The sequence below is a fragment of the Komagataeibacter xylinus genome, from assembly GCF_031081985.1.
GTDB lineage: Bacteria > Pseudomonadota > Alphaproteobacteria > Acetobacterales > Acetobacteraceae > Komagataeibacter > Komagataeibacter xylinus_E.
In genome coordinates this window covers 1-57,321 of the sequence record NZ_JARWSK010000004.1, presented here as the reverse complement: position 1 = coordinate 57,321, position 57,321 = coordinate 1, and the positions used below count along the sequence as shown (strand labels likewise).

The 57,321-nt window shown below is 61.0% G+C and carries 51 protein-coding genes, 1 tRNA gene and 1 pseudogene (1 of these 53 only partly in view); 20 read left to right on the top strand and 33 right to left on the bottom strand.

The window, feature by feature from the left end; genetic code table 11:
- The 10 genes from QEG70_RS08495 to QEG70_RS08450 form a co-directional block, all read right to left on the bottom strand.
- Positions 1 to 486: the beginning of a dihydroxyacetone kinase family protein gene (locus QEG70_RS08495; protein ID WP_308720289.1), read on the bottom strand. The gene continues 1,305 nt to the left of window position 1, outside the view; only the first 486 of its 1,791 coding nucleotides appear in the window; it begins with the start codon at positions 484 to 486; its stop codon lies off the left edge, out of view.
- Positions 487 to 531: 45 nt separating this feature from the next.
- The gene (locus QEG70_RS08490) at positions 532 to 1,548 is read right to left on the bottom strand and encodes an ABC transporter permease (protein ID WP_308720288.1); all 1,017 of its coding nucleotides are present in this window, start codon (positions 1,546 to 1,548) and stop codon (positions 532 to 534) included.
- Positions 1,538 to 3,043, bottom strand: coding sequence for a sugar ABC transporter ATP-binding protein (locus QEG70_RS08485; protein WP_308720287.1), 1,506 nt, complete (start codon positions 3,041 to 3,043; stop codon positions 1,538 to 1,540). Before QEG70_RS08485 ends, QEG70_RS08490 begins: the two co-directional genes overlap by 11 nt.
- 30 nt (positions 3,044 to 3,073) lie before the next feature.
- On the bottom strand, positions 3,074 to 3,994 hold the full coding sequence (locus QEG70_RS08480; protein ID WP_308720286.1) for a substrate-binding domain-containing protein: 921 nt from the start codon (positions 3,992 to 3,994) through the stop codon (positions 3,074 to 3,076).
- A gap of 52 nt (positions 3,995 to 4,046) precedes the next feature.
- Positions 4,047 to 4,529: a D-erythrulose-4-phosphate isomerase gene (gene derI / locus QEG70_RS08475; RefSeq protein ID WP_308720285.1), complete on the bottom strand. Its 483-nt coding sequence runs from the start codon at positions 4,527 to 4,529 to the stop codon at positions 4,047 to 4,049.
- A 39-nt stretch (positions 4,530 to 4,568) separates the two neighbouring features.
- Entirely contained in the window at positions 4,569 to 5,384 is an 816-nt protein-coding gene (locus tag QEG70_RS08470; protein WP_308720284.1) for a DeoR/GlpR family DNA-binding transcription regulator, read from the bottom strand.
- Positions 5,362 to 6,144 (bottom strand): triose-phosphate isomerase, encoded by a 783-nt coding sequence (locus QEG70_RS08465; RefSeq protein WP_308720568.1) that lies wholly within the window; start codon positions 6,142 to 6,144, stop codon positions 5,362 to 5,364. The genes QEG70_RS08470 and QEG70_RS08465 overlap by 23 nt, the downstream gene beginning before the upstream one ends.
- A 195-nt stretch (positions 6,145 to 6,339) precedes the next feature.
- Positions 6,340 to 7,338, bottom strand: coding sequence for a beta/alpha barrel domain-containing protein (locus QEG70_RS08460; RefSeq protein ID WP_308720283.1), 999 nt, complete (start codon positions 7,336 to 7,338; stop codon positions 6,340 to 6,342).
- A 3-nt stretch (positions 7,339 to 7,341) separates the two neighbouring features.
- Positions 7,342 to 9,048 (bottom strand): glycerol-3-phosphate dehydrogenase/oxidase, encoded by a 1,707-nt coding sequence (locus QEG70_RS08455; protein WP_308720282.1) that lies wholly within the window; start codon positions 9,046 to 9,048, stop codon positions 7,342 to 7,344.
- A complete protein-coding gene (locus QEG70_RS08450) occupies positions 9,045 to 10,646 on the bottom strand; it encodes an FGGY-family carbohydrate kinase (RefSeq protein WP_308720281.1) in 1,602 nt (533 codons plus the stop codon). Before QEG70_RS08450 ends, QEG70_RS08455 begins: the two co-directional genes overlap by 4 nt.
- Positions 10,647 to 10,880: 234 nt before the next feature.
- Between QEG70_RS08450 and QEG70_RS08445 the strand changes: the two genes are divergently transcribed.
- Positions 10,881 to 11,708, top strand: coding sequence for a DeoR/GlpR family DNA-binding transcription regulator (locus tag QEG70_RS08445; RefSeq protein ID WP_308720280.1), 828 nt, complete (start codon positions 10,881 to 10,883; stop codon positions 11,706 to 11,708).
- A gap of 13 nt (positions 11,709 to 11,721) precedes the next feature.
- Here the strand turns inward: QEG70_RS08445 and QEG70_RS08440 are convergent, their stop codons facing one another.
- Positions 11,722 to 12,144, bottom strand: a complete 423-nt coding sequence (locus QEG70_RS08440) for a replication initiation protein (RefSeq protein WP_308720279.1) — start codon at positions 12,142 to 12,144, stop codon at positions 11,722 to 11,724.
- 250 nt (positions 12,145 to 12,394) lie between these two features.
- Between QEG70_RS08440 and QEG70_RS08435 the strand changes: the two genes are divergently transcribed.
- The 6 genes from QEG70_RS08435 (at position 12,395) to QEG70_RS08410 (ending at position 16,911) form a co-directional block, all read left to right on the top strand.
- Entirely contained in the window at positions 12,395 to 12,841 is a 447-nt protein-coding gene (locus QEG70_RS08435) for a hypothetical protein (protein ID WP_308720278.1), read from the top strand.
- Positions 12,842 to 13,015: 174 nt separating this feature from the next.
- Entirely contained in the window at positions 13,016 to 13,672 is a 657-nt protein-coding gene (locus QEG70_RS08430) for a TetR/AcrR family transcriptional regulator (RefSeq protein WP_308720277.1), read from the top strand.
- Between the two features lie 265 nt (positions 13,673 to 13,937).
- Positions 13,938 to 14,582, top strand: coding sequence for a Crp/Fnr family transcriptional regulator (locus tag QEG70_RS08425; protein WP_308720276.1), 645 nt, complete (start codon positions 13,938 to 13,940; stop codon positions 14,580 to 14,582).
- A gap of 131 nt (positions 14,583 to 14,713) precedes the next feature.
- On the top strand, positions 14,714 to 15,733 hold the full coding sequence (locus tag QEG70_RS08420; RefSeq protein ID WP_308720275.1) for a Dyp-type peroxidase: 1,020 nt from the start codon (positions 14,714 to 14,716) through the stop codon (positions 15,731 to 15,733).
- 12 nt (positions 15,734 to 15,745) lie between these two features.
- On the top strand, positions 15,746 to 16,540 hold the full coding sequence (locus tag QEG70_RS08415; protein ID WP_308720274.1) for a family 1 encapsulin nanocompartment shell protein: 795 nt from the start codon (positions 15,746 to 15,748) through the stop codon (positions 16,538 to 16,540).
- A 35-nt stretch (positions 16,541 to 16,575) separates the two neighbouring features.
- Positions 16,576 to 16,911: a DUF2934 domain-containing protein gene (locus QEG70_RS08410; RefSeq protein ID WP_308720273.1), complete on the top strand. Its 336-nt coding sequence runs from the start codon at positions 16,576 to 16,578 to the stop codon at positions 16,909 to 16,911.
- A gap of 39 nt (positions 16,912 to 16,950) precedes the next feature.
- Here QEG70_RS08410 and QEG70_RS08405 read toward each other — a convergent pair whose 3' ends face one another.
- Positions 16,951 to 18,009: a YeiH family protein gene (locus QEG70_RS08405; RefSeq protein WP_308720567.1), complete on the bottom strand. Its 1,059-nt coding sequence runs from the start codon at positions 18,007 to 18,009 to the stop codon at positions 16,951 to 16,953.
- 119 nt (positions 18,010 to 18,128) lie between these two features.
- Between QEG70_RS08405 and QEG70_RS08400 the strand changes: the two genes are divergently transcribed.
- Positions 18,129 to 19,016, top strand: a complete 888-nt coding sequence (locus tag QEG70_RS08400; protein WP_308720272.1) for a LysR family transcriptional regulator — start codon at positions 18,129 to 18,131, stop codon at positions 19,014 to 19,016.
- Here the strand turns inward: QEG70_RS08400 and QEG70_RS08395 are convergent.
- Complete coding sequence (locus tag QEG70_RS08395) at positions 19,013 to 19,516, bottom strand: phospholipase D family nuclease (protein ID WP_308720271.1); 504 nt, start codon at positions 19,514 to 19,516, stop codon at positions 19,013 to 19,015. The two genes, QEG70_RS08400 and QEG70_RS08395, sit on opposite strands and share 4 nt — an antisense overlap.
- Before the next feature lie 446 nt (positions 19,517 to 19,962).
- Between QEG70_RS08395 and QEG70_RS08390 the strand changes: the two genes are divergently transcribed.
- Complete coding sequence (locus tag QEG70_RS08390) at positions 19,963 to 21,708, top strand: oleate hydratase (RefSeq protein ID WP_308720270.1); 1,746 nt, start codon at positions 19,963 to 19,965, stop codon at positions 21,706 to 21,708.
- 236 nt (positions 21,709 to 21,944) lie between these two features.
- Here QEG70_RS08390 and QEG70_RS08385 read toward each other — a convergent pair whose 3' ends face one another.
- Together QEG70_RS08385 and QEG70_RS08380 are read right to left on the bottom strand one after the other, a co-directional pair.
- Complete coding sequence (locus QEG70_RS08385; protein WP_308720269.1) at positions 21,945 to 22,325, bottom strand: hypothetical protein; 381 nt, start codon at positions 22,323 to 22,325, stop codon at positions 21,945 to 21,947.
- Positions 22,326 to 22,695: 370 nt separating this feature from the next.
- A complete protein-coding gene (locus QEG70_RS08380; protein ID WP_308720268.1) occupies positions 22,696 to 23,703 on the bottom strand; it encodes a zinc-dependent alcohol dehydrogenase family protein in 1,008 nt (335 codons plus the stop codon).
- 671 nt (positions 23,704 to 24,374) lie between these two features.
- Here QEG70_RS08380 and QEG70_RS08375 point away from each other — a divergent pair.
- From QEG70_RS08375 to QEG70_RS08360, 4 genes are all read left to right on the top strand, one after another.
- On the top strand, positions 24,375 to 26,741 hold the full coding sequence (locus QEG70_RS08375) for a TonB-dependent receptor (RefSeq protein WP_308720267.1): 2,367 nt from the start codon (positions 24,375 to 24,377) through the stop codon (positions 26,739 to 26,741).
- A 25-nt stretch (positions 26,742 to 26,766) separates the two neighbouring features.
- On the top strand, positions 26,767 to 27,486 hold the full coding sequence (locus QEG70_RS08370; RefSeq protein WP_308720266.1) for an HAD-IA family hydrolase: 720 nt from the start codon (positions 26,767 to 26,769) through the stop codon (positions 27,484 to 27,486).
- A 216-nt stretch (positions 27,487 to 27,702) separates the two neighbouring features.
- Positions 27,703 to 29,040 (top strand): MFS transporter, encoded by a 1,338-nt coding sequence (locus QEG70_RS08365; RefSeq protein WP_308720265.1) that lies wholly within the window; start codon positions 27,703 to 27,705, stop codon positions 29,038 to 29,040.
- 21 nt (positions 29,041 to 29,061) lie between these two features.
- Positions 29,062 to 30,333, top strand: coding sequence for an NAD(P)/FAD-dependent oxidoreductase (locus QEG70_RS08360; RefSeq protein WP_308720264.1), 1,272 nt, complete (start codon positions 29,062 to 29,064; stop codon positions 30,331 to 30,333).
- Between the two features lie 178 nt (positions 30,334 to 30,511).
- On the opposite strand, the gene QEG70_RS08355 is transcribed toward QEG70_RS08360, so the two are convergent.
- The 11 genes from QEG70_RS08355 to QEG70_RS08305 all read right to left on the bottom strand — a co-directional run bounded on the left by QEG70_RS08355 (position 30,512) and on the right by QEG70_RS08305 (position 44,282).
- A complete protein-coding gene (locus QEG70_RS08355) occupies positions 30,512 to 31,438 on the bottom strand; it encodes a 2-hydroxyacid dehydrogenase (protein ID WP_308720263.1) in 927 nt (308 codons plus the stop codon).
- A 10-nt stretch (positions 31,439 to 31,448) separates the two neighbouring features.
- Complete coding sequence (locus QEG70_RS08350; RefSeq protein ID WP_308720262.1) at positions 31,449 to 32,324, bottom strand: GNAT family N-acetyltransferase; 876 nt, start codon at positions 32,322 to 32,324, stop codon at positions 31,449 to 31,451.
- A gap of 45 nt (positions 32,325 to 32,369) precedes the next feature.
- Positions 32,370 to 33,830 (bottom strand): NAD-dependent succinate-semialdehyde dehydrogenase, encoded by a 1,461-nt coding sequence (locus QEG70_RS08345; RefSeq protein ID WP_308720261.1) that lies wholly within the window; start codon positions 33,828 to 33,830, stop codon positions 32,370 to 32,372.
- A gap of 18 nt (positions 33,831 to 33,848) precedes the next feature.
- Positions 33,849 to 35,708: an ABC transporter ATP-binding protein gene (locus QEG70_RS08340; protein ID WP_308720260.1), complete on the bottom strand. Its 1,860-nt coding sequence runs from the start codon at positions 35,706 to 35,708 to the stop codon at positions 33,849 to 33,851.
- Positions 35,705 to 36,529 carry an ABC transporter permease gene (locus tag QEG70_RS08335; protein ID WP_308720259.1) on the bottom strand — a complete coding sequence of 275 codons (825 nt, stop codon included), beginning with the start codon at positions 36,527 to 36,529 and terminating at the stop codon, positions 35,705 to 35,707. Before QEG70_RS08335 ends, QEG70_RS08340 begins: the two co-directional genes overlap by 4 nt.
- Positions 36,526 to 37,482, bottom strand: coding sequence for an ABC transporter permease (locus QEG70_RS08330; RefSeq protein WP_308720258.1), 957 nt, complete (start codon positions 37,480 to 37,482; stop codon positions 36,526 to 36,528). The genes QEG70_RS08335 and QEG70_RS08330 overlap by 4 nt, the downstream gene beginning before the upstream one ends.
- Complete coding sequence (locus tag QEG70_RS08325; protein ID WP_308720257.1) at positions 37,479 to 39,071, bottom strand: ABC transporter substrate-binding protein; 1,593 nt, start codon at positions 39,069 to 39,071, stop codon at positions 37,479 to 37,481. The genes QEG70_RS08330 and QEG70_RS08325 overlap by 4 nt, the downstream gene beginning before the upstream one ends.
- 155 nt (positions 39,072 to 39,226) lie before the next feature.
- Positions 39,227 to 39,895: a haloacid dehalogenase type II gene (locus QEG70_RS08320; protein WP_110567001.1), complete on the bottom strand. Its 669-nt coding sequence runs from the start codon at positions 39,893 to 39,895 to the stop codon at positions 39,227 to 39,229.
- 647 nt (positions 39,896 to 40,542) lie between these two features.
- Positions 40,543 to 41,616 carry a tartrate dehydrogenase gene (locus tag QEG70_RS08315; protein WP_308720256.1) on the bottom strand — a complete coding sequence of 358 codons (1,074 nt, stop codon included), beginning with the start codon at positions 41,614 to 41,616 and terminating at the stop codon, positions 40,543 to 40,545.
- Positions 41,613 to 42,791, bottom strand: a complete 1,179-nt coding sequence (locus QEG70_RS08310; RefSeq protein ID WP_308720255.1) for a M20 aminoacylase family protein — start codon at positions 42,789 to 42,791, stop codon at positions 41,613 to 41,615. Before QEG70_RS08310 ends, QEG70_RS08315 begins: the two co-directional genes overlap by 4 nt.
- Before the next feature lie 6 nt (positions 42,792 to 42,797).
- Positions 42,798 to 44,282, bottom strand: a complete 1,485-nt coding sequence (locus QEG70_RS08305) for an aldehyde dehydrogenase family protein (protein ID WP_308720254.1) — start codon at positions 44,280 to 44,282, stop codon at positions 42,798 to 42,800.
- Between the two features lie 289 nt (positions 44,283 to 44,571).
- Here QEG70_RS08305 and QEG70_RS08300 point away from each other — a divergent pair, with 289 nt between their 5' ends.
- The 5 genes from QEG70_RS08300 to QEG70_RS08280 all read left to right on the top strand — a co-directional run bounded on the left by QEG70_RS08300 (position 44,572) and on the right by QEG70_RS08280 (position 49,638).
- Positions 44,572 to 44,874: a (2Fe-2S)-binding protein gene (locus tag QEG70_RS08300; RefSeq protein WP_130732759.1), complete on the top strand. Its 303-nt coding sequence runs from the start codon at positions 44,572 to 44,574 to the stop codon at positions 44,872 to 44,874.
- Positions 44,856 to 46,226, top strand: coding sequence for an FAD/NAD(P)-dependent oxidoreductase (locus tag QEG70_RS08295; RefSeq protein WP_308720253.1), 1,371 nt, complete (start codon positions 44,856 to 44,858; stop codon positions 46,224 to 46,226). Before QEG70_RS08300 ends, QEG70_RS08295 begins: the two co-directional genes overlap by 19 nt.
- A complete protein-coding gene (locus tag QEG70_RS08290; protein WP_308720252.1) occupies positions 46,223 to 47,362 on the top strand; it encodes an NAD(P)/FAD-dependent oxidoreductase in 1,140 nt (379 codons plus the stop codon). Before QEG70_RS08295 ends, QEG70_RS08290 begins: the two co-directional genes overlap by 4 nt.
- Positions 47,363 to 47,565: 203 nt before the next feature.
- Complete coding sequence (locus QEG70_RS08285; RefSeq protein ID WP_308720251.1) at positions 47,566 to 48,063, top strand: Lrp/AsnC family transcriptional regulator; 498 nt, start codon at positions 47,566 to 47,568, stop codon at positions 48,061 to 48,063.
- 195 nt (positions 48,064 to 48,258) lie between these two features.
- Entirely contained in the window at positions 48,259 to 49,638 is a 1,380-nt protein-coding gene (locus tag QEG70_RS08280) for an aminotransferase class III-fold pyridoxal phosphate-dependent enzyme (protein ID WP_308720250.1), read from the top strand.
- 162 nt (positions 49,639 to 49,800) lie between these two features.
- On the opposite strand, the gene QEG70_RS08275 is transcribed toward QEG70_RS08280, so the two are convergent.
- The 5 genes from QEG70_RS08275 to QEG70_RS08255 all read right to left on the bottom strand — a co-directional run bounded on the left by QEG70_RS08275 (position 49,801) and on the right by QEG70_RS08255 (position 55,115).
- The gene (locus QEG70_RS08275; RefSeq protein WP_308720249.1) at positions 49,801 to 51,150 is read right to left on the bottom strand and encodes an amino acid permease; all 1,350 of its coding nucleotides are present in this window, start codon (positions 51,148 to 51,150) and stop codon (positions 49,801 to 49,803) included.
- A 158-nt stretch (positions 51,151 to 51,308) separates the two neighbouring features.
- Positions 51,309 to 51,641, bottom strand: a complete 333-nt coding sequence (locus QEG70_RS08270) for a tRNA-binding protein (protein ID WP_308720248.1) — start codon at positions 51,639 to 51,641, stop codon at positions 51,309 to 51,311.
- Between the two features lie 89 nt (positions 51,642 to 51,730).
- Positions 51,731 to 52,198, bottom strand: a complete 468-nt coding sequence (locus QEG70_RS08265) for a hypothetical protein (RefSeq protein ID WP_308720247.1) — start codon at positions 52,196 to 52,198, stop codon at positions 51,731 to 51,733.
- A 139-nt stretch (positions 52,199 to 52,337) separates the two neighbouring features.
- Positions 52,338 to 54,335: an NAD(P)-binding protein gene (locus tag QEG70_RS08260; RefSeq protein WP_308720246.1), complete on the bottom strand. Its 1,998-nt coding sequence runs from the start codon at positions 54,333 to 54,335 to the stop codon at positions 52,338 to 52,340.
- A gap of 51 nt (positions 54,336 to 54,386) precedes the next feature.
- Positions 54,387 to 55,115: a haloacid dehalogenase type II gene (locus tag QEG70_RS08255; RefSeq protein WP_308720245.1), complete on the bottom strand. Its 729-nt coding sequence runs from the start codon at positions 55,113 to 55,115 to the stop codon at positions 54,387 to 54,389.
- Positions 55,116 to 55,552: 437 nt separating this feature from the next.
- Here QEG70_RS08255 and QEG70_RS08250 point away from each other — a divergent pair, with 437 nt between their 5' ends.
- Positions 55,553 to 55,753 (top strand): DUF2905 domain-containing protein, encoded by a 201-nt coding sequence (locus tag QEG70_RS08250; RefSeq protein ID WP_308720244.1) that lies wholly within the window; start codon positions 55,553 to 55,555, stop codon positions 55,751 to 55,753.
- 205 nt (positions 55,754 to 55,958) lie between these two features.
- Complete coding sequence (locus QEG70_RS08245) at positions 55,959 to 56,678, top strand: HAD-IA family hydrolase (protein ID WP_308720243.1); 720 nt, start codon at positions 55,959 to 55,961, stop codon at positions 56,676 to 56,678.
- Between the two features lie 154 nt (positions 56,679 to 56,832).
- On the opposite strand, the pseudogene QEG70_RS08240 reads toward QEG70_RS08245, so the two are convergent.
- Together QEG70_RS08240 and QEG70_RS08235 are read right to left on the bottom strand one after the other, a co-directional pair.
- Positions 56,833 to 57,053: pseudogene (locus QEG70_RS08240) on the bottom strand (urea ABC transporter permease subunit UrtC); the annotation flags it as partial.
- A gap of 191 nt (positions 57,054 to 57,244) precedes the next feature.
- Positions 57,245 to 57,321, bottom strand: a tRNA-Met gene (locus QEG70_RS08235).

Sequence of the window (57,321 nt, the reverse complement as noted above, 5' to 3'; positions counted from 1 at the left end):
TGCCGCGCCAACAATGCGGAATACCGTCATGTCGCCCGCAATGCCGCGCCTGCGGGCCATGTCACCCACATCGGCGCTGGCCACGTCATCGGTGGTGGCCAGCAGGCGGGTGTCGATCCCTTCACGGCGCAGGCGTTCGGCTGCAATGCCAAAGTTCAGCACGTCGCCTGCATAATTGCCAAAACCCAGGATCACGCCCCCGCCGCGCTCGGCCCTGCGCGCCACGGAATAGATGGCCTGCGTGGAAGGCGAGGCAAAGATGTCGCCCGCCACCGCCGCATCGGCAAAGCCCGTGCCAACATAGCCATTAAAGGCGGGGTAGTGGCCCGAACCACCCCCCACAACCACCGCCACCTTGCCCGCCCGGCCCGGCTTTGCCCGCACAACCCCGCCGCGCACCATGCGCACGAGGTCACGGTGGACAAGGCTGTAGCCATGCAGCGCGGAGTGGGCGAATTCGGAAGCATTGCCGCAAATTCTGGTCATTTGCATATATCCTCAGCTAACAGGAAACATCGCAGCACGGCATGGTCATGCCTCGCGGTGCAGGTAGCGACGCGCCAGGGAATCAAAGGAGATGGCCAGCACCACAATCCCGCCGCTGACCACCGACTGCCAGTAAGGCGAGATGCCGAACAGCACGATGATGTTCTCGATCATGCCGATGATGACGGCGCCGAGCACCGCCCCCACCGGGCTGCCCAGGCCCCCCGTGGTTGCCACACCACCGATGACGGCAGCGGCGATGGGAGCCAGCACCCACGTATCGCCAATGGAGGGCTGCGCCGTGCCCAGGCGCGCCACCATCAGGATGCCGGCAAGGGCTGACAGGAAGCCCGCCGTGGCGAAGGCGGCAATACGGATGGCATCCACCCGCAGGCCGAGCATGCGGGCGGCCTCGGGGTTGCTGCCAATGGCATAGACGTAACGCCCGAGCGGCGTGCGCACCATGACAAACGCCACCACGCCAAGGCAGGCCAGCAGCACAATGAAGGGCACCGGCACGCCATAGATCAGCCCACGGCCCAGAAAGGAGATGTCAACGGGCACGCCGGTAATCGCCACCCCCTTGGTTGCCACCAGGATCGCGCCGCCGTAAACGCCCGCCATGCCGATGGTCAGCACCAGCGAATGCAGTCGCAACTGCGTGATCAGCACGCCATTGAGCATGCCGCATGCCGTGCCGAGCAGCAGGCACAGCACCAGCGACAGCCACGGATTCAGCCCCGCCTGCACCATCAGCATGCCGCCTGTAATGCCTGCCAGCCCGCCAATCGCGCCCACCGACAGGTCGAGTTCGCCAAGGATCATCAGGATCGACTGCCCGATCGTGACCAGCCCGATAAAGGCCAGCGCGCGGGCCATGATCATCATGTTGAAGCCGGTCAGAAAATGCGGCGACAGCAGGCATGACACGCCAAAGATCAGCACAAGGGCTGCAATGACGCCCCCAAGCGGGTTGCGCATGCAGCGCGCGGCCAGCCTGCGCAGCGGCGGCAGGCGTGGCGGGGTGGGCGGTGTGGTGGGAAATGTGGTTTCAAGCGACATGACGAACCTCCGGCGCGCCGATAATCGCGCCCACAAGTGTATTGATGTCGGTCGTGGCCTGGTCGAACGAACCGGTAATCTGCCCGGCATGCATGGTGATGATGCGGGTGGCGCAGCGTTGCAGCTCCGCCATTTCGGAGGAGACGAGGATGATCCCCACCCCCTCTTCCGCCAGTTGCTGCATGATGCGGTAGATCTGGAACTTCGTGCCGATGTCGATGCCCTTGGTCGGTTCATCAAAGATCAGCACGCGCGGCCTGCGCGCCATGGCGCGGCCAATGATCGCCTTCTGCTGGTTGCCACCCGACAGGTACATGATCTTCTTTTCCGCCGATGACGTGCGCACATCGAAGCGCTCGATGGCATCGGCCACCACGCGCCGTTCCCTTCCCGATGAAATGACGCCACCGCCCATGATCTGGTCCATGACCGATACGGCAATGTTCTCGCGCACGCTCAGCAGCGGAAAGATTCCGTGGTGCCGCCGCTCTTCGGGCAAATAGAGCATGCCCATCGCCACGGCCCGGTCCGGCCTGCCGCGCGGGATCTCACGCCCGTCCAGCACACACCTGCCTGCCGTTGCGCGGTGGTAGCCAAACATGGTCTGCATGAGTTCCGAGCGCCCTGCGCCCACCAGCCCGGCAAAGCCCAGTATCTCGCCCCGGCGCAGGGTGAAGGAGGCATCCGTAAAGCCGGGACCGGACAGGTGCGCAACGTCGACGATGACATCCTGCGTGCCCGACGCAACGCCGGGCTGGAAGCGTTCATCAAGCTGCACGCTGTTGCCCGACATGAGGCGGATCAGTTCGCCTTCATCAAGTTCCGCCATGGGGTAGGTGCCCACGCTGCGCCCGTTGCGCAGCACGGTGACCGTATCGCCGAGCGCGAAAATCTCCTCCATCCGGTGCGAGACGAACACGATCGCGCAGCCTTCATCGCGCAGCGTGCGCAGGATGGAAAACAGGTGTTCCGTCTCGCTCGATGTGAGCGAGGAGGTGGGTTCATCAAGGATCAGAACCCGGAAATCCCCGGCGCTGGCCGCGCGCGCGATCTGGAGAAGCTGCTGGTCGGGCACGCTGATATGCCCCACCTTCTGCCCCGGTCGGGCATGCATGCCAAAGCGGGTCATGAGCTTCTGCGCTGCCGCTTCCATTGCCGTGCGTGACACGGTCATGCGCCCGAAACCGGATTTGGCGAAGGGCATGAACATGTTTTCCGCAACCGTCATGGTGGGAAACAGGCTGAGTTCCTGCGGCACGTACGCCACGCGGGCAAACAGGGCGTGATCGGCCAGTGCATCATGGCCCTCTATGTCCACGCTCCCTGCATCGGGGGTGACGAGGCCGGTCAGCACCTTGATCAGCGTGGATTTTCCAGCACCATTTTCCCCTGCGAGGATATGGACCTTTCCCGCTTCCAGCGTCAGGTCGATATGGTCCAGCGCCACAACGCCGGGATAGGTCTTGCGCAGGGATGAAACGTGGAGAACCGTCATGGTCGTTACTCCATCACTATCCGGGAAAGATCAGATGTTCTTCTTGGTCAGGACATCGATGCCGGTATCTATGTATTTGGGCGTCTTCTGGCCCAGCGCGCGCTGCCATGCGGCGATGACCGCCCAGTAGCCCTGCATTTCGGGCCGGCTGGAAGCCGATGAATCCGCCACTCCGTCACGGATGAGCGCGATCATGTCGTTGAGGTTGTCGAGCCCCACTTCCTTTACCTTGCCCGTGCGCCCGCTTTCGCGAATGGCCTGACCGATGCCCACGGGGCCTGCCGCATCGCACGCCACCCATCCGGCAAGATCGGGATGGGCCTGCATGATGGCGGAAGCCTGTTTCTGCGCGGTTTCGATACTGTCGTTATCAATACCGGTCGCAATCACCCTGATCTGCGGATATTTGGCAAACGTCGCGCGTTCGCATTCCGCGCGGCGGGTATGGTTGGGGGCGGTCGGCACGCCGATCATGATCGCGACCTCGCCCTTTTCCCCGATCAGTCCGGCCAGGCGCTGGGCCGCGATCGTGCCCTGTTCACAGAAATCGGCCCCGACTGCGGTGACGTCCATCCCTTCGGGCGGGAGGGAGTCAAACACCGTCATGGGCACCTTTTCATCCACGGCCTCGAGCATGGTGGCGTGGTTGCCCTTTTCATCAAGCAGGTCGAGGATCAGCCCGTCAGGATGGGTTGCGATCGCGCGTTCGATGATGTCGTTCTGTGAGGAAACATCGGCCGTTTCAGGCGCGCGGTATTCAATTTCCACCTTGCGCCCCGTCGTCTTCCCCAACAGGTCGGCCGCTGCCTGCGCGCCGGTATTCACCTTGTCAAACCACGGGTGGACCGTCTTGGGGATCAGCACGAAACGCAGCGGCGCATGATCATCTGCAGCCCGCGCCGCCATGGGCGCAAGCATCAGTGCCGTAGCAAGAAGAAAAGCTGTTTTCATTGTTATTGTTCTTTCGCTTTACCGCTCATCCGGCTGCACATGCAGCCAGCGTTCAGCAGGTGGTAACGACAGACTCTGGATGGGTATATTTTGCACCCAGCGCATCAATACCCGCCACATTGCCTGCCGAGGGACCATGCGGGTCGAAGGAGCAGGCGAGCCACGCATTGACGATGCTCTTGGCCACCTCCGGACCGATGACGCGCGCGCCCATGGTAATGATGTGGGCATTATTGGACAGGGCCGCCCGCTCGGCGGAATAGGTATCGTGCGTCAGTGCTGCGCGGATACCGGGTATCTTGTTGGCTGAAATGCACACCCCGATCCCGGTGCCACAGCACAGGATGCCCCGGTCAAATTCCCCGGACATGATGGCCTGCCCCACCCGCTCGCTCAGGCTGGCATAGAGTTCGCTGCCACCGCCGGGGGGGGCGGACATGTCCAGCACGTCGTGCTCACCACGGTCCTTCAGATACTGCGCAAGCATGCCCGCCATGCCGTTACCGGCGCTATCGCCACCAATGGCTATACGCATCGTTTTTCTCCCATTTCTGGTAATGGAGTGTGTTTTTATTCAGGCCTTGACTGCATCACTGGCGCATAGCCGCGCCACGCGCAGTGTAACGCCATGATCAAGCAGCCGATCACGCATTACGGGATCGAGGCCGTCATCGGTTATGACCACATCGAATTCGGACAGGTCCGCCAGGCGGTTCAGCGCGTTGCTGCCAAACTTCGTGCTGTCGGCCATCAGCACGCGCCGGTCCGCGCTGCGCATGAGCGCGTGCTTGGCCTTTACGATATCCTGTTCCTGATGATAGGCGTTCACGCCATGCACGGCGGATACGGACATGAACAGGGTGCCCACCCGCAATGCGCCGATCGCCTGTTCGCACATCAGCCCGAAAAATGCGTCAAAGGTAGGATGGTACCGCCCCCCCAGCGCCATGAGGCTGATCGCGGGCATGGAAGCCAGGGTGGAGGCAATGCCAAGGCTGTTGGTGACCACCGTCAGCCCGCCCATCGTGCCCAGATGATCGACCATGCAGCATGCGGTGGTTGAATCATCGAGTGCGATGACATCACCAGGCACGATCATGCTCGCCGCCAGCGCCGCCATGGCTTTCTTTTCACGCATGGCGCGACGCCTGCGATACAGCATGCTGCTCTCGGCAATGCCATTGGGCAGGGTGGTGACGCCCCCATGCACCCGGCGCAGCAACCCCTGTGCCGAGAGCGCCTGCAAGTCACGATGAATGGTCATGCGGCTGGTTTCAAAGCGCGTGACCAGTTCATCAATCTCCACATTGCCCCGGCCCATGACATAATCGACCATGGCGCGCCTGCGGGTGGCGACGGTGCCGGTTTCAGCCAGATGCAACATGTTCATGGGCCACACTCCCGATAATCTGCCTGAAATCAGCAACGTTCCACGCCGCCCGGCCAATAAAGACGCCATCTACATTGGCAAGCCGTGCATAACTGCATGCATTGTTTTGTGTAACGCTGCCGCCATACAGCAGGGGTATCTCAAAGCCGACTGCCTCCCCCGCCATTTCGACCAGCACAGCGCGCAGGCGTGCATGGGCACTGGCAACAAACGTGGCATCCGCCGCCTGCCCCCCCGCCCCGATGGCCCAGACCGGTTCATACGCCACCAGCACCTGTGCCAGGCGGGCAGGCGGCACACCATGCAGCGCAATGCGCAACTGGCGGGCCAGCACATCATGCGTCACGCCAAAGGCGTGTTCCTGCGCCGTATCGCCAATACACACCAGCGGGCGCATGCCGTGGCGCAATACCGCATGGACCTTCAGGTTGACGGTCCAGTCCGTTTCACCAAAATGGGCGCGGCGTTCGGAATGGCCGATTTCAACCAGTGTGGCGCCACATTCGGCCAGCATGACGGGCGATATTTCCCCCGTCCATGCGCCTTCATCTTCCCAGTGGGTGTTCTGCGCTCCCACCATGACGGGCGTGCCGTCCAGTATGGCGCAGACATCCCTGAGCGATGTAAAGGGCGGGATGACAAAAGGTTGCACCCCGCCGGGCGGATGAAAAGCAGCCAGCGCGCGCGCGGCCTCGATGGCGGCGGCTGGCCCCTTGTTCATTTTCCAGCTTGTACCAATCCATAACGGCCTGGAATGCATCACGCGTCTCCCTATCTGGCAGGATGGCCATACATAACAGCTTGTATGATATATATATCATTAGTGGCGTTATCGTTGCGCCGCGCCTGACATGAGAATGTTCACGTTCTCATGATCTTCAGAAATACAGGAAATAATACCCTGCCGTTCCAAAATAAAATTCACAAACACAAAGTATAGGCGACTGCCGCTCTGTCAGCGCACGGTGCCCATGCCTGCCGGAGCCGCCAGCAGCATGTTTTCGGTTATGCAGCGGTCAGCGCCAAGCGCGCGTTCGGCACGCCGCCCCTCGCGCGCCAAGGCATCATGATAGAAACAGGTTGCTTCCTCTGGCAGCAGATCGCCATCCGTCACATGCCGCATGGCCTGCACCAGCAGCAGCGGGTCATCGGCATCGACAATCTTGCGCCCGAACAGGGCAGCGCGCGCGCCACAGGCCTGCGCCTGATGCAGCAGTTCAAGGCAGTCACGCGTCGTGCCGCTGCCGCCGCCCATGATCCCCACCACCATGCGGGGATCAAAGGCGCAGAGTTCGGTCAGGGCCGCAGCACCATTGAAGGGGATTTTCAAAAACGCGGGCCGCTCCGTCTGCAGCAGGCCCGCAAGGGCGCGGATGATCATGTCATTCAGGAAAAAACCCCAGTCGGGTTGCGCAATCCGCCCTTCATTGGGGTTGAAGACTTCAAGGAAATAGGAAAAACCCTGCGCCTGCGCCTCCTCGCGAAAGCTGCGGAAGCATTCTAGCGCATGGGCATCATGTTCCGCATTGCCATTGAAGGTCATGGAATACAGGCCAAGCCGGGTCTGCGCACCGGCCAGCGACGCGCTGCGAAACGGCACGGAACGCTGGGTGGTGTAGGGGCTACCCCGCCCGCGCCACAAATCGGTGGTATCATTGGCGCGGATAGCAGGCTGCACGCGGCTGTCGTTAAACGCGCCTTCGTGCACCAGCGTCTCCAGCGTGGAGGCCGAGACCAGCATGATATCAACAACATCAAGCTCCAGCATGGCGCGGATGTCATCGAGGTAATCCTCCCGGCAGCGATATGGCGACAGGCCGCCCATGCTGCGGTTCCGCCCCATGGCGCTGATGCCTGCCGCCATATCGGCATCCTTGGCATCGGCCAGAATAAAGTCGGCGCGCGTGTCGATGCCTGCGGCCATGCGCGCAATCTTGGTTTCATAGCGGTTCATTGTTCAGGCTCCGATCGGTTCGGGCTGCATGGGGGCTGCGGCGGTCCTGCGGGCAGCGAGATGGTGGCGCGTTTCGGCTTCGTGCCAGGCCTCACCGGCCTGATGCCGGATCGTGGCGGCATCCCACCCAAGGGTTTCACCCGCAATGCCTGCCACTTCATGCGTGACGTCGGGCGTTAACGCGCCGGACAGGGCAATGGTGGTGCGACGATAGAGAATATCCGCAACATGACGCACCTGTTCATGGCGGGCGATGAACATGATTTCCCGGCCTGTATAGGACGGCAGGCTACGCAGCGGCGCATCGGGCGCAAGGGCGCAGAACCGCGCGATTGCCGTCGCCTGCGTGCCGTAACGGGCAAACAGCACCCGTGCCCGCTCACGCGGAATGGCACTGGTTGCGGCAAAACGGTCGATATGGGCTTCAATATCCGCAGGGCGCGGATAACCGCGCCCGCCCCCGATTGGCAGCGACCGGGTGGAAACCTGCCTTACCCGGCCAAGGCGCGGCAGGATGGTGTCCGCCACTTCCTCCGCCAGGCCGCGAAACGTTGTCCATTTTCCACCCACCAGCGAAAACAGCGCAACCGTTCCCAACCGGTCCTCATGCACGATATGGTCACGGCTGATCGCGCCGGGGTCGGACGCATTACTTGCAGGCAGGGGCCGCACGCCGCTGTAGCGGTAGATCACATCGGATGCGTCAAACCTGAAACCGGGGAACAGCGCGCCCAGCATACCCAGCATGTAGTCCTGTTCCGCATCGGTGCAGATGGCTTCGTCGGGGTTGGAGACAGGGATATCGGTTGACCCCACCAGCACATGGTCCAGAAACGGGTAGGCCAGGCAGATGCGCCCGTCCGGCGTGCCGAAATACACCATGTTCCCATCCAGTTCGCGCAAAAGCCCGTCATGGCGCAGCAGCAGGTGCGACCCCTTGGTGCCGCCGATATACCGGGTGGGCACGCCAAGGGCCGCATTGACCTGATCGATCCACGCACCGCCTGCATTGACCACAACGGGCGCACGCGCGCGCCATGACTGCCCGCGTGGCCGGTCATGCAGCATCACAACACCATCGTGAAACGCTTCAGCATGGGTATAGGTCGCGACACGACAGCCTTCGTGCGCGTGCAATGCATCCTGCACGCATTCATAGCCCAGCCGTTCGGGCTGGCTGATGGCGGCATCGTAATACTGTGCGCAGGCCATGACGGTGCTGCTCATATGGGGCCAGCGTGCCCGGGTCCGCCGGGGCGAAAACAGGCGGTGCCGGGGCATGACGCGGGCATGGCGGCCAAGGAAGTCATAGATCTGCAGGCCCAGTTCCAGCACCAGCGCCCCCCGGTCCGTCATTTTGCCGCCCAGGCGCAAAAAGCGCCGCACGGACGGCACGATGCCACCGAACCATGAGCGGACGGGCACGGTGGTGGGCAGGGGATGGACCACATGCGGCGCATTGCGCAGCAGCAGGTTCCGTTCCAGCGTGGACTGCGCGACGAGGCGGAACTCACCCGTTTCAAGGTATTTGATCCCGCCATGAATCAGGCGCGAGGGCGCGCTGGAGGTGCCGCTACAGATATCCCCCCGCTCCACCAGCAGCACACGCACCCCCTGCACGGCCAGTTCACGCATCAGCCCCGCGCCATTGATTCCGGCGCCGATGATGATGACATCATAATCCTCCACGGCAGGCAGAACGGCATTCATGACGGAATCCCTCCCATCGCTGTCGCATGATGGGCACGCGGATGCATGGCGGGATGGGCGCCGGATACAGGCGCTGGCTGTGCGTGTGCCGGGGGCGACGTATCATACAGCGCGCGCCAGAACGGGTGCATGGCCTGCGCCAGTTCCACGTAACGGTGATAGATACGGTCATACGCCGCCACCTGCGCCGGTTGCGGGCTGTAGGTCTGGTGCGCGACATCCAGCCCCGCCACGGCGCGTTCCAGATCCGGCTGCATGCCAACCGCCACCGCTCCGGTCAGGGCCGCGCCCAGCGCACCCGCTTCGCGCACGGAGGGAACATCGACCGGCATGTCCAGCACATCGGCAAAGAGTTGCGCGATGGCGGGCTGGCCGCTGCCGCCACCCGATATGCCCACGCGGGTCACGCTACCCGTCTGGCACAGTGCACTGACATGCATGCGGTGGTTGAACACCATGCCTTCCACCATCGCCTGAAAAAGATCGGTCCGGTCATGCCATGACTGCACGCCGAAAAATGACGCGCTGGCGGGTGCGGCATAAGGGGAGCCGAACAGGAACGGATGGAAGAGCGGCACCGTGCGCGCATGCCGGGCGGCATTCAGGCGGTCTTCCACCTCATGCATCAATATCGTCGTGGCATCTGCGTTGCCGGGCAGGAGCAGGCGGGCCATCCATTCCAGATTGCTCGACGATGCGGGCGAGATGGCCATGCAGTTCCACAATCCCCGCCGGTAACCGGCACGGCAGGCCCAGCCCTCCCCCGTGACGGGCCTGTCACGAAAGACCTCGTTGATGGAAAACGTGCCCGCCGTAAGCGACATGTCGCCCGGCTGCGTGTGGCCCATGCCCACGGCGGCGGCCGTTACATCATGCAACCCGGCTGAGACCGGCGTGCCCGCAAGCAGGCCCGTTGCCGCGGCGGCGCTAGCCGTGACCGTTCCGGCCCGTGCGCAGGAATCCAGCATGGGTGGCAGGCAGCCGCGCATGGCTTCCAGCCCCAGCATATCCAGTATGGCGGCGCTGTACTGCTGCGTATGCAGGTCGGTAAAGGCGGTGCTGGCCTCGGTTATGTCTGTTGCGACTTCTCCCGTCAGGCACAGCCGGATCCAGTCCTTGGCAAACAGGATGGAGCCGATGGCGTGATAGCGTTCGGGTTCATGCTCGCGGATCCATGCCAGCAGGGTATTGGCGGAATAGGCATAAGGCCGTTGCCCCGCCAGCGGCACAAGCTGGTCCAGTACCCCGCGTTGCCGCCAATGGTCGTGCAGCTCGGTCGCACGGCTGTCGAGCGACATGATCCCGCGCCCGAGCGGGTTGCCCGTGCGGTCGAGCAGGAACAGCCCGTCGCCATGCGCCGTGACACCCACCGCGGCAATGGCCTGACCGTTCAGCCCCGCATCATCGAGCGCCATGCGGATGGTTGCGGCAACACCCTGCCACACCGCGCCCATGTCGCGTTCGACATGGTGCGGGCGGTCCATGTGCTGGGCGACGCGACTGCGCCCCGTGCCCACGATTGCCCCCGTGGGGGAAAAAATGACCGCCTTGGTAGTGGTTGAGCCGCAGTCTATTCCGATGATGAAGTTCCGGCGCATCCTCGACCTCCTGATATCCAGCAGCATGATGACGGATTTACGATGTTATATATAACAAATATAGTGTTATATATAACGCATATTAATGTGATCCCAGAGACCGGGAACCGGATCGGATGGCACGCAAAAGCCAGCACAGCCATTGCGACGCCCATATTGAATGTGACACTGCAACAGGTATCCCTTACGCTAGGCGCCTTCCTGTTGACCTGCGGATGAAGATCGATTGCCAGCATGACCGACAACACGGGCCTGTCACATTTTCCGCCTTCCACCCGATCTGCCCGCCGGGGCGACAGCACGGCCCGCCAGCAACGCATCCTTGACCTGCTGCTTGAAACGGGTAACGCCACCATTGACGCGCTGGCCGCCCATTTTGACGTCAGCCGCATGACCATTCACCGTGATGCCAACGCCCTGGCGCAACAGGGGCTGGTGGAAAAGCTGCATGGTGGCCTTGCCCTGCGCAACCGCACTGCCACGCAGAAGACCGTAAGCTACCGCACGGCCCATGCGCGAGAGGGCAAGCGGGCGATCATTACCCGCGCCATATCGCTGATCCGCCCCGAACAGATCCTTGTCCTGGATGATTCAACCACCGTGGCCGAGATGCTGCCCCTGCTGCCTGCGCTTGCACCGCTGACCATCATCACAAACGCCATGGGGGTGATTCAGGCACTCGCTCCCTACCCTGACCTGCGCCTGATCTGCCTCGGCGGTGATTACAACAGGCCCCGCAACGCTTTTTTCGGGTTGATATGCGAGCAGGCGGCACAGGGCCTGCATGCCAATACCATGTTCCTGTCCACATCCGTCGTCCATGATGGCACGGCTTTCCAGAACAACCCGGACATCATCAAGATCAAGCGCATCCTCATGGAAATCTGTGACCAGACGGTGCTGCTGGTGGACAGTTCCAAATTCCGCAAGGGTGGCCTGTACCGACTGGCCGGCCTGGATGCTTTCGATCATGTGCTGACAGATGCACAGATCAGGCCCGCCTTGCATGACAGGCTGAAGACTGAAGGTATATCACTGGAAGTCTGCCACACCGATGGCTGACCCTGAACCACATTCAGGTATTACGGCATATCGCTTCTATTGTTTTCAAATCGTTCGTGGCGGCATGAGCCTCGTATAGGACATCGCAAAACGATTGCAGGCTTTCGCAACCAACAGCGTACATAACCGCATTGACTGCCCTGGCTTTGCGGAACCAGCATAGCGCCATGCCCGCGGCGTCCAGCCCGTCATTCTGGTCTGTTATGTCAAAATATTTCTCGTCCAGCCCCTCAACCATGCGGCCTATCCTGTTACGATCAAGTTTTGAGATGTTTCCGGTCGCAAGATATGACTGAACATCACCATCGATATGGTCATTGGCACCACTGACATCGCACGCCCATGCAGCGACCATGCGCGCAATCAACGCCCTCTTGTCTTGTGATATGCTTTCCCCAAACTCCATGATTTTGGGATCAACCAGCTCAAATCTCATATCTGCGTATGTCAATTTTTCATTGCCGCTTTTATTTTAAAAAAAGCCTCGCCAAAAATTTTTATGACTTCACGTTATTATACTGCTGCATTGTTTGCAGGCAACTGTTCAGAACCTGTGCATCCGGCACGGAAAGCGGCAGAACAGCGTTGTTTTGTCATTGACGGGCGTTTTGCCCTCAATTAAACGAAACCGAACCGTTCCGTTTAGGGCCGAATGGTCCCTACCCTTCTTGTCACTGGATCATGTAATGAACCACTTCCGGCATGCAGCCCTTGTGGCCCTCGCCAGTTCCCTGGCCCTTCATGGCACGGCGCAGGCCGCATGCGCGCCCACCGATGCCCGGATCGAACTCTCGGCGCACCATGTCGCGGCGGGGGTCGGTTACGTCTGGGGCAAGGGCACGCTGTATGACGGCACGCATGCCTACCCCTTCACCATCCGGGGCGGCGGCATGCTGAGCGTGGGCGGCATGGCGCTGTCCGGGCAGGGCTGCGTGCGCAACCTTGGCCGCCTGTCCGACTTCAATGGCACTTACTGGAGCGTGGGCGGCACGGCCACCATCCATCATGGCACGACGGGCCTTGTCATGGAAAATGGCCGGGGCGTGGACATCAACCTCGCCGCACACACCCGGGGCGCTTTCCTGTCCGGGCAGATCGCGCGGCTTTCATTTCGGCTGAAGGGCGGCCTGTAGTCCCGAACACGGGCGCGCCACCCATTCGCAATGACCATTTGAACACGCGCCGCCGTTCTGGCATCCCCATGGCGACAGGCAGGATTGCACGGCTGAATGACACCCGGCCCGCATATCATGCTATGTTTCGTAACATAGTATGACTGACTGACGACTGGAGTTAAGGGACGAAGAATGTCTGACGTACCATCAAGACCGCCACATACGGGCGGACGCCCGACGCCCGAAGGCTCGGCGCGACTCGACCGGCATGTTCTTGAAGTTGCAACGGCATTGTTCATCAAGCAGGGTTACGCCGCCACGTCGCTGGAACGGATCGCGCGCGTGGCGGAGTGCAGCAAGGCCAGCCTGTACCGACGCTACGCCTCAAAGGAAGATCTGTTCCGCGCGGTGGTGGCAGCACGGGGCAAGCTGCTGCTCGAGGCCGCAGGCGCGGTCGAGGCCTCCTCCACCGACCCGCTGCTCGCCACGCGTGAAATATGCCAGTTCTTCCTTGACTTCATGCTGCGGCCAGAAACGCTTGAAGCCTACCGCATTGTCATTGCGGACGGGCACCGCATCGCATCCATCGTGGATGACATGATGCACACCATAGTAGAACCCTTCGTGGCTACGCTGAGCCGCCTGATCAAGGCCGCCGCCGATGCCGGGCGCATTCACTCCACCGACCACGAGGAGACAACCCGCATCCTGATCAGCCTGTTTTTGGGCTGGCCACTCCAGAACACCATGCTCGGCCTGAACAAACTCAATGACCCGCAGACGCGCACGCACTTCTTTGAACGGGCATGGCAGATCTTTCTTTCAGGCATCTGTGTCCAGGAGAAATGAGGTTTTCCCGATGCCGTTTTTTTCAGGGAAGCGGCATTTTTCCCGGTGCGTGCCAAAGGGTACTACAGATCATTTTTCGTAGGGGTTTCTATATACCGTGTTGCGATACGATACGGTATCGTATATATGGGTCTTAGAATGACGCAATCCCTGACGGGTGGCCAGAAAAGACACGCCCCCAGAAGCATGCCCCGCCACCACCCATAATAGGGGCAGATCCTTGAAGAACACACAAAAACAACGCGTTCGTGCATAATAGATGTTCATGATGTTCAGAGATTTTACGCTTACTGACAAAGAACGGGAGGCGTTAAACGCGATCTCCACGAAAATACACAAGCCCGCCAAGCGCCGTATCTATGCCCAGGGCGAAGCGGGCAAATATGTCTACCGCATCCGTTCCGGCGCCGTGCGGCTGGAACATCACCTGCATGATGGCCGCAACCAGATCTTTGCCTTCATGTGGTCCGATGACATGTTCGGCGCCATTGAAGACGGGGTCTATCCCGCCTCCGCCATTGCGCTGGTGGACACCTACCTGTTCCAGATCCCCTACGCCGCGCTGCTCAACCTGATCGAGGTCCATCCGCGCATCCAGACCCTGTTCCTGCGGCAGGTGCTCAATTACACACAGGCGGCGCGGCGGCACCTGCTGCTCGCCACCTACCCGCTCGTGGTCAAGCGGCTGGCGGGTTTTCTGCTCGAATGCAGCAAGCAGGCCGATTTCTATGACCGGCACTCCAACATCCTGACCCTGGCCATGGACCGCAGGGATATTGCCGACTACCTGGGTTTTGCCGTTGAAACAACAAGCCGCATGCTCAAGGAACTGGAAGACATGCAACTGATCAAACGCCTCTCCTCACAGCGCATCATGCTGGACCGGCCTAAAATCATGGATATGTTCTAAGACCCCGCCGGGCGGGGTGGCCGCGTGTTCAATCCGCCTGTCTGCCCCCCTGCCGCCCCATCTTGCCACGCCCCGCCACCTGCCTATGCTAGGCCCTGCTACAAGCGTTGTCCGCAGGGAGTTCGAGAGCATTGGCCACCCCCCAACCCATTGACACAAAGCTGACCCAGGCCGCGGTTTTTCTTGTCCTGACCCTCAGCGCCGACATTGAGGTCGGCCCGCAGGTGCGCGACCTGATGGGAGACCTGTCATCGCTCGTGCGCGGTGTCGGATTCCGCATTGATGATGGCAGGCTCAGTTGCATCACCGGCATCGGGTCCGAGGCGTGGGACCGCCTGTTCGGCGCACCGCGCCCGATGGAACTGCACCCGTTTGCCGAGATCAATGGCGTGCACCACGCCCCCTCCACGCCGGGCGATCTTCTGTTCCATATCCGCGCCACACGGATGGATCTGTGCTTTGAACTTGCAACCGCCATCGTCTCGCGGCTCGAAGGTGTTGCTACGGTGGTGGATGAAGTGCACGGGTTCAAGTATTTCGATGCCCGCGACCTGCTCGGTTTTGTCGATGGCACCGAAAACCCGGTGGACCAGCCCGCCCGTGATGCCACGCTGATCGGTGATGAAGACCCCGCCTTTACGGGCGGCAGCTATGTCATCATCCAGAAATACCTGCACGACCTGAAGAAATGGGATGCCATACCCACCGAGGTGCAGGAGCACATCATCGGCCGCAGGAAAGTGTCGGATATCGAGCTGCCCGAGGCCGCCAAGCCCAGCTATGCCCATAACGTGCTGACCAATATTGAAGAAAACGGCCAGCAGCTCCAGATCGTGCGCGACAACATGCCCTTTGGCACGGTGGGCACGGGCGAATTCGGCACCTATTTCATCGGCTATGCCCGCTCGCCCACGCGCATCGAACGCATGCTCGACAACATGTTCGTGGGCCTGCCGCCGGGCAATTACGACCGGCTGCTTGATGTGAGCACGGCGGTGACCGGCAACCTGTTCTTCATCCCCACTGCTGATTTCCTTGATGCAGCCCCCGACCTGCCCGCGCCACAGGCAACCATTGCACCCGCCCCGCCGGCGGCGCCGCAGCCCGTGGCGGAAGCATCCGGCTCGCTTGGCATCGGATCATTGAAGTAAAGGACACCAGACATGAACAACCTGCACAGACACCTCGCCCCCATCTCGTCCGCAGCCTGGACCGAAATCGAGGAAGAAGCCACCCGCACCCTGCGCCGCCACCTTGCCGGGCGCCGCGTGGTTGATGTTTCCGAACCTAAAGGCACGGCCTTTTCCGCCGTGGGCACAGGGCGCGACCGGCGCATCGATGCGCCCGGCGAGGGCGTGCAGGCCGTGATACGCGACGTGCTGCCGGTGGTGGAACTGCGCGTGCCCTTTACCCTGTCTCGCGCTGAAATCGATGCGGTGGAACGCGGCGCGTGCGATGCCGACTGGCAGCCGGTCAAGGACGCCGCCAGAAAGATCGCCTTTGCCGAGGACCGCGCCATTTTCACCGGCTACGGCGCAGCCGGCATGAAGGGCATCGCGCAGGCGACATCCAACGCCCCTGTCAAGCTGCCCGCATCGGTCAGGGATTACCCGCAGGCCTTTGCCGATGCCCTTGCTGCACTACGCCTTGCGGGCGTCAACGGTCCCTATGCCATCGTGCTGGGCGCAAAGGCATATGAGGCGGCAAGCGGCGGCGATGATGCGGGCTACCCGGTGCGCAAGCACATCGAAAGCCTGATTGACGGCAAGCTGGTCTGGGCGCCCGCCATTGAAGGGGCCTTTGTCATCTCGCTGCGCGGCGGCGACATGCAGCTTGATATCGGGCAGGATTTCTCGATCGGCTATCTGGCGCATACGGCCGACACGGTCGAACTTTACCTCCAGGAGAGCTTTATCTTCCGGATGCTGACCAGCGAGGCTGCCGTAGCCCTCGACTGAGATTCCAGACCGAACACCCTACCAAGGACATGATCATGCAGAACCCCCTGGCCACAACACCCGAAACCGAAGCCCGCATCACCGCCAAAGCCCAGGAACTGTGGGAAGCCGACGGCAAGCCCGGCTGCGGTGCCGCCGCCTACCGCGAAGCCGCATCGGAACTGATCGGCATGGAAAGCAACCCCGACGCAGGCCAGATCCCCGTTGACTCACCCGTGCCGCTCGATGCGAACGGAGAGCCCATCGAGCAGGCCTGGCTGGAGGAAAACCTCGGCAATTCCGGCGGCAGCATGGATGAACTTGATGACAGGCAGGAAGTGCCCTTCGCCACGCGCGCCGAAGAGGCAAAAGCCCTGAAGGACCAGGACTGACCCTGAAGTGCAGGATGGAGAACGCCATCCTGCACTTTCCTACCCACCCACAACCATGACCCGCACCAACGCCACGCTTGCAGCCAGCAGCCCGAGCAGTGAAATGATGACCGTAACCATCAGCGCCCTGCCTGCCCGCAAAATGGCCCGGAGTTCCACCCCCAGCCCGAGCGCTGCCATGGCAAGGACGGTCAGGAACGTGGCTACATGGTTGAGCGGCACGACAAGCCCCGCCGGAATGCCCCCCGCCGTGCGCACCGCCATCATGATCACAAAACCGATGATATACCACGGCACCAGCCGGGTCAGGGGGGGCAGGCGCGCGCCCTCCGCCGCCTCACGCGCGCGCCATGCGCTGGCAATCACGGCCAGCACCACGCAGACCGGTCCGAGCATCAGCACCCGCACCAGCTTGACCAGCGTGCCAACATGCACCGCCGCCATGCCAAAGGGCGCTGCTGCGGCCACGACCTGCGGCACGGCATAAACGCTCAGCCCCGCCAGCGCGCCCCCCTCACCATCCGTCAGGCCCAGCAGGGGCACCAGAAACGGCAGCACCAGCACCACCACAAGCCCGCCCGCCGCCGTAAAGGCAATGCTGGCGCCCACCTCGTCATCATCGGCCCCGATCACCGGGGCTGCCGCCATGATGGCCGAGTTGCCGCATATGGAGTTACCGCAGGCCACCAGCAGCCTCTGCCGCGCGGGCAACCCCGCAAGCCAGCCCACACAACAGGTAAAGACCAGGCTGAACGCCACGATGCCAATGGTGCCCGCTACGAGCCCCGGCCCGATCGCACGCACCGCCCCCATGCTGAACGAGGCCCCGAGCAGCACGATGGCGATATTGAGCAGGGTGCGCGCGCAGCAGCTTATGCCGGGCTGGCACGCAGGCGTGGGCCGCCAGAGCGCGCGCAGGCCCACACCGAGCAGCAGGGCCAGGTTGAGGGCCTCCAGCCATGCCTTGCCAAACAGGGCAGCCTGCGCCCTTTCCAGCCCGATGGCGAGCACGCTGATGCCCAGGCACACAACGATGCCCGGTGCGACACGCGCTGAAAAATCAATGTTCCGCAACAGGAATGGCGGCCTGCATGGCATGGTCGTCACGATGTCCTCCCTTTCGCCATGCAGGGTAGGCGGCGTACATTCAATCAATCCAATGCATAGTTCTTCTTGTTTCAATCGTTTTTCATGATTGATTGTGATAGGAATGCAGCATGACCCTTGAACAGCTCCGTCTTTTCATTGCCGTGGCCGAGCGCGAGCACGTCACCGCTGCCAGCCGTGCCCTGAACGTGACGCAATCTGCCGTATCTGCCGCCATCGCGGCACTTGAGGAGCGCCACGGCATCAAGCTGTTCGACCGTATCGGGCGCGGCATCCGCCTGACGGAAGCAGGCCGCCTGTTCCTGCCCGAAGCCCGGGCCGTGCTGGCGCAGGCGGCAGCGGCTGAAAACATGCTGGAGGAATTCAGTGGCCTGAAGCGCGGCACGTTGCGCGTGGTGGCCAGCCAGACCATTGCCGCCTACTGGCTGCCGCGCTTTGTGGTGTCATTTCGCAGGCACTATCCGCACATTGTCGTTGATGTTGCCATCAGCAACACCGGGGAAGCCGCAAGACGGGTGCGCGATGGCGTGGTTGACCTTGGCATTGTCGAGGCCCTGGTCGATGACCCTGCCCTGGCCCAGTGGCCGCTGGGCACCGACCGCCTGACCCTGATACAGGCCACCCCCTGCCCGCCTGCCCATGCCAGCACGCAGTGGCTGCGCAAGGCCACATGGGTCATGCGCGAGCCGGGTTCCGGCACGCGGGCCACGCTGGAGCAGCAGTTGCGCGAACTGGGCATTGCGCCCGAAGAGCTTGAAATCGGGCTTGTCCTGCCCTCCAACGAGAGCGTGCGCACCGCAATCGAGGCCGGAGCCGGTATTGGGGCGCTGTCTTCGCTGGTCATTGGCCCCGCATTGCAGGCGGGCACGCTGCATGCCGTGCCGCGCACACTCGGCCCGCGCGCCTTTTACGGGTTGCGCCACAAGGAGCGCTACCGCAGCCCGGCGGCGGAAGCCCTGCTGGCGCTTATTGGCCGGGAGCCAAGCGGATATGCCTAGCGGGCGTGGTCCCACCGGTTCTGCCAATGGGCCAGGTAAGCCTGCGCAAGGGCGGGATCATCCCAGATCACAATGGCGTTTTCACTATTCTTGCGCTGCGCGCCCTTGGTGAAATTGAAGGAGCCAGTCTCGACATTCTGGCCATCGGTAATGATGACCTTGTCATGCTGCACGGCATAGACATCATCCATCCTGACCTGAATACCGGCATCCTTGACGCGCGCGATGGCCATCTGGTTGCCCTTGCCCTGATTGCCTTCCTCATCAAGCACGATCGCCACATCCACCCCGCGCTTTCTGGCCTTGATCAGGGCTTCGACCACGTTATCGGCGCTGAAGAAGAACGCCATCATGCGGATCTGGCTCTTTGCACTTTTGATCACGTTGAGCACCAGTTCAGTTGCCGACCCTTCGGGCGAAAAACCATAATCGATATGCGACTGGGCATAAACTGGCGTTGTCAGGCCAATACAGAGAAGGGCTATAATAATGCTTTTCATTTCATCTTCTTTATTGATACGGATCTGTATAAAGCCTCACGGCAACAGTCAGGGCACGCCCAACCTGCTCCCGCCACCACGCACAGGGCCATAGGATGACAAACAGGCTGCACTATCCTCTTGAGGATGAACATCAGGTCAATCCTGTTTCAGGCAGGGGCATTCCCGCCATACAGTCACGACACATGAAGGCAGGGCCTGCCACATCTTATGAAATATGTTTTCATAAAAGTGTCATATACCGCCCTATGCCTGCCCTGACCTGCACGCCACACGGGCTGCAAGGCGTGCCGCATCCGGTCCACCCGATCCATGCATCCCTGCCTTGCCAATTGATAAATATCAACGACATCAATCGCCAAAAAATCGCGCTATGCTCAACAGACTTTCCCATCGGGGGAAAAAGTCAGGGCCATGGTCCATGGCCCCAGCAAGGCGCAAATTCCATGAGATATGCCCACAGCAATTTTGAAGCATTCGTCCGCCCTGAAAAACCTGCCGGAATTGACACCCGCGCAGCCTGGATCATAGGCGGCGGCCTTGGCGGCATGGCTGCTGCCGCCTTCCTGATCCGTGATGCGGGCATGCCGCCTGCACACATCACCATTCTTGAAGCCTCAGGCGACAATGGCGGCGCGCTCGATGGCACGGGTAACGCCGAGACAGGCTGGCTCATTCGCGGCGGGCGGGAAATGGAGGAGCTGTTCCAGTGCCTGTGGGATCTGTACCGCTCGATCCCGTCGCTTGAAGTGCCCGGCGCCTCCGTGCTTGATGAGTTCTACCGCCTCAACCGCGCCGACCCCAGCAGCAGCCCCATCCGCGCCATGCACGCGCGCGGCAAGCCCCTGCCCGACCGTGACAGCCTGACCCTGACCGGCAAGGCCCGGCGCGAGATCCTGACCCTGATCCTGACGGATGAAGACAGGCTTGATGGCAAGACGATCAGCGATGTGCTGTCAGCCGATTTCATGAAATCGAATTTCTGGCTGTTCTGGCGCTCCATGTTCGCATTCGAGACATGGCATAGCGCCATCGAGATGAAACGCTACCTTGCCCGCTTCGTGCACCAGATCCTGGGCCTCAAGGACCTGCACACGCTCAAATTCACGAAGTTCAACCAGCAGGAATCACTCAGCAGGCCGCTGGCCACATGGCTTGCGCAACAGGGCGTCGTGTTCCGCCACGGCGTGCAGGCGACCAATGTGCGTGTTGATACGGCAGGCGGCAGGAAGATCGCCACCCGCATCGACCTGCTCGATAACGGCCAGCCGGGTGGGATCGACATCAAGGCGGCTGATCTGGTGTTCGTGACCAATGGCTCGATGGTGGAAAACGCCCGCTGGGGCGACCACCATGCCCCTGCCCCGATCGAAACCGGCATTGCCACGGGCAATATCTGGCAGTTGTGGCGCAACATCGCGGCACAGGACCCTGCCTTCGGGCGGCCTGACGTGTTCTGTGGCAACACCACGAAATCACGCTGGGAGTCCGCTACCGTCACCACGCGTGATGCACGCATTCCTGATCTGGTGCACAGGGTAACGGGGCGCGATCCCTTCTCTGGCCGCACGGTTACGGGCGGCCCGATCACCATCAGCGATTCCGCATGGCTCATGAGTTGGGTGGTCAGCCGGCAGCCGCATTTCAAGGGCCAGCCTGAAGGGCAGATGGTGGCATGGCTGTACGGTCTGTTCAGCGACGTGCCGGGCAACTATGTCAAGAAACCCATGCAGGAATGCACCGGCGAGGAAATCACGCGCGAATGGCTGTTCCACATGGGCGTGCCGGAAGACCAGATTGACGACATGGCCGCAACGGGTGCCACCACCCATCCGTGCATGATGCCCTTCATCACTGCGCAGTTCATGCCGCGCGCGGCGGGCGACCGGCCGAAGGTCGTGCCCGAGGGCAGCGTCAACCTTGCCTTTCTCGGCCAGTTTGCCGAGACGCCGCGCGATACGGTGTTCACGACCGAATATTCGGTCCGTACCGCGATGGAAGCGGTTTACACGCTGCTCGATATTGACCGCGCCGTGCCCGAAGTGTTTGGCAGCGTTTATGATGTGCGCATGCTGCTGCAGGCGGCAGCCGAACTGCGTGATGCCCGCAAGATCCCCGCATCAGGCGTGGTGCGCCACATGGCCAATGGCACGGAAATTGGCGATCTTCTGACCCGCTATGGCCTGATCTGAAAATCAGGCGGCACGGCATTATGAAAAAGCGCCACCTTTTGCAATAAAGGTGGCGCCAGATCAGGACTATTTTGACCTTACAGCCACGTCATGGAAATAGAAGGAAGGGCGGATGCATTTTTTTGCATATCGCATTCCAGGAACCTACCATCCCTCAAACATGACCTGCGGGTTTCAGTCATGCGCCAGAAGCCAGACCTGGGTGGCGCATTGTCAGCAGAAATTCCTGTTTTTGCTTATCGGGCCTTTGTATATGTACCGCCCAGATCCGACCCCATACCACAAACCGAAACGTCCTGTTCAAGAACAGTCGCATGATTTTTTGAAAATTTGACTTTGAAAATGCCGCCGTCACCATCAGTGAGTTTGGCTGTCAAAATATCATTATCGAGGCTTCCTGCTGCTTCTATCTGACAATCAGCAGCAGTTGAGGCGCCATTGGGAATGCCAGCACCATCAATTTCCAGGGACCATTTATCATTATTATGGCTAACTACCATTTGTGATGCTGATGGCGTAGTTCTTTTATACGTACCGACATAAGGGCTGCTTTCTGCAGCCAAAGCGGCTTGTGATAGAGAAAAAATGGATACAAAAGAAAAAAGAATATATTTCATGGTTCATGCCTCTTAAAAAATAAATCATTCCATATATACTAGAGTCTTTTTAAAATACCATCACATTGCACATGCCAAAACCCTTTCAGATCATGTGAGGCCCTGAATAACAGAAAAAACGATATGATTGTTTGTAATAAGCAAAATGCAGGCCGTTTTTATCTGATCAGGCCCGGACCTATCTGGAGGATGAGGCAGGCACAAATCAAGCAATGGCGGGCCGTCGCCATGCCATGCGAAGCAACAGCCGCACTTTCCATCATCCTCATCGCCGCGACAGCAGACTGTGTCAAACCCTGGAATTTCTCTCACTCATTGTTTGTCGAGCATCTTCACCGGTTCGAATATGTCCATTCAAACTGGATCTGCCCTAGAACTCCAGGCAGATCTTGCCAAAATGCTGGTTGCTTTCCTGATAGTGAAAGGCCGCTACGATCTCTTCAAGCGCAAAGCTGCGGTCAATGACCGGGCGGATGCCATTGCCCTCAACAGCCCGCACCATGGCATGCTGGTCGGCCCGGCTGCCTACAAGCACGCCCTGTAGCCGGAACTGCTTGAGCAGCATGGGCACCACTTCCAGTTGCCCTGCCACGCCCGTCAGAATACCGATGACGGAAATATGACCCGCCACCCGGATGGCCGCCATCGACTGCGCCAGCGTGGCAGGGCCACCCACCTCGATAATATGGTCCACGCCGCGCCCGCCGGTCAGTTCCCATGCGGTGGTGCCCCATTGCGGGTTTTCGCGGTAATTGATGACGTGGTCCGCGCCAAGGGCGCGCAGGCGCTCGAGCTTTGCAGCACTCGATGAAGTGGCGATGACCGTGGCCCCCGCCATCTTGGCAAATTGCAGCGCGAAGATCGACACGCCGCCCGTGCCCTGCACCAGCACCGTATCACCGGGCTTCACGGCATCATCAACAAACAGCGCGCGCCATGCCGTCAGCCCCGCCGTGGTCAGCGTCGCCGCCTCGGCATGCGACCAGCCGCGCGGCGCGTGGGTAAAGGAGGTGGCGGGCGCGGTTACCTCCTCGCGCGCATAGCCATCCACGCCATCGCCCGGCACGGTGGCAAATCCGATCACATCAGGCGCACCGCCAAGCCATGTGGGGAAGAAGGTGCTGACAACCCGGTCACCGGGCGCGAATTCGCTCACGCCTGCGCCCACTTCCACCACTTCACCCGCGCCATCGGCCATGGGGATGCGTTGCACCGTGGGCGCCCACATACCGCTGACAACTGCATAATCATGATAGTTCAGCGAGGATGCATGCAGCCTGACCCTGATTTCACCATGTTCCGGCGCGCGGATGGGCTGCTCGGACATGATCACATGATCGAAGCCGCCGGGCGGCTGCACAATAACCGTTTTGGGCATCGCGGGTATCTCCTCACTACAGTGGAGGGCAAAATACCAGAGACAGGCCATGAACTCCAATATGGTGCCGGTGCCGCACGCAGCGCGAGGATGCCTGCCATGGGGAACAGGCCGGGCAGCGGCCTGCAATCCGGGGCGTCAGATGCGCCGTCATATCGTTATTTTTATGTAACGTCATACTCCTTACCCGCATGCCCGTTCAGGCGCATGAAACACGGCATATCCTTTCCTGACCCGATAGCGGGAACACGTATCCGTGACATATTTGTTTTTATATTATAACATCTTATACTGAATTTACGGCCCGCTTACTGCTCCAGACGGCAGATTGGCCTGAAAATTTCCAGATTATTATACTTTCATAATGAATCGGCATTTTCCTCTCATTTGAGGCGAAACAACGCGATTATGTTCTGGTTGCGGAATATAAATTGATAGTATGCCCTTCCCGTTCTGTGAGCAGAATGTTGCAGTATCAAAAGCAAGAAACCGCCATCGGTTCGACTTCACTCCATTTCGAACGACGCGCCCAGGGGATTGCAATGACTGACAACAAACTGTGCTCATTGGTCGGTATCCAGACGACCGTCCGTACTGATCTTTCCCGTTATCCGGCATGGTCACGGTCCAGGTTCCTGTTCCTTTCTGTGGCCTCCTTCATGCTGCCTTTCATGAGCGCGGGCGCCGATGCAGCGGAAAGCACCAGAACCGCCGCGTCACAACACGCCAAGACAACCACGACAACAGCCAAGCCCGCTACGGCTGCTGCCGCAGCGCCACCGCAGGCCAAGACGGAATTCATTCACGTCACCCATGGCACGCCAACATCAAACGGGGTGACAAACACCACCCCGGGCGGCGGCCTCATGCCACCGCAAACCGTTGCAAAGTCCCGTAGCGGGCTGACGCGCGACTTCATTGCAAAGCAGAGCCCGACCTCCAACGCGGTTGCCATGATCGCCAGCCTGCCGGGCGTCGTTTATGGTGGCAATGACCCGCTGGGCACCAATGATGACCAGCAGGGCCTGACCATCCGTGGCCTGAACCAGCAGGAAATCGGCTACCTGTTCGAAGGCATACCGGCCGCCGCGCCGGTTTACCTCCTGCCCTATACGTCAGCATCATCCGATAACGAAAACATTGAATCCGTTACCCTGACCCAGGGCTCGCCGGATACGAAATCCCCGCTGTACAACGCCGTCGGCGGTGAAATGTCGGTGAAAATGCGCGACCCGTCACGCAAGATGGGCGGCAATGTCAACCTCAGCTACGGCTCTTTCAGCCTGCGGCGTGAGTTCGTGCGGTTCGACACGGGCGAAATCGGCCATACCGGCATTCGCGGCTTCGTGTCCTTTTCCGACCGCACGGCCGATGAATGGCGTGGCGTTGGCGCGACAAAGCGTTACCATGTCGACATGAAGTTCCTGAAGGAATGGGGCGACGGCAACCGTGCATCGCTTGTCTTTGCCTATAACGACGCCCAGCAATACTACCTGCGCGCGCCCACCAAGGCGCAGTGGAACCAGTACGGCGTCAATTTCAATTACAACGACACGCCTGGCGGCAGCACGCCCGCAAATTACTACGGTTTTGAAGAAAACCGCATGAAGAAGATCACCATGGGCGCGCCGGTCAATGTCAAGCTGGCCAAGGGCCTGACGCTCGATGTCACCCCCTACTTCACCTACTCCTGGGGTTACGACAACGGTGCCTCGACCCTGAGCCGCAACGGCTCCTATTTCGGCAGCCAGCCCGCAGGCACCCTGCAGAACACCGGCGCCCAGACCGGCTCCTCCATCCTTGCCGGGTCGATCGACACCTATACCCTCGCCTATTCCGGCATCAACGCCGCGCTGTCATGGACCAAGGGCCACAACACCCTGACGGGCGGCGCATGGTATTCCTACTTCGACCAGTCGGAACCGCAGAGCTACCAGGCGGCCAATGGCGATGGCACGCCATCGGGCCAGTGGGGCAGCAATGCCATCCTGACCCAGAACGGGCAGGTGCTCTCCACCTACAACATCCACCTCATCCAGCAGACCAACGCGCTGTTCATCAACGATACCTACCGCGCGCTGCATGACCGCCTGACCCTGACCGCGGGCTTCAAGGAAGTCATGGTGACGCGCAGCGAAACCAACGCCATCCCCGATGTGACCTATGGCACCGGGCAGAGCGTGGCCGAACCGCTGCCGCAGTTCATGGCCAGCTACAAGATCACGCCGCATGACCAGATCTACATCAACGGCACGTCTTCGTTCCGCATGCCCGCCTCGATCATGACCTACGCGGATCGCTACAGCATTTCCAACGGCCAGCTCTCCACCCGCCACGCCAGAGGCCTGCAGCCTGAATTCGCCATCGGGGAAGAAATCGGCTACCGCCACACCGGCTTTGTCAACCTGTCGCTTGCGCTGTTCAACTACAACTTCACCCACCGCCAGCTCAGCACGACAACCTATTCCGGCACGCAGGCGATCTCGGAATCCATCGATGCCGGTGGCCAGACCGCGCGTGGCGCCCAGATCGAAATCGGCCTGCGCCCGTGGCATCACTTCAGCCCGTATGTCTCCGCGCAGTATGAACACGCCACCATCGACAACAACCTGAAGGCCGCCGCAACCGATGGCACGACGGTCTACATGCCCACGGCTGGCAAGAACGCGGTCAATACACCCGAAGTCACGGTGGCCGTCGGCCTGAACTACGACAATGGCTCCGTCTTTGCCGGGTTCAACATGAACTATATCGGCAAGCAGTATTCGACCTTCATGAACGATGAGTCGATCCCCAGCTACGAAACGTTCAACATGAACATGGGCTATCGGTTCAAGTCGTTCTGGTATGCCAAGCACCCACAGATCCAGCTGAACCTGATCAACATCGGCAATAACGGCTACCTGTCGGGCACCAGCAGCATCAAGACCAATGGACAGGCCATGATGGTCAACGGACACCAGGTCGCGGCCTCCGCACCGCAGTACTATGTTGGCGGCGGCTTTGCTGGCGTCCTGTCCTTCACCACGGGTTTCTAATCACTACAACAGGCTGAGAAATATCATGAAGCGTTTACCCAAGGCCCTGACGTTCGATGTTGTGGGAACATTGATCGATTTTGAAACCGGCATGATGAACTTCATTCACACCCAGTGTGGTGAAGCGGGCAAGAAAGTGGAGCGCGAAGCCTTCCTGAGCGCTTACCGCGAGATGCGGGCACGCGGCGAGACCCTTAATTTTCCTGATGACCTGATGCCCATCTATGAAACCCTGGCCCCGCGCTTTGGCCTACCCGAGGGCGCGGAGCATGTAAAGGCCTTCGCCCAGGCCGCCCATGACTGGCCCGCCTTCCCCGATTCAGTCGATGCCCTGGCCCGCCTGGCCAGGCACTTCAAGCTCGTGGCCATGACCAACACGCAGCGCTGGGCCTTCAAGGGCATGGAAAAGACCCTGGGCATGCCCTTCCATGATTCGGTCACGGTGGATGATGCGCTGTGCGAAAAGCCGGACCCCGAGTTCTTCGCCTTCGCCCGCGGGCGCCTGAGCCGTGACGGCATCGTGAAAAACGAGATCCTGCATGTGGCGCAAAGCCAGTATCATGACATCTCGGTGGGGCGTGACCTTGGTTACACCGTGTGCTGGATCGAGCGCCGCAAGACCATCGGCGGCTTTGGCGGCACGATTGCCGTAACCGAACTGACCAGGCCGGATTACCACTTCTCCACCATGAAGGAACTGGCTGACCTGGCGGACCGCAACGAACTGTTCATGATCTACGACTGAGGCAGACTGCACGCGATCCATGACGGATCGCGTGCCCGTTTGTGACAGCACCATCATCGAAAACCGAGATGTCCGTTGTGGGCAGGGCCAGAACGGGGCTGCGCGTTTGGAGCACCGGCTCGCAGCCCTGGCGCACAGCCCCTGCGCCACCGGCGGCATATCCCGCTTACCCGCACATATCCACCAGCGATCATGAAGGATGGGACCGGCCGCACAATGCAAGAACAACCACAGACTTCCCCCTGTCTCATCGATGATCTCAAACCCTCGGGCTTCCACCTGCGACTGGCTCTTGTCGCCGGTGGTGGTCCGTTTTGCGATGGGTATATCCTGGGCATCATCGGCATCGCCCTGCCCATCATGGTCAAGGACTTCCACCTGTCAGGGAACATGACGGGGCTGCTGGGCGCGTCCTCGCTGTTCGGCGTGCTGCTCGGGGGGCTGGGTGGCGGCATCATTTCAGACCGCCTGGGCCGCAAGCGGCTCTATACGCTCAACCTGCTCATGTTCGCGATATGCTCGTGCGCGCAGTATTTTGCAGGCAGCCTGTATGCGCTGCTGTTCTGGCGGCTGCTGATCGGCATGGCCATCGGCGCGGATTACCCCATTGCCACCGCCTACGTAACCGAGTTCATGCCCCGTGTCTGGCGCGGTCCCGTGCTGTCGGGGCTGATTACGTTCTGGTGGGTGGGGTATATCATCAGCTTTATCGCGGGCTACCTGCTTTCACTCTATTTCCCCGATAACTGGCGCATCATCCTGGGGTCGAGCCTGGTGCCCTCGGCGCTGCTCATACTCTTTCGCATCGGCATGCCGGAATCCCCGCGCTGGCTCATGCAGGCCGGTCGCGCGGATGAGGCCAGGGCCGTTGTGCGCGAGCATCTGGGCGCGCATGTGCTGATCGATGAGCCCAAGCCCACCGGCACCGCCAGGCTGTCGCTCAGGCACCTGTTCCAAAACCGCTATCGTGGCGCGCTGGCTTTTGTGTGCGCTTTCTGGATCCTGCAGAGCGCGCCCTCCTTTGCCATCCATACCCTGCAGGCCCCGATACTCGAGCAACTGAAGATGGGGAACTCGCTTCTGGCCTCATGCATTGTAACGAGCTTCACGTTACTTGGCTCCGTTCCTGTCTCGCTGGGGCTGATCAATGTAATGGGCCGGCGCAAACTGTTGATCGGTTCATTTGCATGGGGGGCTATCGCCTTATTTTTCGTGGGTCTCTATCCCCACCCGGCCAACTGGTTTATAATCATTGCATTCATAATATACTCTGCGGTTGAAGCCGCCGGGAGTGGCCTACAGTTTGTTTACCCCAATGAACTCTTTCCCACCGAAATTCGTGGCACCGCCGTAGGCTTCGCCTCATCGGCCAGCAGGCTCGGGGCTGCGGTGGGCACCGTGCTACTGCCCATGGGCACGATACAGTTCGGGGTACACGCCATGATGCTGGTGGCCGCAATGCTTCTGACACTGGGGGCCGCCATTTCATGGCGATGGGCGCCCGAGACCGCCACCCTCAACCTGTCTGAAGCCAGTCAATCGCTTACATCCTGATCGGATACGGAGTCATTTCCAATGAAGCTGACATCTTACTGGCTGGATACCGCACCGGCCTTTACCGGCACGCCGATTGCCGCCCTGCCCGCAAAAGCGGACGTGGTGGTGATCGGTGCCGGATTTAGCGGCCTCTCCGCTGCGCTGAAACTCGCCAAATCAGGCGCCAGCGTCGTGGTCATTGATGAAGAGCGGGTTATCGGCAAGGCATCGGGCCGCAATGGCGGCCATGTCAATAACGGCCTGGCTGGCAATTATGGCATGGCCTGCGACAAGCTTGGCGTTGCCACGGCGGCACGGCTTTACAAGGTGCTGAACCGCGCGGTTGATACAGTCGAGCGCATCGTCACGGAAAACGCGATTGACTGCCATTTCCGCCGCTGCGGCAAACTCAAGCTGGCCAGCCGCGAAAGCCACATGGCCAGCCTGCGCGCGGATCAGGCGCGCATCGCCCTTGATGTTGACCCGGATTCCCGCCTGCTGGAAGCCAGTGAACTGGGAGATGAAATCGGTTCATCCAGATTTGCAGGCGGCGTCCTGTATCCGCATAGCGGGCAGATGCACATGGGCAAATTCGGCATCGGCCTGGCCAACAGCGTGCTCAGGGCTGGCGGGCAGATCTTTGAAAACACCCCCATGACCGCCCTGCGCCGCGAGGGCAAAATCACCCGCGTCACCACCCGCCATGGCGTGATCGATGCCGGGGCAGTGCTGCTGGCCACCGGCACAAGCCGGCATGCGCCCTCCTATTTCCGCAAGCGCATCATGCCCGTCGGCAGCTTTATCGTGGCAACCGAGCCGCTTGATGACGCCACGGTCAAGTCGATCATGCCCGGCCACCGCAATGTGGTCACGACGCAGAACATTCATCACTATTTCCGCCTCGCTGCTGATAACCGCCTGATCTTTGGCGGGCGGGCGCGTTTTTCAAAATCCCGCGAAAGCACGGATATCTCGAGCGGCGACATGCTGCGCTCGGCACTGCAGAGCGTTTTCCCGCAGGTGCCCGATATCCGCATCGATTACTGCTGGGGCGGCGATGTGGACATGACCATCGACCGCCTGCCGCGCGCGGGTGAATGGAACGGCGTTTTCTACACCATGGGCTATAGCGGCCATGGCACGCAGATGTCGGTGCATATGGGGCAGTGCATGGCGGATGTGATTGCGGGCAACCCGCATGCCAACCCGCTGGAAAACATGCCCTGGCCGCGCATTCCCATGTATGGGCTGGCTGAACACTTCCTGCCCGCCATCGGCATGTATTACCGCATCAAGGACAAGCTGATGTAATCAGCCTGGCCTGCCCCACAGGCAGGCCAGTTCCATGCCCATGGCAAAATGCCGCCTTTCAAAAGAAAGGCGGCATTTTTATTTGCAAAAAAGCGCGTTACCGGAAACTGCCGATACCATGGCGCAGGGTGATGTCGCGCGCGCTTCATGCCGCAACATCAGCCATGCCTGTATGGGGTCAGTATCCCATCGCGCGGTCAACCAGACCGACCGGCGCTTCGTTGTTGAGGTAGCGACGGATATTGTTGATGATCGTCATGCCGCCACTTTCCGCAGGCGTGGAACTGGCAATATGCGGCGTAATCAGCACATCCGGCCGGTCCCATAGCGGATGGTCGGCAGGCAGGGGCTCGGGGTCCGTTACATCGAGTATGGCGGCCGAAAGCTGCCCTTCATCGAGGGCTGCCACCAGGTCATCCATCACCATCTGCCGCCCGCGCCCGCACTGCACCAGGGCGGCCCCGCGCGGCATCTGCGCAAACAGGTCACGGTTCAGTATCCCCGTCGTCTGTGCTGTCAGGGGCAGCAGGCATACAAGGATATCGGTGGTTGCCAGGAATTCGGTTCGCTCCGCTTCACCAGCAAAGCATTTTACGCCATCAATGACGTGGCGCGACCGCGCCCAGCCCTGCGTCACATAGCCCATACCCTGCAGGGACTGCGCCACAGGCACGCCGAGCTGCCCAAGCCCCATCACCCCCACCCGGAACTGTGATGCACTGCGCACAGGCAGCGCCCGCCACACATGCTGGCGCTGCTGGTGAATGTAGCGCAGCATATCGCGCTGGATGGCCCGCACGGCAAACTGCACATAGGCCACCATGCCATCGGTCAGGCCGGTTTCAATGGTGCGCACGACCTGGACATGAGGCGGAATCCGGCTCAGGTCGAACTGGTCGATGCCCGCGCCAACCGAAAACAGGATTTTCAGGTTGGGGAACAGTTCCAGCAGGTTTTCAGGCGGCACCCAGGTGGCAAGGTATTCAACCTCCGCCGGGTCACCAATATCGGGCCAGACCCGGAAGGGAACATCGGGCAGGTACTGCGCAAACAGCCTGCCCCACACTTCAGCCCGTTCGGCCGTGGATTTGAGAACCATGGACATGACGCGTTCCTTAACCAAAAGCCTGACTACACAGGGCAAAACGATGCATCGGGCTCTCCGCGTCATGACTGTCGTGGCTATCTGTCACCATGGCTGCGACCGCATCGACGCGCAGCAGCCCGATTTCGTCAAGCCAGCGTGACAGGGCGGAATCCTGGGGAATATCAAGGCGCATGAACTGCCCGGCATGGCTGCCGATCCAGTAAGCGATCATGGCCGCCGCGTATTCAAGCGATGTCGCGACAACGGGGCCGACAACCATGCCCCAGCCAAATTTGCGGCAGAAGGCATACCCGGCCACCTTTCCCCCTTCATCGACAATCATGCCCTTGCCTGCCGTAAGCAGGGCGGCAATCAGCTCGCGCCGGTCCATGCCACATGCCTGCGTGTCACACGCCACGAGGGCATCAAGGTCATTGTGTCCCGCAGGGCGCAGGCGCACCCCGTCGGGCAGGGCGATCAGCGGCTGTGCCGCAGCATTACTCTGCCGCTGCTCGATAATGCCACAGGGGCGGAAGCCCATTTTCTCATATAACGGCACCCCCGAGGGGGTGGCGTTGAGGTGAATGGTCGCCCCCGGCAGGGCATTGCGGGCTTCGCTCATCAGCCGCCGGCCGATCCCGTGCCCGCGCCAGGCATCATCGACAATCACCATGCCAAGGGAGGCATGGGTTTTCCCATACCGCCACCACATGATCGTGCCGATGACCTCGCCCGCATCGGTCTCGGCCACGCCGCCTTCCCCCACGGAAAACATGAATTGCCAGTCTTCCAGACGATGCGGCCAGGACAATGCCTTTGACAGGTTGTAACCGGCTTCCAGATCGGCCTCGCACATGGGGCGGATGCTAATCCGGGTCAGCAGGGCTGCATCAGTCATGGTCATATCCCATCATCATGATCATGGTTCGTTTTCCGGGGTTGCGGGACTTCAGGCTTTTGGCCCGCCCATATGGAAGCTTTTGATTTCGAGGAATTCGTCAATACCGGGGTGGCCACCCTCACGGCCAAGGCCGGACTGCTTTACACCACCAAACGGCGCGGATTCCATGGAAATTGCACCCGTATTAAGGCCAACCATGCCAAATTCAAGCGCCTCGCCCACGCGCCAGGCGCGATCAAGATCGCGGGTGAAGAAATAGCTGGCCAGACCGAACGGCGTGGCGTTGGCCATGGCCACGGCATCCTCCTCCGCATCAAAACGGAAGATGGGCAGCACCGGCCCGAAGGTTTTCTCTGAGGCAACGCGCATTTGCGTCGTGACATCCGTCAACACGACGGGGCTTACAAAACAGCCATCAACCTCAATCGGCTTGCTGACATAACGGGCACCCTTGGCCAGCGCGTCTTCAACATGTTCCTTTACCTTGGTCACGGCCGCCGCGTTGATCAGCGGGCCCATCGTCCTGCCTTCTTCAAGGCCGTTGCCCACATTTATCGCATTCACCGCCTGCATGAGGCGCTCGACAAAGCGGTCATGGATGGCGTTATGCACGAACACGCGGTTGGCGCAGATGCAGGTCTGCCCGGCATTGCGGAACTTGCTGGTCATGACCCCTTCAACCGCCTGCTCCACATCGGCATCATCAAACACGATGAACGGCGCATTGCCACCAAGCTCAAGGCTGAGGCGCTTGATGGTCGCGGCGGACTGTTCCATCAGGATGGCGCCGACACGCGTCGAGCCGGTAAAGGACAGCTTGCGCACCGTGACATTGGTGCTCAGTTCGATACCGACCTGATCGGGCATGCCGGTCACGACACTGATCAGCCCCGCGGGCACGCCCGCGCGCTCGCCCAGCACGACAACCGCCAGGGCAGAAAACGGCGTCAGTTCCGAGGGCTTGATCACCATGGAGCACCCGGCGGCAAGGGCGGGGGCGCATTTGCGCGTAATCATGGCCAGCGGAAAGTTCCACGGCGTGATCGCGGCCGTAACACCCACCGGTTCCTTCATGACCAGCACATGGCGGCCGGGCGTGGCGGGGGGCAGGATGGCGCCATCAACGCGGCGCGCCTCTTCCGCAAACCACTTGAAGAAGGACGCAGCATACCTGACTTCGCCCTTCGCCTCGGGCAGCACCTTGCCCTGCTCGATGCTCATGATGTAGGCCAGATCATCAATGTTTTCGAGGATCAGGTCATGCCATGCCATCAGGATGGCGGCCCGTTCGGCCGGCAGGCGCTTTTTCCATTCAGCCTGCGCCACCTCGGCCGCGGAAATGGCTTCAAGCGTCTGCGCCCTTGAGCAGGCGGGCACATGGCCAACGACTGCACCGGTTGCAGGATTGTCCACCGCAATGCGGGCGCCATCGGTCGCATCCTGCCACTGGCCTGCAATATAGGCCTGCTGCCGGAACAGCGACGAATCAGAAAGCTGCATGTTACTCATGACATACCTCTTGAAGGCTTAGGATTCATAGGAATGCAGGGGCGCGGCAGGTGCGACACCCCCTGGAAAGGCAAGATCAGCACACGACCGGTAACACGCAATGCGCGCGCCATCGGGCAGTGTATGCACCGGCACGGGACCCCGGTCGCATTGACCCGGCATCCGCATGTCGCAGCGTGAAAAGAACTGGCATCCGCCATCTGCGCGGCGCTGTGCGGCGGGTGCGCCTTCCGCATGCCGCAGGGCCATGGCATCGGCCAGCCAGCCAGCCCGCATTTCCGGCACGGAAGAAACCAGCAGGCGCGTATAGGGATGATGCGCCCCCGCCGTGAGGGACTGGCTGTCACACTGCTCAACCACATGACCCGCATACAGCACCGCCACCTGGTCACATACGGCGCGCACGGCATGCAGGTCATGGGTAATGAAAATATAGGAAATACCCAGCGTTTCCTGTAACTCCGCCATCAGTTCAAGGATGGCGGCGGCCACGACGGGGTCAAGTGCCGCGGTAATTTCATCGCACAGCACGAGGTCAGGCCGGGCGGCCAGGGCGCGCGCAAAATTGACGCGCTGCTTCTGCCCGCCTGACAGTTCGGCGGGGTAGCGCTCCAGCAGCGCATGCGGCAGGCGCACCATATCAAGCAGGCGCATTGCCTCCGCGCGGGCTTCGGCCCCCTTCATGCCATGAAAGAAGGTCAGCACGCGCTCGATCGTGGCGCCGATCCGCCATGCAGGGTTGAGCACCAGATCAGCATTCTGCGCTACGATCTGCAAACGGCGGCGCTGTTCGCGCGTGCGGTCGGCCACGGCGGGCGCCAGCGCCTCGCCGCGAAACACAACCTGCCCCGCGGCCCATGGCTGCAGGCCCGATATGGTGCGCGCCAGCGTGCTTTTGCCACAGCCGGATTCCCCGATGATCCCCAGCGTGCTGCCACGCGGCACCGACAGGCTGACATGATCGAGAATGCGCCGCTCCGGCAGGCCCTCGGCCGTGCGGTTGCCGTAGCCCACAATCACATCGGACAGGTCCAGCACCCTGTCCTCGCGCGCGGATGCCATGGGCGCGCAGGGCGTGGCGCGGGGCGGAATGCGGCAGGCGGCCACCAGTTCACGCGTGTATTCATCCTGCGGGTTGCCCAGAATGCGCGCCACCGTGCCACTTTCACGCACCTGCCCGTGGCGCAGCACCACGGCATGGTCTGCAATCTGCGCCACGATGGCCAGGTCATGCGTCACGTACACACCCGTAATGCCCCGGTCAGCCAGCACGGCGCGGAAGGCGGCCAGGACCTCGATCTGGGTGGTGACATCGAGCGCCGTTGTCGGCTCATCGAAAACCACGATTTCCGGGTCCGTAATCAACGCCATGGCCGCCATGAGGCGCTGCAGCTGCCCGCCCGAAAGCTGGTAGGGATAGCGCGCGCCAATCGTTTCGGGCTCGGGCAGCGCCAGCGCGCGGAACAGCTCGATCATCTTGCGCTCGGCCTGCTGGCGCGTCATGGCCCAGTGCACGCGTGCGGGCTCGATCACCTGCTGGGCAATGCTCAGCGCCGGATTGAAAGCCGTACCTGCATTCTGCGCCACATAGCTGATGGTGCGCCCCCGAAAGCCGCGCAACTCATGGCGGGTCATGCTGGTCACGTCATGGCCCGCAACCGTGATCTGGCCGCCGCTGATCGCGCATCCGGGCCGCACGTGCCCCAACAGCGACAAGGCGATGGTGGTCTTGCCCGATCCGGATTCGCCGATCAGGGCCAGCATCTGGCCTTCGCGCACCTCAAGGCTGACATCACGCACGATCGGCACGGTGCCCCCATCGGGGCGATGGCCGACAATATCGAGGTTCCTGACCGAGATCATATGCGCCCTGCTCATCGCCGTGATGTCCCGTCAAGCACGAGGTTGATGCCCACCGTCAGCACGCCGATCACGATCGTGGGCAGGATCACGGCGCCGGATCCATACACCAGCCCCAGCACGTTTTCACGCACCAGCGAACCCAGATCCACCAGCGGGGGCTGCACCCCCAGCCCAAGAAAGCTGAGATTGCTGAGCAGCAGCACCGCGTAGATGAAGCGCAGCCCCACATCGGCCAGCAGCGGCCCGCGCATGTTGGGCAGGATCTCGCGCCAGATGATGAAGAGCGCCCCCTCCCCCCGCGCCACGGCCACGGTAATGTAATCCATCCGTGCAATACGCAGCGCCAGCGCGCGGCTGGTGCGGTACGCCCCCGGCGTATAGATGACCCCCAGGGTCAGGACCAGCGCCAGGAGCGAGTCCCCAAACGCCGCGATGACCAGCAGCGCGCACAGAAGGCTGGGAATGGACAGGATGCCATCCATCAACCGCCCCGCAACCTGCTCCATCCAGGCGGGCGTGGCCGTGGTGGCAATGCCCAGCAGGATGCCGCAGCCGCATGAAAATGCCGTGGAGAGAGTGCAGATCAGCACCGTGTAGCGCACCGCATACAGCAGGCGGCTGCCCAGATCACGCCCCAGATAATCCGTGCCCAGCCAGTGCCGGTGCGACAGCGGAGCAAACACCTCCGTATCGATGATCTGCCCTGGCGCGTAAGGCGCGAAAAACGGCCCGCATACCGCCAGCACAAGCCAGAACCCGAACAGTCCCATGACACGCTGCGCAGGCGTCAACGACGGCAGGCGCAGGGCCCTGAAGCCGGTTGTCATGCCGCTCATGCGCCCCGTCCCTTCGGCACGGAGGCCAGCGCCACGATATCGGCCAGCGTGGTGAGGAACAGATAGGTCATGCAGAACAGGAGGGTGCAGGCCTGGATGATCGGCACATCACGCGACATGACGGAATCCACCATAAGCTGTGCGAGGCCGGGATAGTTGAAAATGGTCTCGATCACGACCACGCCGCCAAGCAGCGATGACAGGCTAAGTGCTATGGCATTGGCCACCGGGCCAATGGCATTGGGCAGCGCATGATGCAGCATGATGCGGACGGGGGGCACGCCCTTGATCACCGCCATCTCCATATAGGGCGCGGAAAACACATCGATCATGCATGCCCGGATCATGCGGATCATCTGCGCCATGGTAATGCTGGCCAGCGTGGCCACCGGCATGGCGAAGGTGAGGAAAAACTGCCCCACGGAATGGATCGAGCGGATATCGGACAGCGCCGGCACGACCCTGAACTGCACGGCAAACACGAATACCGACACCGTGGCGATGAGGAAGGCGGGCACCGAGACAATACCCAGCGTGAGCACCGTCATGACACGGTCAAAAACGCTGTCGCGCCATGTTGCGCAGGCCAGCCCGAGCACCAGCGCCAGCGGCACGGCAACCAGCGTGGTGGCGCCAGCCAGCAGCAGGGAGTTATACAGCCGCGGGGCCAGCATCTCGCTCACCGGGCGCCCGGTCAGCAGCGAATTGCCCGCATTGCCATGCAGCATGCCGCCACACCAGTGCATGAAACGCAGCCACAGCGGCTGGTCGAGATGCAGCGCATGCCGCAGGGCCTGCGTGGCATCGGGCGTTGCATTCTGGCCCAGCAGCATATCCGCCACATCACCGGGCAGGGCTGCGGTCAGGGCAAAGATCGCCACCACCACGAACAGGAGCGAGCACAATGCCGCCCCGATCCGGCGCAGCACCAGCCTGGCCAGGCGCGCGTTCATGCCGCCCCTCCCGCCGCATCGTCCAGCCAGACGTGACTGAGGAAATCAAACCCCATCAACTGCCCCGCCTGGCTTGGCGCCAGACCACGCACGCGCGGATTGAAGGCATCAAGGCTGGTGGTGAAGGCCGGCAGGCAGATGCCCGCCCCCTCATGGATCATTACCTGCATGTCGTGATAGATCTGGCGCCGCACAGCCTCGTCGCGCTGGGCACGCGCGGCAAGCAGCAACTGGTCAAAGCGCGGGTCGCGCCAGCGCGATTCATTCCACGGCGCGCCCGAGGCGAAGTTGAGGGCAAACGTCATGTCCAGCGACGGGCGGGGATTGGTATTGCCAAACCCCATCGGGGTCTTCATCCAGTATTCCGTCCAGTATCCATCGGCGGGCATGCGGCGGATGGGCAGGCTCAGGCCAACCTGCTGGGCGGCATATTGCAGCACGACCGCAATATCGACCGAGGCCAGCGCCGCAGGCGAACAGACCAGCGGCACGCCCGTTTCCATCATGCCCGAGCGCCTGAGGTAAAAACGCGCACGGTCAGGATCAAAGGGGCGCTGCGGCAGGTCGGCGGCAAAATAGCGGTGCTCGGGCGGAATGGGCTGGTCATTGCCCATCCGGGCAAAACCCAGAAAAACGGAATCACGCACCTGCTCGCGATTGAACAGGTATTTCATGCCCGTGACAAAATCCTGCGACCGGCCCGGCCCTTCATCAAGGCGGATGGCCAGATCGGTATAGGTGCCCACCGGGCTTTCCATGATCCCGAACCCGCGCGTGCGCAACAGGCGCACAAGGCGCGGATTGACCGAGGCAATGATATCCACGTCATGCGACAGCAGCGCATTGTGGCGCGACATGTCATCGGAAATGCCGATCATGTCGACACTGTCCAGCCAGGGCGCGGGACTGCGCCAGTAATCCGGGTTGCGCTGCCCCGACGTACGCACGCCGGGCGTAAATTCCGTGCAGGTGTAGGGGCCGGTGCCATTGGCCTGCGAGAAATCCGTCGTGCCATTGCGCACGATACTGAAACTGACAATGCCGAGCATGGACGGGAAATCGGCATTTGGTCCACGCAGCGTCACGCGCACGTCCAGCGGGCCAACAGCTTGTATGTCCGCCATTTCCTGCGCAATGACACGCTGCTGGGAGCCCACGGCCGGGTCCTTGTGCCGTGCCAGCGAATAAACCACATCCGCCGCCGTCAGCGCCGCGCCGTCATGAAAGGTCACGCCACGGCGCAGGGTGATGTGCCATGTCTGCAGGTCATCACTCTCGAGGCGTTCGGCAAGGGCCGGATGCGGCATCATTTCCGCATCGAGCATGACCAGGCCATCATAGAACATATGGCCACGGATATAATCGGTTGCCAGGGCAAAACGCGCCGGGTCCAGCGTATCCGCCGTTGAGGCGGCAAGACCTGCAAAATTCAGGTGTCCGCCCCGGCGGGGCTGCGGATCCTGCGCGCCTGCGGCCCGGACCGCGCGCGCGGGCAGGGTTGCCGCAAACAGCCCGGCACCTGCCAGGCGCAGCGCCTGACGTCGGCCCAGCGCGCCTGCCTTACCATAGGGAGCACGACCGCCCCGCATCAGGAAGGCGCGCCCGCAGGCAGGACCGCCCGCCACCACCACATGACACCCGGCACGCGGGCGTTCGGCGTGTCCAACCAGTTGCTGGCAAGTGTCATGCTCGTGCTTTCCTGCGGTGTGGTGATCCCGGACGTCCGTAACGCGCGCCTGCCGGTTTACAGGCCCAGAACGCCTGGAAGGCCCCCGATATCCCTGATTTCGGTATAACCGTATTCCGGCGTGGAGGGTTCATGCCCGCGGGCCACGAACACCTTGTTGCGAATGCCAAGGTCACGCGCGGGCATGAGGTCGTAACGCAGGGAAGACGAGACGTGCAGGATGTCTTCCGGCCCGCAGCCGAGCTGGTCGAACATGTATTCAAACGCGCGCATGCGCGGCTTGTAGGCCTGCGCGTCTTCTGCCGTGAGCACCTTATGGAAAGGCGCGCCGATATTCGCGACGTTGGAATGGATCTGCGAGTTCATGGCGTTGGACAGGATGACGAGCGGGAATTCCTTGGCCACGCGGCGCAGCGGCTCGGTCACATCGGGCCACGGCCCCCATGTCGGCACGGCATCGTAAAACTTGTTGGCAACGGCCACGTCGAACGGAATGTTCCAGCGCTTGCAGGTGCGCTCGATCGCGCCCAGCACGACGTAACGGTACGGCTTCCACGCGCCAAGCACTTCATCAAGGCGGTAACCGGCAAAGTCGGCCACGAACTGGTCCATGTGCTCGGGCGCGATGACGTCGGCATAAAGCTTGCGGGCCGTCTCACCCATCTCGAAATGGATCAGCGTGCCATAGCAGTCGAAGGTGATGAATTTGGGCTTAAAAAGGGACATGACAGGATAACACCTCATTCCGTAGTGCTCACCAATAAATCATGAAAACACCATGCGGGAATACCCGTTTATATATGATTTTCAGCATAATGTATCGAATTGGAAACCAACACGAGCAGGGTCTGCTTTCCTGCGTCCGGGCGGGAAAAATATGCCAATTCTTCATTCTCTACAGAGAGTTATGTCAGAATGCCCATCTGATCCACGCCTGGCGGAACGCCCTGCATCCTCATAGGAAGCGCAGATCATGCCACTATGGCAGCATGAAACGATTCATAAAGCAGAATATGCCACGGCTACCCACAACAGGGACATGCAGGCTGCATGCACAGCCTTTCTGGCCCTGACAGATTCATGATGCAATTATTTTAAAATTCATTTATATCAAGATATTATATCAAAAAATAGCAATAGGACAGCCCTGCCTATATTTCTCCGCCAGCAACCGCACACCCTACCATGCCACAGGCGGCCACCTAATAGATAAAATATTGTAACAATTCATGCCGTTACTTGCCGCCCCATAAAAAAAGCAGATGAACCAGCACGACCCGGTTCATCTGCTCCACTCCGTGCGGATCAGCATGTCCGCACGTTCGCCTGTCCATCATGGGCAACGATCGACAGCATGCTGTCCCAGGCGCCTGTCAGCGCATATCGTGCAGGACCGCGGCAATGGCATCCCCGAACTGTGCCGTGCTGGCCTTGCCGCCAATATCAGGCGTGCGCGGGGCTGCGGGGTTGGCCAGGACCGTCTCGATGGCCTTGAGCACCATGCGCCCGGCTTCCGGCTCGCCAAGGTGATCGAGCATCATGGAAGCCGCCCAGATCTGGCCAACGGGATTGGCGATGTTGCGCCCGGCAATATCGGGGGCGGACCCATGCACGGGTTCGAACATGGAGGGGTAACGCCGCTCGGGATTGATATTGGCGGACGGCGCCACCGCGATCGTGCCCGTTACCCCCGGCCCGAGATCGGACAGGATATCGCCAAACAGGTTGCTGCCAACCACGACATCAAAATATTCCGGCGACAGGACAAAGCGTGCTGTCAGGATATCGATATGGTGGCTGTCTATGCGCGTGCCGGGATACCGCGCGGCCATTTTCTCGAACCGCTCATCCCAAAACGGCATGGAATGGAACAGGCCGTTGGACTTCGTGGCCGATGAAACATGCGGGCGATCCAGCTTCTTGGCCAGTTCAAAGGCATACCGGATGATGCGGTCCGTGCCGTGCCGGGTGAACACGGCGGTCTGCACCACGCCTTCGGCATCCGTGCCCTCGGCAAAACGGCCGCCGATGCGCGAATATTCGCCCTCGGTATTTTCGCGCACGATCCAGAAATCAATGTCTCCGGGCTTGCGGTCAGCCAGCGGGCAGCGAATGCCGGGCAGCAGGCGGACGGGGCGCAGGTTGACGTACTGGTCAAAATCACGCCGGATGGGAATCAGCATCCCCCACAGCGAGATATGGTCCGGCACGGTCGGATACCCCACCGCACCGAGCAGGATGGCATCATGCTGCGACAGGCGGTCCATGCCATCGGCTGGCATCATACTGCCGGTCGCGAGATAGGTTTCGCAGCTCCAGTCATATTCGGAATACTGGAAACCGATATCGCAGATCTTGCCGATGGTATCGAGCACCTTCAGCGCAGGCGGCATGACTTCCTTGCCAATGCCATCACCGGGCAGGACCGCGATCTTGTATGTCTTCATGATACTTCATCTCTCCGCGTCTGTTGCGCAAGATAATAACGGGCCAGGCGCTCCCAGTAGGTCACGCCACGACCAATCACGCTGTCATTGAAATCATAATCCGGTGCATGCAGGGCAGCCGACGGGCCATTACCGATCATGGCATAGGTGCCCGGACGCTGCTCGAGCATGAAGCCGAAATCTTCAGAGGCCAGGCTGGGCGGCACATCGGTATCGGCGGGCGGCCAGGCCGTATCCGCATTCATTTCACGCATCACTTCGCCTACAATGCGCGTGGGTGCTGCCGCATTGACGGTGACGGGATACGGGCTGTGATAGTCCACCGTCATTTCAACCCCGCCCGCCTGCGCCATGCCCGCGGCAAGGTCCACCAGTTCTTCACGCAGGCGCTCGAGCGTGTCACGGTCCAGCGCCCGGATCGTGCCAGCGAGTTCCGCCTGCTCGGGAATGATATTGTCCGTGCTGCCTGCATGGAATGTACAGACCGAAACCACGGCCGGAACCAGCGGGTTCGTGCGCCGCGCCACAAGCTGCTGCATGGCCTGCACCAGCGCCGCACCCGCCAGAACCGGATCGGCTGAAAGGTGGGGCTGCGCCGCATGCGCCCCCCGCCCCCTGATGCAGATACGGAACCGCCACCCCCCCGCCATGATCGGCCCATTGCGCACCGCAAGCTGGCCTGCAGGCAGGCCGGGCCAGTTATGCAGCCCGAAACACGCTTCGGCCGGAAAGCGCGTGAACAGCCCTTCCTCGATCATCACGCGCGCGCCCGCACCCCCTTCCTCGCCGGGCTGGAAGACGAAATGAATCACCCCATGCTCCGGTGGCCGTTCCGCCAGCCGGGCGGCAGCACCAAGCAGCATGACCGTGTGCCCGTCATGCCCGCAGGCATGCATCCGGCCCGCATGGCGCGAGACATGGCCATGCGCGCTGCGCTCATGCACCGGCAGCGCATCCATATCCGCGCGCAATATGATCGATGGGCCGGGCCGGTTGCCATGCAGGGTTGCGACGACCCCCGTCGTGGCAAGGCCACGGACAGGCGCATAACCGAGTTCCGTCAGGTATTCACAGACCAGATCGGCCGTGCGGACTTCCTCGAAGCGCAGTTCAGGGTGGGCGTGCAGGTCATGCCGCAGGGCGGTCAGTTCGGTAAGGCATGCGGCCCGGTTCATTGCGTCTTATCCTTCAAAAGACATCAGCACGCTCTTGTGCCGCAGGTTGGCTTCCACCGCCTGCCGCCCAAGATCCTTGCCAATGCCCGAGCCGCCAAAGCCGCCGGTGGGAATGACAAAATCAGCCGACCGCCCGTAACGGTTGACCCACACCGTGCCCGCCTTCAGCCGCCTGACCGCGCGCATGGCGCGACCGAGGTCAGCGGTATGTACGCCAGCGGCCAGCCCGTATTCAGGGTGCTCGGCCAGCGCCATGGCCTCCTCTTCCTCCCGGAAGGTCTGCACGGTCAGGACCGGGCCAAAGATTTCCTCACGCACGGCCACGTTCTGCATGGTCACATTGGTCAGCACCGCAGGCGAGAGGAAAACCCCGCCACTCTCCGGCAGCAACCGGCGCATGGGCACGGCCTGCTGCGCGCCCGCGGCACAGGCGCGACTGAGAATGTCTTCTATCCGCTGCGCCTGGGGGATGGAAATGATCGGCGCATAGGCCGCCGCCCCATCCCATGTGGGGCCGGGGCGTACCTGCCCCGCCAGCGTGGCGATACGCTCGATGAGGGGGGCTGCGACCTTTTCATGCACGATCAGGCGCGAACCCGTCACGCACACCTGTCCGGCATTGCCGGTAAAGGCGCGGAAGATGCGGGCAGCCACCGTGTCGATACAACTGATATCCTGATAGACCACCTGCGGGCTCTTGCCGCCAAGCTCCAGCGTAACCGGCTTGGGCCCGCTTTCAGCCGCCGCCTGCATAACCGCGATGCCCGTGCGGGTGGAACCCGTAAAGGTCAGCTTGCCCACCAGCGGGTGCCGCGACAGCGCCGCCCCCACCACGCCGCCTGCTCCCTGCACCACATTGAACAGCCCCGCGGGCAGGCCCGCCTGCTCGCCAAGCTGGGCCAGCAGCACGACGGAGAACGGTGTCATTTCCGATGGCTTGAGCACCACGCCATTGCCCGCCACCAAGGCGGGCAGCACTTTCCAGCTTCCCATGACCAGCGGGAAGTTCCATGGCGCGATGGCGCCGATCACGCCATAGGGCTCGGCAATCGTCATGCCCAGCAGGTTCGACTCAGTGGCTGCCACATCGCCGCCCAGCTTGTCGGCATATTCCGCGAAGAAACGCATGCCTTCCGCCGTAAACGGCACATCCCATGCCGTGGTCTCGGCAATGGGGCGGGTGGAGCAGAAGGATTCCAGGCGGGCCAGCCGTTCGGCATTTTCCTCAACCAGCCGCGCCCACTCCCGGATCACCCGCGCGCGCTCCCGCGGGGCGCAGGTGGCCCAGCCGCTTGCCGCCTGCACGTGCGCCGCCCGGCGCACGGCCTGATCGACGGTGTCGGCACTTCCCGCAGGGATGTGCCCCACCACCGCCCCGCTCGAGGGCGCGTGTACCGCAATCCGCTCCCCACCGGCGAGCAACTGGCCGCCGATGTAATGGCCAGCGGGAATATCGGCAAGAACCGGATCGAAAGACAGTGAGGACGACATGAAGTGTTTCCTGAGCCAATATGCGTTTTATCCGTAATGCCGGCCCAGGCAGCGCCGGGCGCAGCCTCCCTCAGCGGGGCGGCATGACACGCAGGTCGTACCCGCCATTGTACCGCGCGGGCTGGACATTATGTTTCGTACTCGCCACAAAAACGGTCATTCATGCTTTCCTGCACCTGTTTTTTTTAAACAAATTTCATTCCCGCTGCGTGACTGTTTTGGATATGTGAATTCAGGTCGCATCCTCATATCATATGCCCTGCCAGCGGACCCAACCAAGAGAGAACCCATGCCGGCTTTATTCCGACGTGTAGCCGAAAAAGACCGAAAAACCATACGCCTGTTCGTGGATGGCCATGAAATCGAGGCGCTGGAAGGCGATACCTTGCTGGTCGCCCTGCTGACACGGACCAGACAGTTGCGCCACAATGAATTCGACAACGCACCACGGGCAGGGTTCTGCCTGATGGGAGCATGCCAGGACTGCTGGGTCTGGACCGAAGATGGCACGCAGCTCCGCGCGTGTTCGACCCCGGCCCAGCCCGGCATGCGCATTACCACAACGGAGGTCCCATGGCTGACGAACCTGTAATCGTCATCGGCGCGGGGCCTGCCGGCACGCGCGCGGCACAGCGGCTGGTGCAGGCGGGCCTGCGCCCGGTCGTCATTGATGAAAACGACCGCCAGGGCGGGCAGATCTATCGCCGCCAGCCGGAAAATTTCCATCGCACGCCCGAAAAGCTGTACGGCACCGAGGCGGCGAAGGCGACCGCCCTGCACACCGATTTTGACCTGCTGCGCCCTCATATCGACTACCACCCCGGCACGACCGTATGGGGCGTTTCGGATGAAGGGCTCATGACCGTATGCGGGCAGGATGTAACCATCGTGCCGTTTAGCCGGGTCATTATCGCATCGGGAGCGACCGACCGGATCATGCCGGTGCCGGGCTGGACCACGCCGGGCGCCTACAGCCTTGGCGCCGCCCAGATCGCGCTGAAGGCACAGGCCTGCGCCATCGGGCAGAAGCCGGTTTTCATGGGCACTGGCCCGCTGCTCTATCTCGTGGCCTGGCAATACCTGCAGGCCGGGGCCAGACCTGCTGCCGTTCTTGATACCAGTGCGCTGTCCACGCGCATGAAGGGCCTGCGGCGCATGGCCAGCCGGGCACGGGTCGTGGCCAATGGCGTGCGCTACATGGCCGACCTTGCGCGTGCGGGCGTGCGGCTGCATGCAGGCATTACGCCACGCGCCATTGAAGCCAGCAACAACCAGGTATCCGGCGTAACATGGTGCGACAGCCGGGGCAGGCTGCGCCAGGTCTCGTGCGATGCGGTGGGCATTGGCTACGGACTGCGCTCGGAAACGCAGCTCGCGGACCTGCTGAAATGCGATTTCACATTCGACCCCTGCTTTACCCAGTGGCGCCCGCATGTTGACCGTAATGGCCGCACCAGCCGGCCCGATGTGTATCTAGCGGGCGATGGCGTGCTGCTGCGCGGGGCCGACGCGGCCGAGGCTGCCGGCCAGCTTGCTGCCTGCGCCGTGCTGCGCGATGGCGGCCATGGCGTTGAAGACACCGAGTTCACGCAACTGCACGAGACGCTGGCCATCATGAACCGCTTTGGTCGGGGCCTGGCCGAAGCGTTCCCCTGGCCTGCGCACCTGGCCCGCGCCCTGCCCGACGAGACGGTGGTCTGCCGGTGCGAGAACATAACGGCGGGCGAGATCCGGCGGGCGGCAGGCGAACTCGATGCCCCCGAGATGAACCGCGCCAAGGCCCTCACCCGCCCGGGCATGGGGCGGTGCCAGGGGCGCATGTGCGGCCTTGCTGCAGCCGAGATTCTGGCTGCGGCGCGCAATGTCCCCGTGCGTGAAGTCGGCCGCCTGCGCACCGCAGCGCCCGTCAAGCCCCTCCCCCTCAACTGCACGGTAAAATCATGACCACCTATCCGACCAACCGCATGCAGGCCGATGTGATTATTGTCGGCGGTGGCTTCATGGGGGCTGCTACAGCCTTTTTCCTGCGCAGGCAGGGGCTGTCGGTCATCCTGCTGGAACGTAACCTCGTGGGGCAGGCCGCAAGTGGCGTCAATTTTGGCAATGTGCGGCGGCAGAGCCGCTACCTGGGCCAGTTGCCGCTGGCCAACCGCTCGCGCGACATCTGGATCAACCTGCCCCGCCTGATCGGAGAAGACGCCGAGTTTGTCATGAGCGGGCACATCCTGGTCACCACCAGCGAAAAAGACGGCGCCCGGCTGGAAAAATACGCGGTTGACTGCAAGCCCTACGGCCTTGACCTGACCATCATGACCGGGGATCAGGCGCGCGCGAAGTTCCCCATGGTCGGCCCCGACATCCGCACGGTTTCCTATTCCCCGCTCGATGGGCATGCCAATCCGCGCCTGGCCGCCCCGGCCTTCGGGCGCGCGGCACGGCGTGCTGGCGCGCGGGTGATCGAAAACACCGAAGTGTGCGCCATTACGAAAACATCCGAGGACTTCATCGTCGAGACCCGCGACGGACATTCCTTCCAGGCCCCCCTTCTCCAGATTTCAAGCGGGGCATGGGGCCGGGCCATGGCCGCCTCCTTCGGCGAGGATATTCCCTTTGCCGCCAACGGCCCGCAGATGGGGGTGACCGAACCGCTGCCCTACCGCATCGGGCCGGTCATCGGCAGTGCCTCGAGCGTGCTGGAAGAAGGCGTCTATCTGCGGCAGGTCAAGCGCGGCAACATCGTGTATGGCGGCGGCCGGCGCAGCGTGGCGGACCTCGTGGCCAAGCGCTCGCCCATCGACCCGCTCAACACCATGCGCCAGATGCCCTATCTCGCACGGCTGGTGCCGCAGATCGCACGGCTGCGCGTGATCCGCACATGGTCGGGCGTGGAAGGATATGTGGGCGACAACCTGCCCATCATGGGGCCGAGCAGCAAGGTGCCCGGCCTGTTCTACGCCTTCGGTTTCTGTGGTCACGGCTTCCAGCTTGGCCCCGGCGTGGGCATGACCATGGCGGAACTGATTGCAACCGGGCACACCGACATTCCGCTGGAACCCTTCCATATAAAACGGTTCCAGTAACCGGGGCTGGCGGGCGCTGCGCGCATTCGTACTGTTGGGGGGCGCCTTCGCGCGCCTCCCTCTTGGCGCGCGGAATGCATGACATGAAGCCGAAGGCATGCGATCTTCTTTTCTTATCCGTGCGGACATGCCACCTTCGTGCTGCACTGCGCGCATCAATGCCACAACAGCGGTTTTTATATGGACAAAGGTAATCGGCCAACATGATATCCCAGCCCAAACTGGACCGGATTGACCTGCGTATCCTTGCGCAACTGCAGCGCAACGGACGACTGACCAACGTGGAACTCGCACGCCGGGTGGGCCTGTCGGCCAGCCCATGCCTGATCAGGGTCAAGCGGCTGGAAAAAGCAGGATATATCGTCAGTTATGGCGCACAGATCAATTTACAGAAAATCAGCAGCCTGCTCACGGTCTTTACCGAAGTGACACTATCGGACCACCGGCGGGATGATTTTTCGCGCTTCGAGACCTATATCCAGAAGATATCATCAGTCGTGGAATGCCATCTGGTCAGTGGCGGATATGATTACCTGCTGAAGTTCATGACCAAAAGCGTGGATCATTATCAGGAAATTGTTGAAACAATGCTGGATCGCAACATCGGCATTGAAAAATATTTCAGCTATATTGTCATTAAATCTCCGATCATCAAATCCGCCGTGGCGATTGAAAGCCTGCTGGACAGTAATGATGCGTAAATTGCGCGCCCTGCCCGCAAGGCAGGGCCGGAATATTACCAGAATCACCGCCATGCCATCAGGATGATGGGCTGCACACATGATGGAAACGGCATAATCTGCCCCTGGTGGCGGCATTTCCCGTAACATCTTCTGTTGGTGTGTGACACAATCAACAGGTCTGTTAAAACTCCATAACATTTGGCCAAGCGCGACATGACCCCAGAAAAACTGATTTCCATCGACCGGGATCACCTGATCCATCCCGTTTCCTCCTGGCGAGATCAGGAAGAGGCCGGCCCCCGTATCCTGCACTCAGGCCATGGCGCCTGGCTCAAGGACATTCACGGCAAGGAACTGCTTGATGGCTTTTCCGGCCTGTGGTGCGTCAATGTCGGTTATGGCTGCAAGAGCGTGGTCGAGGCCGCGACCGAACAGATGGCCCGCCTGCCCTATGCCACGGGCTATTTCGGCTTTGCCAGCGAACCTGCCATTACCCTTGCGGGCCGGCTGGCCGGGCGCGCACCGGGCAATCTGAACCGTATCTTCTTTTCGCAGGGCGGGTCGGATGCGGTGGACAGCGCGCTGCGCTTCATCCGTTTCTACCAGCATGCCCGCGGCACGCCCGAGCGCCGTCATGTCATTGGCCTGGCGCGCGGCTATCACGGTTCCACCTATACGGGCGCGGGGCTGACCGCACTGGCGGCCTTCCATCGTGATGCCGATGTACCCCTGTCGTGGCAGCATCATATTCCCAGCCCCTATGCCTATCGCCACCCCGGTGACAATAGCGATGCCGCCATCATCGCCGCCTCCGTGGCCTCGCTCAAGGCCAAGGTGGCCGAACTGGGTGCTGACAAGGTTGCGGCCTTCTTCTGCGAACCCGTGCAGGGTTCGGGCGGGGTGATCGTGCCGCCCGCAGGCTGGATGAAGGCCATGCGCGAGACATGCCGTGAGCTGGGCATCCTGTTCGTGGCCGATGAGGTCATTACGGGTTTTGGCCGCACCGGCCCCCTGTTCGCCTGCGAACGCGAAAACGTGGTGCCCGACATGATGACGGTCGCCAAGGGCCTGACATCGGGTTATGCCCCGATGGGTGCCGTGTTCATGTCTGAAGATATTTACACCACCATCCGCGACAACACCCCCCCCGGTGTTCCGGTTGGCCATGGCATGACCTACAGCGCGCACCCCGTCAGCGCCGCCATCGGCCTGGCCGTGCTGGATCTGTATGAGCAGGGCCTGCTGGCCAATGGCGTGAAGGCAGGTGAACACCTGGCCCAACGCCTGCATGCGCTGGGCAACCACGCACTGGTGGGCGATGTGCGCGCAAGCGGCATGCTGGCCGGGATTGAACTGGTTACCGACAAGATGACCAAGCGCAAGCCGGATGCGAAGCTCAAGATTGCCAGCAAGCTGTCAAAAATCGGCTATGAAAAGGGCGTGCTGTTCCGTGCCTTTGGTGATGACATCATCGGCCTTGCCCCGCCGCTGTGCTGCACCACCGAAGAAGTCGACCTGCTGTGCGACCGCCTGACCGACGTGCTCGATGCCGTGCGCGACGATGCGGATGTGCGCGCCGCGCTTAAGGGCTGATCAAGACTCCATAGCTGTTAAAAAGGCCGGGATATGGCATATCCCGGCCTTTTTATTATGCTGGCCCGATAAAGTTTTCTGGATATCGCCGCTTCTAACGCTTTTTGCAAAAAGCTTTCTTATGATAAGCCGATATTTATTGCGCGGCCCCGACCACGCCAATCAGGCACGGCGTCCGCGCTGCCGCACCATGTAAATCACGACAAACAGCAGGCATGTGCCGAGGCTGGCAACAGCCGTTTCCCGCTGCGCGGGATTGCTGAACATGGCAATGAAAATAATCACCACTGCGCCCAGGCAGGCAATATTGACGGCAGGAAACAGGGGCATATGGAAACACGCTTTCTGTTCCGCCATGCCTGCCCTGCGGCGTAGAACGATATAAGCCGTCATGATGAGGGAATACACCACAAGGATGACTGCCCCGCTGCAACTGAGCAGGAACGAAAAGACCGTATCAGGCGCAACAATGGAGGCGAACGCCACAATACCTCCGGCCAGGGAATTGGCCACGATGGCATTGACGGGCGTATGATGCCGGCCATGATGCTGTAGCGCCGCCGGGGCATCACCATGGCGTGCGAGTTCCGCCAGAATGCGCGATGTGATGTACAGGCTTGAATTCATGCACGAGATCACGGCCGTCAGCACCACGATCCGCATGCCTGCGGCAGCCCCGGGAATGTGCATGGCCTGCATGGCCATGACAAAGGGCGAATGCCCCGGCACGATGTCGCTCCACGGCACGATCATCAGGATCAGGCCGATCGAGAGGCTGTAGAATAACGTCAGCCGCGTGCCCAGGCTGCGGGTTACATGCGCGACATTGCGGGCCGGTTCGGTCGTTTCCCCCGCCGCCACCGTCGCGATTTCAGAGCCGATCATGGTAAAAAGAACGGTGGGAACAATAGAAAGCACCGCAATACCACCATGCGGTATGAAACCGCCATGCCCCATCAGGTTACGCACCACCGGCACTGGTGGCCCGAACAGGTGCCCGACATACAGGCTGCCCAGCATTACGAATAGTACGATGCTGACCACCTTGACCATGGACAGCCAGAATTCACATTCGCCAAATATGCGCACCGCCACCAGATTGATGACCATGAGTGTGACAATCAGCCCCGTTGCCAGTAGCCAGACAGGCAGGTTGATGCCTTCATGCAGCAAGATGGCACCGGCAATCGCCTCACTGCCCAGCACGACCAGCCAGAAAAACCAGTACAGCCAGCCTGCGGTAAACGCCGCCCCATTACCGTGGGCCTCGCGGATATAGGCCACGAAGGAGCCCCGGCCGGGGCGGGCCGTTACCATTTCACCCAGCATGCGCATGACCAGCATGACCAGCAGCCCCACCGCCACGAACGCCACCAGCACGGCTGGCCCCGCTGCGGCAATGGCAGCGCTGCTGCCCACAAACAGCCCCGCCCCAATGGCCCCGCCAAGGGCAATCATGATGACGTGACGCTGCCGGAGCGTGGACAGGGTATGATTAGCCGTATTGCCCATGCCGTGTACCGTTCCCCGCAAGGTTGGATGAATACCGGTCATGGAGGATGAATGTTTCTTATCCACCATGACCAGACCGTATCATTTCCAGCCATTTATAGTACTGGCATATTTCTGTTTATGTCGTTTCTTTATGCAAACATAATGCGCGGCAGGATTCAGCTCAGCCGGGTACCATTGGGCACGCTGCGTTCAATCGATGCCAGCACAACGCCCTCCGGCGTTTCAAAACCCGATAGCAGGAACTGCGAGCGGAAAGGACCGATCTGCTTTTCGGGGAAATTGATGATCCCGATCACCTGCCGCCCCACCAGCGTGTCGCGGTCATACAGTTTGGTAAACTGCGCACTGGTTTTCAGTTCGCCATAGGGGCCGAAATCAGCCCATATTTTGTAAGCTGGCTTGCGGGCTTCGGGAAAATCCTCGACACGGACAATCGTGCCAGCGACGATCAGGACCTTTTCAAAATCATTCCAGCTTATTTTTTCCATAAGATGTCATTCTCCATCATGTAACGGCGGCAGGTGACGCAGATGTCTGTCCGGCATCATGGGATCGTGGGCGCCGGTTGCATCAGGCCTTATTCCATCATGTCCCAACGGTGATAGACAACCACCGTGCCCCCATAACGATAGGACAGTGTCCTGCCGTCCTTGGAGAGACTGTAATCTGCCGTGATTTCCACCTTGCCATTCCTTTTGACGACAAGGTGGTAATTGTCATCATCGACTTTTGTAAAATACACCACATTGAACGGGATCGCGCCTCCCTGGCTATGATATTCGATGCCGGGCGTGCCATCGACCTGAGCCGCCCAGTGCCCGGAACTGAACTGCCCACTGGCATTCAGCGTCATGAAGGAGACAAGGACCTTGCCCCCTTCCGTATAGGAAAAGAAGCGTAGCGCCTTGCGCGGCGGCGGGTCGGTGTAATGCGAGGCGGCAATGTCAGCTTTCCACGGCCCCAGCAGGGCGGCAGAGACCTGCTCGCGCGCATCGGTGCCATGCCATGCCTCTTCCGCCGCCCGGGCCGCGGGCGTTCCTGACATTGCGGCCACAACCAACAGGCCCAGCGCGGTTCCAAGCCAGCGCGACCGGAACCGGGTAGGGAAATATCTGCTGTACATGTCCATTTACGCTCCATGCCACGACAGGGGACAACAACATGGCCGCCAATCGTGAATATGATTATATCCTGTTATAGTAACCGTAATTATGGGGCACCATTTCTTCTACCGCGCGCCAGGCCTGGTCGATGGCGGTATTGCACAGGTCCTGCCCCGAAGCATCGCTATTGGCGATGGAAATCCGGCCAAACTGGCGGCGGGCGATCTCGCAGGGCTGCTCGCCTGTCGGGCTGGGCGGGTCAAAGAGCGAATTCTGCGCCATGGCAAAACCATGCGGCCAGCGATTGACGGTAATGCCCACAATGTCGCGCGCGGCATTAAAACCATAGGGGCCCAGTGCATCGTTCATCTGGGTGCGCACGGCACGTTCAAAAACTTCGAAGGGGGTCTGGAGCAGGCCCATCCTCACCATCCGGAACTGCTGCTGCATGGTCAGGTTGTCGGGCATGTCGGTGCCCATGATGGCGCGCGTCATGGTGTCGTTATTCAGGATACCGGAATTGGTCCCGGTCATGAAGATCACGATGGCGCCCTTGCCAGGGTCCATGTCCGGCGGCCCGTCATTGGGGGCCCACGGCACATCAAGGGCAAAGCTGCCAAAAAAGCTGGCCGGTGTATCAATATGGTTCGCCCCGGCCTTGCGGAAGGCCTCCCAGTTACGGATCAGCACGGTGGTCATCTGGTTGGCGGCGCGCACGGCCTTGTGCTGGGCGGCTTTCTGTTCCTCGGGCATTTCAGGGCACAGATAGGGGATCATGTTGTTATTGCCCGCCAGGATGACATTCTTCGCCATCACGCGGCTGCATTTGCCATCGCGCATGTAATCCACGGCGACCTCGCGCGTGTCAGGCTCGAACAGGCCGACCGGGGCGTTGCCAATATGCTGGACACGCACCACAATACTGTTCAGCCGGATGCGGGCCGGGGCCTTCGGGCGGTCAAGCGTGTCATAGCGCAGCCGCACTGTTTCCAGCGACTGCCACGTACCCTGTGGCAGGGATTGCGGCACCAGTTCGCGCACCATAAGCCGCGCCAGATCCGAATTGCCCGCGGGCATATGGAAGTCAGCCGCCTCGTCCTCCGGGGCCTCGGGCGAATAGGGCGCGCGCGCCACCCCCAGGGTGGAAAAGCCCGGCGCATAACGGAAATAGGCGAACCAGGCGCTGGCCGCAGTCTTGCTCAGGCACCACACGCCCGGCAGCCACGGCAGGCTCTCGGGTGCCACCTTCACGTAATCCAGCAGGTACTGCCTGTATGTTATGGATTGCAGGCGGGCGATCTTCTGCGCCGTGGCCATGCCCGCCATGTAATCGACCGTGCCGTGATAGACAGCGGCAAGGTCCTGGCGCACGCGCAGCGGCAGGTTGGCCGTTTTGAGGAACTCGGGCGTTGGCGCGGTAAAATGGACATGCGGGTAAAGCCGCCCATCGCCCCCGCTCGCGCGCGACAGGAAGGTTGCAGGCCGCATGCCCAACGCGGCGAAGGGATTGGTTTCCTCGCGCTTGACTGTAAAATCGGCCCCAAGGCTTTTGACGAATTCCTTCGCCTGCTCCGTCCACTGGTCCGGGGCCACGAAATAGGCCGAGCCCCCGGTGGTCATGAGCGTGCGGCCATCACTGACAAATTCGTTGCGCTTGGCATGCCCCCCGAAATCGTCGTGATTGTCGAGCACCAGTACCCGCGCCTCCGGCCCGAAGCGCCGGCGGTAGAAACAGGCCGCCGCGAGACCGCTCAGCCCGCCCCCCACCACAACAAGGTCATAGGTTTCGCCAGTGTGGACCGGCGCAGGATAGGCTGCGCCATCACGGCGGCCATGTGCCGCCTCGAACGCACCGGGATGGGCGCCGCGCATGCCCTCACGCACGGGGGGATAGGTTACGGCATCCGCAATCGGTCCCGCATAATTGCCCAGTCCTGTCTGTACGCGCCCGGGAGTGGCGGCCTGGCTGGCGCCAGAGCGGATCATGCCAGCGCCAAGCGCGGTTGCGGCTATGCCATGAATAAGATCACGCCGTGAAATCGCGGCGCCCATGCCCAGTCGTTTATCGCTGCTTTTCATACATGACCTCAACACCTGGGATATCGGGAAATGATGACAGGAAAACAGGCTTCAGCCTTCGGCCATCTCTTTCTTGTGCGCCTCGGCCAGTTCCGCCATGGAGTTGAAGCGGAAATCAATTTTCGGCATCGCGCCAGGGTCCATCGTCGCCCCGAACCCGTCCTGCGCATGGCGGCGGTAGATCCAGCACGATGCAAGCCCGGCCTTATTGGCAGGCTGATGGTCGTGAAACAGGCTTTCCGCCGTGTGCAGCACATCTGACGGCCCCAGCCCGAGGTCGGCCAGGTATTCGATCATGTAGTCGAAATTGCGCATGGACGGCTTGTACGACCCGATATCCTCGGCGGTGTAGATACCATCAAAAACGACATTCAGCCGGGCATTGCTGCCACTGAAGGAACGGGCATCGACATTGGACAGGATCACCAGCCTGAAATGCTGCTTGAGGTACTGAAGCGCGTCAGTGCTATCGGGGAATGCAGGCCAGTTCGGAACGGACTGCCCGTAATCCTGCGCTTCGGAAATGGTATGCGGCACGCCCCACTCCTCTGCAAGGCGACGATAGACACTTGCCAGAATGGCCGGGTAAGGGCGGCCGGGGGTCCATTTCTGCTGGCGGGACTCATATTTGGCATGGGCCTGCAGGATGGCATCGCGGCTGAGCGGTGTCCTGAGGCGTGATGTCAGGGGGGTAAGAGCGTTGATGATGCCCGTTTCCCAATCAATCAGGGTGCCGTAACAGTCAAAGGTCAGAACCTTGAAGTCTTTTAATTTCATCATGCGCTCCATTATTACGACAATGCATCACGCCCCGGCGCAGCCCGTAAAAACAAGACAACCCTGCGCCTTAAGCCCATTTGCATTTTGCGATACATAATATGATATTACAGTGAATTGATGAGCCTATTCCATTCAATTCCCTCATGACGTCAGTTGAAGCACTAGCGTTTGATGAACAATACGATGGCACATCCGTTATGCGCCATTCGATTATATTTCGATGTAAAAACGATATTCCATGTCGTCCCGCCGGATGAAACGGCAGAATATGGGGCATCGCACATGCCGCTTATGCATGGCGGCCCCGGGCAGGACAGGTCGTGCCGCACGCCAGCAGGGCTTGATCCCATCAGCATGATATCCATTTTTATGACAGGAGACCGTACCTGTGACACAGGCACGGACAAGCCGATCATGACTGGACTGGATCATACTTTATGCCCCGTATTCTGATTGCCGCAGGCGTGCTTCTTGTTGCCGCGGGCCTGTTCTGGCCCTTCCTGTCGCGACTGCCCCTTGGCAGGCTACCGGGCGATATTCTGATACAGCGGCCGAATTTCACGCTTTACATGCCGGTTACGAGCGGCCTGCTCATAAGCCTTCTTGTCTCGTGCATGCTGTGGTTCATGCGGCGCTGAAAGCGCAGGCGACCCAAATCGGGCAGGCATAATGTCTTTTGCTTTTGCCCTGCCCGGTCGGGGCAGAACGGCGCAAAGCGCTGAAAACCACATGGACTTCAGCATGATATTTCTAACTCGTAATGATAGCCATGATTCATGAAGGACTGACCTTCAGATAATGAAATGTCGCTGAATTCCAGCAATCGCGGCAAGGAGTGCTGACATGAAATCATGGCCTGAAGTACTGACATTCGATGTCGTTGGAACCCTGATTGATTTTGAAAGCGGCATGGTGGACTTCATCCGCACCCATTGCGGCCCGGCGGGGCAGGCTATGGACCGCGAGGCCTTTCTCGCCGCCTATGGCGCGGCGCATGACCGCGCAGGCACGCTCCTGTTTCCCGATGACATGGTGCCCGTCTATCACATCCTGGCCGAACAGTTCGACCTGCCGCGCGATGATGCCATTGCCGAGGCCTTTGCGCAGGATGCCCGCAACTGGAAGCCCTTCCCCGATACGGTGGCGGCCCTGAAGCGGCTTTCGAAGCATTTCAAGCTGGTGGCCATGACAAATTGCCAGCGCTGGGCATTTTCAGGGCTGGAAAAGTCGCTGGACTATCCTTTCTTTGATACCGTTACTGTAGACGACGCCTTATGTGAAAAGCCGGACCCGGAATTCTTTGCCTTTACGCGCGGGCGCCTGAGTCGTGACGGTATTGTAAAGGACAAGATCCTGCATGTGGCCCAGAGTCAGTTCCATGATATCGGCATTGCGCGGGAAATGGGCTATTGCGTATGCTGGATCGAACGTCGGCAGGGCCTGGAAGGCTATGGCGCGACCATCGCCGTAGAAGAAGCCACTATTCCTGATTATCATTTTGCCACGCTGGCCGAACTGGCTGACTTCATGGATGAAAAGGCTCCCGTAGCCGCTATGGCATGAAAGGGCGCCCGGGCGCCGCCTGTATCTGACAAAGGCGGCGCCAGACCTCTTTCCCTCCCGATCGTGGGCCAATCGTGAGCGCTGCACGGCAGTGCCCCGGGCCAGTATTATGGTGGTCATGTCGCGATCTGAGCGCGCCTTGCGCAGGTCCATAAATCCCGTCGACCCCACCGGTATAACCCTGCTGGCCAATAATCAGAATGGTCAGAACCGAGGCAATCGCCTGCGTGATGATGGCAAAATAGGTTCCCCCCACCTGCCGCCTGAACATGGCAGGGCCGTGATCTGGTTCCAGTCCATGAAATCCGGGATGCCGGGTGTCGACTGGTTTTTTGTGGCTTTTACGGTCGATGCCTGCAGTTTCAGGAATAGCGCTGCGAGGTGCATGTCAGATTTGGCATCAATGATGGCCGGCAGCCAGGCTCGTTCGGTCTGGTTTTCGACGGACGGTGCCCACCGGCTTACCTTTCCGTCTGCTTCCTCTTTACTTTTTGTGGAGAAATTCTGGACACAAAAAAGCCGCCTCTATGGGCGGCATTTTTTATTAGATATCAGTATGTTCGGCTTGGTTGCGGGGGCAGGATTTGAACCTGCGGCCTTCAGGTTATGAGCCTGACGAGCTACCGGGCTGCTCCACCCCGCG

What these genes read in the sequence shown, in the direction of transcription:
- QEG70_RS08380 (WP_308720268.1), bottom strand. Translation starts at nt 23,703, where the DNA reads ATGCCCAAAACGGTTATTGTGCAGCCGCCCGGCGGCTTCGATCATGTG.
- QEG70_RS08310 (WP_308720255.1), bottom strand. Translation starts at nt 42,791, where the DNA reads ATGAACCGGGCCGCATGCCTTACCGAACTGACCGCCCTGCGGCATGAC.
- QEG70_RS08275 (WP_308720249.1), bottom strand. Translation starts at nt 51,150, where the DNA reads ATGGGCAATACGGCTAATCATACCCTGTCCACGCTCCGGCAGCGTCAC.
- QEG70_RS08340 (WP_308720260.1), bottom strand. Translation starts at nt 35,708, where the DNA reads ATGAGCAGGGCGCATATGATCTCGGTCAGGAACCTCGATATTGTCGGC.
- QEG70_RS08245 (WP_308720243.1), top strand. Translation starts at nt 55,959, where the DNA reads ATGAAATCATGGCCTGAAGTACTGACATTCGATGTCGTTGGAACCCTG.
- QEG70_RS08345 (WP_308720261.1), bottom strand. Translation starts at nt 33,830, where the DNA reads ATGAGTAACATGCAGCTTTCTGATTCGTCGCTGTTCCGGCAGCAGGCC.
- QEG70_RS08465 (WP_308720568.1), bottom strand. Translation starts at nt 6,144, where the DNA reads ATGCATTCCAGGCCGTTATGGATTGGTACAAGCTGGAAAATGAACAAG.
- QEG70_RS08405 (WP_308720567.1), bottom strand. Translation starts at nt 18,009, where the DNA reads ATGCCATGCAGGCCGCCATTCCTGTTGCGGAACATTGATTTTTCAGCG.
- QEG70_RS08375 (WP_308720267.1), top strand. Translation starts at nt 24,375, where the DNA reads ATGAGCGCGGGCGCCGATGCAGCGGAAAGCACCAGAACCGCCGCGTCA.
- QEG70_RS08385 (WP_308720269.1), bottom strand. Translation starts at nt 22,325, where the DNA reads ATGAAATATATTCTTTTTTCTTTTGTATCCATTTTTTCTCTATCACAA.
- QEG70_RS08325 (WP_308720257.1), bottom strand. Translation starts at nt 39,071, where the DNA reads ATGCGGGGCGGTCGTGCTCCCTATGGTAAGGCAGGCGCGCTGGGCCGA.
- QEG70_RS08335 (WP_308720259.1), bottom strand. Translation starts at nt 36,529, where the DNA reads ATGAGCGGCATGACAACCGGCTTCAGGGCCCTGCGCCTGCCGTCGTTG.
- QEG70_RS08490 (WP_308720288.1), bottom strand. Translation starts at nt 1,548, where the DNA reads ATGTCGCTTGAAACCACATTTCCCACCACACCGCCCACCCCGCCACGC.
- QEG70_RS08480 (WP_308720286.1), bottom strand. Translation starts at nt 3,994, where the DNA reads ATGAAAACAGCTTTTCTTCTTGCTACGGCACTGATGCTTGCGCCCATG.
- QEG70_RS08485 (WP_308720287.1), bottom strand. Translation starts at nt 3,043, where the DNA reads ATGACGGTTCTCCACGTTTCATCCCTGCGCAAGACCTATCCCGGCGTT.
- QEG70_RS08415 (WP_308720274.1), top strand. Translation starts at nt 15,746, where the DNA reads ATGAACAACCTGCACAGACACCTCGCCCCCATCTCGTCCGCAGCCTGG.
- QEG70_RS08260 (WP_308720246.1), bottom strand. Translation starts at nt 54,335, where the DNA reads ATGAAAAGCAGCGATAAACGACTGGGCATGGGCGCCGCGATTTCACGG.
- QEG70_RS08365 (WP_308720265.1), top strand. Translation starts at nt 27,703, where the DNA reads ATGCAAGAACAACCACAGACTTCCCCCTGTCTCATCGATGATCTCAAA.
- QEG70_RS08255 (WP_308720245.1), bottom strand. Translation starts at nt 55,115, where the DNA reads ATGATGAAATTAAAAGACTTCAAGGTTCTGACCTTTGACTGTTACGGC.
- QEG70_RS08355 (WP_308720263.1), bottom strand. Translation starts at nt 31,438, where the DNA reads ATGTCCATGGTTCTCAAATCCACGGCCGAACGGGCTGAAGTGTGGGGC.
- QEG70_RS08440 (WP_308720279.1), bottom strand. Translation starts at nt 12,144, where the DNA reads ATGAGATTTGAGCTGGTTGATCCCAAAATCATGGAGTTTGGGGAAAGC.
- QEG70_RS08320 (WP_110567001.1), bottom strand. Translation starts at nt 39,895, where the DNA reads ATGTCCCTTTTTAAGCCCAAATTCATCACCTTCGACTGCTATGGCACG.
- QEG70_RS08305 (WP_308720254.1), bottom strand. Translation starts at nt 44,282, where the DNA reads ATGTCGTCCTCACTGTCTTTCGATCCGGTTCTTGCCGATATTCCCGCT.
- QEG70_RS08285 (WP_308720251.1), top strand. Translation starts at nt 47,566, where the DNA reads ATGATATCCCAGCCCAAACTGGACCGGATTGACCTGCGTATCCTTGCG.
- QEG70_RS08430 (WP_308720277.1), top strand. Translation starts at nt 13,016, where the DNA reads ATGTCTGACGTACCATCAAGACCGCCACATACGGGCGGACGCCCGACG.
- QEG70_RS08370 (WP_308720266.1), top strand. Translation starts at nt 26,767, where the DNA reads ATGAAGCGTTTACCCAAGGCCCTGACGTTCGATGTTGTGGGAACATTG.
- QEG70_RS08290 (WP_308720252.1), top strand. Translation starts at nt 46,223, where the DNA reads ATGACCACCTATCCGACCAACCGCATGCAGGCCGATGTGATTATTGTC.
- QEG70_RS08315 (WP_308720256.1), bottom strand. Translation starts at nt 41,616, where the DNA reads ATGAAGACATACAAGATCGCGGTCCTGCCCGGTGATGGCATTGGCAAG.
- QEG70_RS08460 (WP_308720283.1), bottom strand. Translation starts at nt 7,338, where the DNA reads ATGAACCGCTATGAAACCAAGATTGCGCGCATGGCCGCAGGCATCGAC.
- QEG70_RS08470 (WP_308720284.1), bottom strand. Translation starts at nt 5,384, where the DNA reads ATGAACATGTTGCATCTGGCTGAAACCGGCACCGTCGCCACCCGCAGG.
- QEG70_RS08390 (WP_308720270.1), top strand. Translation starts at nt 19,963, where the DNA reads ATGAGATATGCCCACAGCAATTTTGAAGCATTCGTCCGCCCTGAAAAA.
- QEG70_RS08350 (WP_308720262.1), bottom strand. Translation starts at nt 32,324, where the DNA reads ATGACCATGACTGATGCAGCCCTGCTGACCCGGATTAGCATCCGCCCC.
- QEG70_RS08280 (WP_308720250.1), top strand. Translation starts at nt 48,259, where the DNA reads ATGACCCCAGAAAAACTGATTTCCATCGACCGGGATCACCTGATCCAT.
- QEG70_RS08270 (WP_308720248.1), bottom strand. Translation starts at nt 51,641, where the DNA reads ATGGAAAAAATAAGCTGGAATGATTTTGAAAAGGTCCTGATCGTCGCT.
- QEG70_RS08300 (WP_130732759.1), top strand. Translation starts at nt 44,572, where the DNA reads ATGCCGGCTTTATTCCGACGTGTAGCCGAAAAAGACCGAAAAACCATA.
- QEG70_RS08455 (WP_308720282.1), bottom strand. Translation starts at nt 9,048, where the DNA reads ATGAATGCCGTTCTGCCTGCCGTGGAGGATTATGATGTCATCATCATC.
- QEG70_RS08445 (WP_308720280.1), top strand. Translation starts at nt 10,881, where the DNA reads ATGACCGACAACACGGGCCTGTCACATTTTCCGCCTTCCACCCGATCT.
- QEG70_RS08330 (WP_308720258.1), bottom strand. Translation starts at nt 37,482, where the DNA reads ATGAACGCGCGCCTGGCCAGGCTGGTGCTGCGCCGGATCGGGGCGGCA.
- QEG70_RS08295 (WP_308720253.1), top strand. Translation starts at nt 44,856, where the DNA reads ATGGCTGACGAACCTGTAATCGTCATCGGCGCGGGGCCTGCCGGCACG.
- QEG70_RS08450 (WP_308720281.1), bottom strand. Translation starts at nt 10,646, where the DNA reads ATGCGCCGGAACTTCATCATCGGAATAGACTGCGGCTCAACCACTACC.
- QEG70_RS08425 (WP_308720276.1), top strand. Translation starts at nt 13,938, where the DNA reads ATGATGTTCAGAGATTTTACGCTTACTGACAAAGAACGGGAGGCGTTA.
- QEG70_RS08410 (WP_308720273.1), top strand. Translation starts at nt 16,576, where the DNA reads ATGCAGAACCCCCTGGCCACAACACCCGAAACCGAAGCCCGCATCACC.
- QEG70_RS08400 (WP_308720272.1), top strand. Translation starts at nt 18,129, where the DNA reads ATGACCCTTGAACAGCTCCGTCTTTTCATTGCCGTGGCCGAGCGCGAG.
- QEG70_RS08265 (WP_308720247.1), bottom strand. Translation starts at nt 52,198, where the DNA reads ATGTCAGGAACGCCCGCGGCCCGGGCGGCGGAAGAGGCATGGCATGGC.
- QEG70_RS08435 (WP_308720278.1), top strand. Translation starts at nt 12,395, where the DNA reads ATGAACCACTTCCGGCATGCAGCCCTTGTGGCCCTCGCCAGTTCCCTG.
- derI (WP_308720285.1), bottom strand. Translation starts at nt 4,529, where the DNA reads ATGCGTATAGCCATTGGTGGCGATAGCGCCGGTAACGGCATGGCGGGC.
- QEG70_RS08250 (WP_308720244.1), top strand. Translation starts at nt 55,553, where the DNA reads ATGCCCCGTATTCTGATTGCCGCAGGCGTGCTTCTTGTTGCCGCGGGC.
- QEG70_RS08395 (WP_308720271.1), bottom strand. Translation starts at nt 19,516, where the DNA reads ATGAAAAGCATTATTATAGCCCTTCTCTGTATTGGCCTGACAACGCCA.
- QEG70_RS08360 (WP_308720264.1), top strand. Translation starts at nt 29,062, where the DNA reads ATGAAGCTGACATCTTACTGGCTGGATACCGCACCGGCCTTTACCGGC.